The organism is Staphylococcus auricularis, from assembly GCF_051172115.1.
Taxonomy (GTDB): Bacteria; Bacillota; Bacilli; order Staphylococcales; family Staphylococcaceae; genus Staphylococcus; species Staphylococcus auricularis_A.
Genome location: NZ_JBPIZN010000002.1, coordinates 171,618 through 229,288, shown reverse-complemented (window position 1 = coordinate 229,288; position 57,671 = coordinate 171,618). Strand labels below are relative to the sequence as shown.

At 38.8% G+C, this 57,671-nt stretch carries 46 protein-coding genes and 2 pseudogenes (1 of these 48 only partly in view); 20 read left to right on the top strand and 28 right to left on the bottom strand.

The features are described from left to right. Positions 1-251: 251 nt before the first annotated feature. From ACSBRB_RS05275 to ACSBRB_RS05255, 5 genes are all read right to left on the bottom strand, one after another. Positions 252-1,235 (bottom strand): D-cysteine desulfhydrase family protein, encoded by a 984-nt coding sequence (locus ACSBRB_RS05275; protein WP_435031902.1) that lies wholly within the window; start codon positions 1,233-1,235, stop codon positions 252-254. Between the two features lie 108 nt (positions 1,236-1,343). Further along, positions 1,344-1,571, bottom strand: coding sequence for a GNAT family N-acetyltransferase (locus tag ACSBRB_RS05270; RefSeq protein ID WP_435031901.1), 228 nt, complete (start codon positions 1,569-1,571; stop codon positions 1,344-1,346). A 26-nt stretch (positions 1,572-1,597) separates the two neighbouring features. Further along, on the bottom strand, positions 1,598-1,900 hold the full coding sequence (locus ACSBRB_RS05265) for a hypothetical protein (RefSeq protein ID WP_435031900.1): 303 nt from the start codon (positions 1,898-1,900) through the stop codon (positions 1,598-1,600). Positions 1,901-2,033: 133 nt separating this feature from the next. Beyond that, entirely contained in the window at positions 2,034-4,124 is a 2,091-nt protein-coding gene (gene ptsG / locus ACSBRB_RS05260; protein ID WP_435031899.1) for a glucose-specific PTS transporter subunit IIBC, read from the bottom strand. 231 nt (positions 4,125-4,355) lie between these two features. Further along, the gene (locus ACSBRB_RS05255) at positions 4,356-5,747 is read right to left on the bottom strand and encodes a YfcC family protein (protein WP_435031898.1); all 1,392 of its coding nucleotides are present in this window, start codon (positions 5,745-5,747) and stop codon (positions 4,356-4,358) included. A gap of 348 nt (positions 5,748-6,095) precedes the next feature. Here ACSBRB_RS05255 and ACSBRB_RS05250 point away from each other — a divergent pair, with 348 nt between their 5' ends. Further along, entirely contained in the window at positions 6,096-6,251 is a 156-nt protein-coding gene (locus ACSBRB_RS05250; RefSeq protein ID WP_169791264.1) for a hypothetical protein, read from the top strand. Positions 6,252-6,381: 130 nt separating this feature from the next. Here ACSBRB_RS05250 and ACSBRB_RS05245 read toward each other — a convergent pair whose 3' ends face one another. Together ACSBRB_RS05245 and cidR are read right to left on the bottom strand one after the other, a co-directional pair. Next, positions 6,382-8,124, bottom strand: a complete 1,743-nt coding sequence (locus ACSBRB_RS05245) for a pyruvate oxidase (protein WP_059107993.1) — start codon at positions 8,122-8,124, stop codon at positions 6,382-6,384. Between the two features lie 315 nt (positions 8,125-8,439). Further along, positions 8,440-9,315 (bottom strand): cidABC operon transcriptional activator CidR, encoded by an 876-nt coding sequence (gene cidR, locus ACSBRB_RS05240; RefSeq protein WP_059107992.1) that lies wholly within the window; start codon positions 9,313-9,315, stop codon positions 8,440-8,442. A 387-nt stretch (positions 9,316-9,702) separates the two neighbouring features. Between cidR and ACSBRB_RS05235 the strand changes: the two genes are divergently transcribed. Further along, a complete protein-coding gene (locus ACSBRB_RS05235) occupies positions 9,703-9,921 on the top strand; it encodes a YozE family protein (RefSeq protein ID WP_325967183.1) in 219 nt (72 codons plus the stop codon). Between the two features lie 276 nt (positions 9,922-10,197). Here ACSBRB_RS05235 and nhaC read toward each other — a convergent pair whose 3' ends face one another. Then, positions 10,198-11,625, bottom strand: coding sequence for a Na+/H+ antiporter NhaC (gene nhaC, locus ACSBRB_RS05230; protein ID WP_203070629.1), 1,428 nt, complete (start codon positions 11,623-11,625; stop codon positions 10,198-10,200). A gap of 315 nt (positions 11,626-11,940) precedes the next feature. Here nhaC and ACSBRB_RS05225 point away from each other — a divergent pair, with 315 nt between their 5' ends. Further along, positions 11,941-12,366 (top strand): CHAP domain-containing protein, encoded by a 426-nt coding sequence (locus tag ACSBRB_RS05225; protein ID WP_059107990.1) that lies wholly within the window; start codon positions 11,941-11,943, stop codon positions 12,364-12,366. A 191-nt stretch (positions 12,367-12,557) separates the two neighbouring features. Here ACSBRB_RS05225 and ACSBRB_RS05220 read toward each other — a convergent pair whose 3' ends face one another. Both ACSBRB_RS05220 and ACSBRB_RS05215 read right to left on the bottom strand, forming a co-directional pair. Next, the gene (locus ACSBRB_RS05220; protein WP_150888091.1) at positions 12,558-13,832 is read right to left on the bottom strand and encodes a hydroxymethylglutaryl-CoA reductase, degradative; all 1,275 of its coding nucleotides are present in this window, start codon (positions 13,830-13,832) and stop codon (positions 12,558-12,560) included. A 3-nt stretch (positions 13,833-13,835) separates the two neighbouring features. Beyond that, positions 13,836-14,987, bottom strand: coding sequence for a thiolase family protein (locus ACSBRB_RS05215; protein WP_435031897.1), 1,152 nt, complete (start codon positions 14,985-14,987; stop codon positions 13,836-13,838). Between the two features lie 108 nt (positions 14,988-15,095). Between ACSBRB_RS05215 and ACSBRB_RS05210 the strand changes: the two genes are divergently transcribed. Then, complete coding sequence (locus ACSBRB_RS05210; RefSeq protein WP_059107987.1) at positions 15,096-16,265, top strand: hydroxymethylglutaryl-CoA synthase; 1,170 nt, start codon at positions 15,096-15,098, stop codon at positions 16,263-16,265. 219 nt (positions 16,266-16,484) lie between these two features. On the opposite strand, the gene ACSBRB_RS05205 is transcribed toward ACSBRB_RS05210, so the two are convergent. From ACSBRB_RS05205 to pruA, 4 genes are all read right to left on the bottom strand, one after another. Further along, a complete protein-coding gene (locus ACSBRB_RS05205; RefSeq protein ID WP_435031896.1) occupies positions 16,485-18,068 on the bottom strand; it encodes a BCCT family transporter in 1,584 nt (527 codons plus the stop codon). A 90-nt stretch (positions 18,069-18,158) separates the two neighbouring features. After that, positions 18,159-18,677 carry a methylated-DNA--[protein]-cysteine S-methyltransferase gene (locus ACSBRB_RS05200; protein ID WP_059107985.1) on the bottom strand — a complete coding sequence of 173 codons (519 nt, stop codon included), beginning with the start codon at positions 18,675-18,677 and terminating at the stop codon, positions 18,159-18,161. A 45-nt stretch (positions 18,678-18,722) separates the two neighbouring features. Beyond that, entirely contained in the window at positions 18,723-19,190 is a 468-nt protein-coding gene (locus ACSBRB_RS05195; protein ID WP_059107984.1) for a hypothetical protein, read from the bottom strand. 209 nt (positions 19,191-19,399) lie between these two features. Continuing rightward, the gene (gene pruA, locus ACSBRB_RS05190; RefSeq protein WP_435031895.1) at positions 19,400-20,944 is read right to left on the bottom strand and encodes an L-glutamate gamma-semialdehyde dehydrogenase; all 1,545 of its coding nucleotides are present in this window, start codon (positions 20,942-20,944) and stop codon (positions 19,400-19,402) included. A gap of 457 nt (positions 20,945-21,401) precedes the next feature. Between pruA and ACSBRB_RS05185 the strand changes: the two genes are divergently transcribed. The 5 genes from ACSBRB_RS05185 to ACSBRB_RS05165 all read left to right on the top strand — a co-directional run bounded on the left by ACSBRB_RS05185 (position 21,402) and on the right by ACSBRB_RS05165 (position 25,873). Further along, positions 21,402-22,721 carry a putative glycoside hydrolase gene (locus tag ACSBRB_RS05185; protein WP_059107982.1) on the top strand — a complete coding sequence of 440 codons (1,320 nt, stop codon included), beginning with the start codon at positions 21,402-21,404 and terminating at the stop codon, positions 22,719-22,721. 408 nt (positions 22,722-23,129) lie between these two features. Further along, the gene (locus tag ACSBRB_RS05180) at positions 23,130-23,864 is read left to right on the top strand and encodes a trypsin-like serine peptidase (RefSeq protein ID WP_435031894.1); all 735 of its coding nucleotides are present in this window, start codon (positions 23,130-23,132) and stop codon (positions 23,862-23,864) included. 413 nt (positions 23,865-24,277) lie between these two features. After that, a complete protein-coding gene (locus tag ACSBRB_RS05175; protein ID WP_435031893.1) occupies positions 24,278-24,475 on the top strand; it encodes a YSIRK-type signal peptide-containing protein in 198 nt (65 codons plus the stop codon). 64 nt (positions 24,476-24,539) lie between these two features. Beyond that, positions 24,540-24,746, top strand: coding sequence for a hypothetical protein (locus ACSBRB_RS05170; RefSeq protein WP_435031892.1), 207 nt, complete (start codon positions 24,540-24,542; stop codon positions 24,744-24,746). Positions 24,747-25,357: 611 nt separating this feature from the next. After that, the gene (locus ACSBRB_RS05165) at positions 25,358-25,873 is read left to right on the top strand and encodes an LPXTG cell wall anchor domain-containing protein (protein ID WP_435031891.1); all 516 of its coding nucleotides are present in this window, start codon (positions 25,358-25,360) and stop codon (positions 25,871-25,873) included. Between the two features lie 262 nt (positions 25,874-26,135). On the opposite strand, the gene trpB is transcribed toward ACSBRB_RS05165, so the two are convergent. Together trpB and ACSBRB_RS05155 are read right to left on the bottom strand one after the other, a co-directional pair. After that, positions 26,136-27,347, bottom strand: coding sequence for a tryptophan synthase subunit beta (trpB, locus tag ACSBRB_RS05160; RefSeq protein WP_239206993.1), 1,212 nt, complete (start codon positions 27,345-27,347; stop codon positions 26,136-26,138). A gap of 671 nt (positions 27,348-28,018) precedes the next feature. Continuing rightward, positions 28,019-28,588, bottom strand: coding sequence for a sugar O-acetyltransferase (locus ACSBRB_RS05155; RefSeq protein ID WP_059107978.1), 570 nt, complete (start codon positions 28,586-28,588; stop codon positions 28,019-28,021). A 176-nt stretch (positions 28,589-28,764) separates the two neighbouring features. On the opposite strand from ACSBRB_RS05155, the gene ACSBRB_RS05150 reads away from it, so the two are divergent. The 4 genes from ACSBRB_RS05150 (at position 28,765) to copZ (ending at position 32,884) form a co-directional block, all read left to right on the top strand. Continuing rightward, positions 28,765-28,971, top strand: coding sequence for a hypothetical protein (locus ACSBRB_RS05150; protein WP_059107977.1), 207 nt, complete (start codon positions 28,765-28,767; stop codon positions 28,969-28,971). Between the two features lie 268 nt (positions 28,972-29,239). After that, positions 29,240-30,067 carry an alpha/beta fold hydrolase gene (locus ACSBRB_RS05145; RefSeq protein ID WP_435031890.1) on the top strand — a complete coding sequence of 276 codons (828 nt, stop codon included), beginning with the start codon at positions 29,240-29,242 and terminating at the stop codon, positions 30,065-30,067. 191 nt (positions 30,068-30,258) lie between these two features. Continuing rightward, entirely contained in the window at positions 30,259-32,640 is a 2,382-nt protein-coding gene (locus tag ACSBRB_RS05140) for a heavy metal translocating P-type ATPase (protein ID WP_435031889.1), read from the top strand. Between the two features lie 31 nt (positions 32,641-32,671). Continuing rightward, entirely contained in the window at positions 32,672-32,884 is a 213-nt protein-coding gene (gene copZ, locus ACSBRB_RS05135; RefSeq protein WP_059108127.1) for a copper chaperone CopZ, read from the top strand. A gap of 90 nt (positions 32,885-32,974) precedes the next feature. Here the strand turns inward: copZ and ACSBRB_RS05130 are convergent, their stop codons facing one another. From ACSBRB_RS05130 to ACSBRB_RS05110, 5 genes are all read right to left on the bottom strand, one after another. After that, a complete protein-coding gene (locus tag ACSBRB_RS05130) occupies positions 32,975-33,973 on the bottom strand; it encodes a D-lactate dehydrogenase (RefSeq protein ID WP_435031888.1) in 999 nt (332 codons plus the stop codon). Positions 33,974-34,021: 48 nt separating this feature from the next. Next, entirely contained in the window at positions 34,022-35,179 is a 1,158-nt protein-coding gene (locus ACSBRB_RS05125) for an aminotransferase class I/II-fold pyridoxal phosphate-dependent enzyme (protein WP_435031887.1), read from the bottom strand. 260 nt (positions 35,180-35,439) lie between these two features. Then, positions 35,440-36,204 (bottom strand): aggregation-promoting factor C-terminal-like domain-containing protein, encoded by a 765-nt coding sequence (locus ACSBRB_RS05120; protein ID WP_203070606.1) that lies wholly within the window; start codon positions 36,202-36,204, stop codon positions 35,440-35,442. A gap of 504 nt (positions 36,205-36,708) precedes the next feature. Further along, on the bottom strand, positions 36,709-38,142 hold the full coding sequence (locus tag ACSBRB_RS05115) for a phosphate--AMP phosphotransferase (RefSeq protein ID WP_435031886.1): 1,434 nt from the start codon (positions 38,140-38,142) through the stop codon (positions 36,709-36,711). A gap of 233 nt (positions 38,143-38,375) precedes the next feature. Continuing rightward, on the bottom strand, positions 38,376-39,419 hold the full coding sequence (locus tag ACSBRB_RS05110; protein WP_435031885.1) for a PTS sugar transporter subunit IIC: 1,044 nt from the start codon (positions 39,417-39,419) through the stop codon (positions 38,376-38,378). Positions 39,420-39,711: 292 nt separating this feature from the next. Here ACSBRB_RS05110 and ACSBRB_RS05105 point away from each other — a divergent pair, with 292 nt between their 5' ends. Together ACSBRB_RS05105 and ACSBRB_RS05100 are read left to right on the top strand one after the other, a co-directional pair. Beyond that, the gene (locus tag ACSBRB_RS05105) at positions 39,712-41,304 is read left to right on the top strand and encodes a solute:sodium symporter family transporter (protein ID WP_059107970.1); all 1,593 of its coding nucleotides are present in this window, start codon (positions 39,712-39,714) and stop codon (positions 41,302-41,304) included. Between the two features lie 174 nt (positions 41,305-41,478). After that, positions 41,479-41,736 carry a hypothetical protein gene (locus tag ACSBRB_RS05100; protein WP_150888111.1) on the top strand — a complete coding sequence of 86 codons (258 nt, stop codon included), beginning with the start codon at positions 41,479-41,481 and terminating at the stop codon, positions 41,734-41,736. A gap of 46 nt (positions 41,737-41,782) precedes the next feature. Here ACSBRB_RS05100 and ACSBRB_RS05095 read toward each other — a convergent pair whose 3' ends face one another. The 3 genes from ACSBRB_RS05095 to ACSBRB_RS05085 all read right to left on the bottom strand — a co-directional run bounded on the left by ACSBRB_RS05095 (position 41,783) and on the right by ACSBRB_RS05085 (position 44,215). Then, positions 41,783-41,971, bottom strand: a complete 189-nt coding sequence (locus tag ACSBRB_RS05095) for a hypothetical protein (protein ID WP_059107968.1) — start codon at positions 41,969-41,971, stop codon at positions 41,783-41,785. Positions 41,972-42,025: 54 nt separating this feature from the next. After that, on the bottom strand, positions 42,026-42,721 hold the full coding sequence (locus ACSBRB_RS05090; RefSeq protein ID WP_435031884.1) for a hypothetical protein: 696 nt from the start codon (positions 42,719-42,721) through the stop codon (positions 42,026-42,028). Between the two features lie 126 nt (positions 42,722-42,847). Then, positions 42,848-44,215 carry an amino acid permease gene (locus tag ACSBRB_RS05085; protein ID WP_107392957.1) on the bottom strand — a complete coding sequence of 456 codons (1,368 nt, stop codon included), beginning with the start codon at positions 44,213-44,215 and terminating at the stop codon, positions 42,848-42,850. 267 nt (positions 44,216-44,482) lie between these two features. Between ACSBRB_RS05085 and ACSBRB_RS05080 the strand changes: the two are divergent. Then, positions 44,483-45,185, top strand: a pseudogene (locus tag ACSBRB_RS05080) (SDR family NAD(P)-dependent oxidoreductase). Between the two features lie 78 nt (positions 45,186-45,263). Next, positions 45,264-46,112, top strand: coding sequence for an alpha/beta fold hydrolase (locus ACSBRB_RS05075; protein ID WP_150888117.1), 849 nt, complete (start codon positions 45,264-45,266; stop codon positions 46,110-46,112). Positions 46,113-46,231: 119 nt separating this feature from the next. Here the strand turns inward: ACSBRB_RS05075 and ACSBRB_RS05070 are convergent, their stop codons facing one another. Next, positions 46,232-47,107 carry a fructosamine kinase family protein gene (locus tag ACSBRB_RS05070; RefSeq protein WP_435031883.1) on the bottom strand — a complete coding sequence of 292 codons (876 nt, stop codon included), beginning with the start codon at positions 47,105-47,107 and terminating at the stop codon, positions 46,232-46,234. A 369-nt stretch (positions 47,108-47,476) separates the two neighbouring features. Between ACSBRB_RS05070 and ACSBRB_RS05065 the strand changes: the two genes are divergently transcribed. The 3 genes from ACSBRB_RS05065 (at position 47,477) to ACSBRB_RS05055 (ending at position 50,782) form a co-directional block, all read left to right on the top strand. Next, positions 47,477-48,547: a quinone-dependent dihydroorotate dehydrogenase gene (locus ACSBRB_RS05065; protein WP_435031882.1), complete on the top strand. Its 1,071-nt coding sequence runs from the start codon at positions 47,477-47,479 to the stop codon at positions 48,545-48,547. Between the two features lie 66 nt (positions 48,548-48,613). Further along, positions 48,614-49,036, top strand: coding sequence for a universal stress protein (locus ACSBRB_RS05060; RefSeq protein ID WP_059107961.1), 423 nt, complete (start codon positions 48,614-48,616; stop codon positions 49,034-49,036). 318 nt (positions 49,037-49,354) lie between these two features. Then, entirely contained in the window at positions 49,355-50,782 is a 1,428-nt protein-coding gene (locus ACSBRB_RS05055) for an APC family permease (protein WP_150888121.1), read from the top strand. Positions 50,783-51,277: 495 nt separating this feature from the next. Here the strand turns inward: ACSBRB_RS05055 and ACSBRB_RS05050 are convergent, their stop codons facing one another. The 3 genes and pseudogenes from ACSBRB_RS05050 to ACSBRB_RS05040 all read right to left on the bottom strand — a co-directional run. Then, entirely contained in the window at positions 51,278-52,354 is a 1,077-nt protein-coding gene (locus ACSBRB_RS05050) for a YkvI family membrane protein (RefSeq protein ID WP_435031881.1), read from the bottom strand. 263 nt (positions 52,355-52,617) lie between these two features. Beyond that, positions 52,618-54,242, bottom strand: a pseudogene (locus tag ACSBRB_RS05045) (poly(glycerol-phosphate) alpha-glucosyltransferase). A gap of 268 nt (positions 54,243-54,510) precedes the next feature. After that, positions 54,511-57,671, bottom strand: partial view of a YPDG domain-containing protein gene (locus tag ACSBRB_RS05040; RefSeq protein ID WP_435031880.1) — the 3' portion only. The gene runs 1,837 nt beyond the window's last position; 3,161 of the gene's 4,998 nt are visible here — the last part of the coding sequence; its start codon lies off the right edge, out of view — the gene reads right to left on this strand; it ends in the stop codon at positions 54,511-54,513.

The following is a 57,671-nucleotide window of genomic DNA, read 5'->3' as shown; positions in this document are numbered from 1 at the left end:
TAAACTCAGTCATTGCTGAATTGAGCCTCTTTAGTGACACTCTACTACAACAGACCAATTTGGGACACAACGTGAATCGTGATAAGACATAGACGTTAGCCGCTTCTATGGATGTACAATCACACGCCATTTATGGATCGACAGTCGTTTTCGTTGCTATGTTCATTATAATAAATTAAATTGCTTTTTTCATATATTACTGATTCATATCGCTTGATGTTGACGCACCTATTTAGATTAGTGCTATTATTTTATCGGTCATTTTTACGTTGATCTAATAATCCTTCGATTCGATCTCTAATCACTTGTGTATACCCTTGTAGCCCGCCTGTATGCACAAAGAGGATACGATCATGGTGCTCATAATGACCTTTCTTGATTTCATTCACCAATCCGCGGAAAGCTTTTCCGGTATAAGTTGGGTCTAAGACAATGCCTTCGAGTTGTGCGATATCAATATAGAACTGTAATTCTTCATCCGTCGCAATACCATAACCTTCACCGATGTAATCATCCACAATGCGGAGCGTGTCAAAATCCTTTACCGTATTATCCAAATCAAGAATGATATCTTGCACCTTTCTTTCAAATGCTTGCGTACTCTGATCGACAGCATAACCAATGACCTGTGTCGCATGTTGTTCAGTATGCGCACCGTACCATAATCCCGCATAACTTCCACCAGAACCGACTGCGACATGGATAGAGTCGAAGTTGATACCTAATTGTTGTTGCTGTGTGACGATTTCATGATAAGCATCAATATAACCATGTGTACCTATCCAATCCGATGCACCTACTGGAATGAGTAAGGGATTGTGTTGTTGTGCTTTCAAATCTTCTGCTACGGCTTCCATCGCTGACTCTCGTGATTCATCTGGACCAATTAAATGTACTGCTGCACCTAGTATGCGATCTAAAAATAGATTCCCTTCAAATTCATCATACTCACCACGCAATACAAGATGACAAGGTATTTGATATTTCGCACAAACGGCTGCTGTTGCACGTGCGTGATTAGATGTGATGGCACCCGTTGTAATGACACAATTAAAGCCTTGATCGAGTGCATATTGAATCGTATATTCTAATTTACGTATTTTATTACCTGAAACTTCTGTGCCAGTATAATCATCTCGTTTAATATAGATATCTTTACCAAGTTGCTCACTTAAGTTTTCAAGTTTGTGTATAGGTGTTGGTAAATGCGCAATATTTAACTTACGTGATAACATAGCCCCTGCCTCCTTATTCTTAGTGCCATTATAGGCATTTCATTGTGTCCCCACAATCGATATCCCTTTCACTATGACCATTTTACTAAGCTTTATTTGAAAAATATATCACTTTGATGATGCTTGCCATTCTCGCTTTAATAATTCATATCGATGCATATCTCGGAGTTCGCCTCTTAAAATGTGTTCTTCTCTATCCGTATTAATGAATTTAAATCCAGCTTTCATCGCTACTCTATTGCTGCTATAATTATCAACATCACAATAAATCAAGATTTTGTTTAAATCGAGTGACGTGAAACCGAAGTCACATAAACGTTTCACACATTTAGGCACAATGCCTCTCCCCGCGTATGCCTCGTCTATCCAATAGCCAATCTCCCCTTTTTAAATTTAGGATTGATTCCATGAAGATCGATCGTACCGACTAACGTGTCGTCGTAATAAATGATGAATAATCGCCCGGTGCCTTCCACTTGTTGCGTCAACATTTCTTTGATAAATGTCACATCTTCTTCGACGGTCATATCATCATGAATAAAATCAAGATATCGTGCTAAATGTTGTTTGTTCCGTTCTTTAACTTCAAAGAGTTGTTCAGCCATGACATATTCAGGTTGTACCATAGAAATATGTTGATCTACTGAAAGTTGTACAAATGTCATCAAATCACCCGCTCTATTTTTAAATTAAAACAATATTACCACAATTCAATTAATTTACAACATGTATTTATTTTTAAATCCATAAAAATACGCGTCATTATCCGGATGATAACGACACGTATCAACTTAAATTTTATTTGACTGTAACAATCGGTTGCCCTAATTTCACTTGGCCATATTGAATGTCTGCCAATGTACGCTCATTTAAGTTTGTAAACACGAGTGGTGTTACTATACTTGGTGCATGCGCTTTAACATAGTCTAAATCGATTTGCATCAACGGTTGACCTTGCGCTACTGTTTCATTTTCCTCAACTAAGCTATCAAAGCCTTCACCTTGTAATTTCACGGTATCGATTCCGATATGGATTAACATTTCGACACCTGACTCGGATTCAAGACCAATCGCGTGTTTCGTCGGAAATACCGTCTTGACGACACCATCAAACGGTGCAACGATGGTTCCTTTTTCAGGTATGATAGCCACACCATCACCCATCATCTTCTGCGCAAACACTTGATCTGGCACTTCACTAATCGGTACGAGTTCACCTGTCGCAGGTGCGTGAATGATATCATCTGTCACTGATGCAACTTTATCCGCTTCTGCTTTGTCGACTTCAACGCTTGTATCTTCATCTTCTTCTACAATCGTTGTTTCACTCGGCTTGGTGATTTCACCACTCATGATTTTAGCCATATCGTGTTTAATTTGATCTGATTTAGGACCGAAAATAGCTTGCATGTTATTGCCGACTTCGAGCACACCTGAAGCACCGAGCTCTTTCAATCCAGACACATCAACTTTTGCTTTATCAACGACCTCTACACGTAAACGTGTGATACAAGCATCTAAATGTTTAATGTTTTCCTTACCACCCATCGCATCAAGCACATCAAATGGTAATTTCGCGACAGATGTATCGCGCACTGCCGCTTCTTTATCTTCACGACCAGGCGTTTTCAAGTTAAACTTCTTAATTGCAAAACTAAACAAGAAGTAATAAACAACTGCATAAACTAAACCAACTGGAATAACGAGTAAGGCATGTGTACGATCCCAGTTTAATAGACCATATAAAATATAATCGATAAATCCACCAGAGAATGTTATACCAATTTTCACATCAAGCAAGTGCATGACAAGGAATGATGTTCCTGCTAATAACACGTGGATGACGTAAAGAACTGGAGCGACAAATAAGAATGAGAACTCTAAAGGTTCTGTAATCCCCGTTAAGAATGATGTCAGACCTGCCGATAACATCAACCCACCAACAACTTTCTTACGCTCTGGACGAGCATAACGATAAATTGCGAAAGCGGCAGCTGGTAAACCAAACATTATAAATGGATATTTACCTGTTGTGAATGAACCTGCAGTAAATGGTACACCGTCTTTCATTTGCGCCATCCAAATACGTTGGTCTCCACGAACGATTTCTCCTGCTTGATTCACATATTGACCAAATTCAAACCAGAACGGTGCATAGAAAATGTGGTGAAGCCCAAATGGAATCAATGAACGCTCAATAATCCCAAAGATAAATGTCGTCAGTGCTAAGTTTTTATCTAATAAGAAGTTTGAAAGGCTATTTAACCCCTCTTGAATTGGCGGCCATACGAAACTTAAAACTACCCCAGCAAGAATTGCGACTGCAGACGTTACGATAGGTACAAATCGTTTTCCTGCAAAGAATCCTAAAAATGCGGGTAACGTAATATTAAAGAATTTATTGTAACACCATGCAGCTAAAGCACCCATAATGATACCGCCAAACACACCGGTTTGAAGTGTCGGTATACCAAGGATTAAGGCATGTGCAGGTGCTCTATCCGCTTGTGATAACTCTTTAGCCCCTTGTGCATAGCTATAAATGTCATCAATCGTAATATTCATCACTTTACCCATCGTGGCATTCATGATTAAATATCCGACTAATGCGGCAAGTGCGGCTACCCCGTCACCACCTGCAAGACCGAGTGCAGTACCTACTGCAAAAAGTAACGGTAGATTATCAAAAATGATTTGACCTGAGGACTCCATAATACCTGAGATCATCACAAAAATTTGATGGTTTAACCATGGCGCAAGCTCGACGAGTTGGTCGTTGTGCATCGCATTCCCCAAGGCAAGTAGTATCCCTGCAGCTGGTAAAATGGCTACAGGTAACATCAACGCTTTCCCAATACGTTGCAACTGCCCAAAAGCTTTCTTGAACATAAAACAAAATCTTCCCTTCCTACAACTTGAAAGCATAAAAAAAGGCATGAGCAAACAAAACTACTTTTTACATAGCTTTTATGATTTGCTCATGCCTGCATAACCAGTAACACGCTTCAAGTATGGATTTTTTCTTAGTATACACTGAACCCAACTCAAGCACAATAGGAGATTGCGATGCATGTATGTTTTTTCATACACTTCAGACTTTGTCTATATTGTGCTCCCATTTTAAATGACAAGACGTGCAATGTTCATGGCTATGGCACAAATGATGCCCCATAGGAGAATGATTTTCCAAGCGAATTTAATCCACTGAATGTAACTAATTTTCGCAACAGCAAGTGCCCCCATTAACACGGCTGAAGTCGGGAATAGCACATTACTGATAGAGTCACCGTATTGGAATGCGAGCACGGTGATTTGACGATTGATATCTAGCAAATCAGAAATAGGAACCATGAGTGGCATCGTCGTCAACGCTTGTCCTGATCCAGACGGGATGAAGAAATTAAGCATGAATTGCAAGATAAACATGAGGACGATCACGATGTAAGAAGGCACATCTGTGAGTAAGGTCGTCATCCCATGGACAAGGGTATCGATAATTTTCCCGTTTTCTAAAATGACGATAATCCCTTTCGCAAAGCCGACGATCATCGCACCAAAAAGGATCTCTTTCATCCCATTAATCATCGCATCGAATGTACCGTTAAAACCAAGACCTCCGATAAAGCCTGATAGCAGACCGGCGAGGATGAAGTTCGCACTCATCTGATTAAAGCTCCAACCATATGAAAAGATTCCATACACATTGAGTAAAATCGCTGCGATAATGAAGAGGAGACTGATCATTTGTCTTTTCGTAAAACGTTCTTGTTTCACCTCTTGTTGATGGTGTGCATCTTCTTTTTCTAAGTTTAGAACGACACTTCGCTCAGGATGGCGTTTAATTTTAGCAGCATACCACATTACTGAACTGATTGCCGCAATAAGGAGGAATATGTAGATCACAGATCTCAGTTCCCAACCTGAGAACATCGGTATTTCGGCGACCTTTTGTGCGACACCGACTGTGAACGGATTAAGCATCCCACCGATAAAACCACTCGCAGCACCTAAGATAACCAACGCCGCACCTGTCATCGCATCATAGCCTAATGTACGTGCGATAAGAATGCCAATGGGTACAAATATGATGGTTTCTTCGGCGAGTCCTATCGAGAAACCCAAGATAGAGAAAACGAGCATCGTTAACGGAATCATCAATATTTTCATATTGCCCAATGCACGCATTGCTTTGTGGACGCCATTTTCAAAAGCTCCGGTTTGATGCACAATACCGAACGCGCCACCGACTAAGAAAATATAGAATACAATTTCTCCACCGCTTAACAAGCCTTCAGGTATTGCTCTGAAGATGTCTAAAAATGAGGCACCCTGTTGTGCCACCTCATGATAAGAACCATCCACGACGACAGTTTGCCCATCTCGTTGTTCTCGATCATATTCCCCAGCAGGTATGATGTATGTCAAAATCGCAGATACTGCAATAATACACATCAATAACGCATAGGTGTGTGGTGTTTTAAACTTAAATTTAGCTTTGTTCTTTGTTGACATGAATATCCCCTCTTTTATGTATGGTTAGGTTTGATTCAAACAAACGACGTTGTTCACCTTAACACGTGGATACGTGAAATGACGAATCTTTCCCATGATATGTTGAAAACATCCTAACCGTTATCTTAGGTATATAGCCTATTTTTCAAATCTTTATACATATTTTTCTGTAAAATTGGATAATTGCGACATTTGTGCGACTATTATTTTAATTTATTTTCGTAATGCAATATTTATTCTATTTATAATTTATATTTTTTTGATATTATAATGCTGTCACAATATCTTTACTTTGTCCCCAGTTATTGTTATCTTTAAATTGATTTTATCGTGTTCGGAGGTGTTATCATGAAGTTTATTTCATTTTCTGCGGCTACATCTCGTGGCTTAGACAAAAAGGTGAATCGTTTTTTAGAAGATAATCCGTACATCACTATTATAGAAACGAAGTTTTCAGCTGCATACGGCGGTGTTTATGTTGGGATTTTCTATAAAGAGAAATAACATCCCACACTTCAGCTTTAAATCAGCTTGCTACCTCGCCAATTCAATATCACCGTTTCACATACAAAAAGAGCTATGAAGTCATCTTCAAATGATGACCTCATAGCTCTTATTTTTGGCTTCAACTGAATTAGAAGAAGCGTTTTGCTGCTGTAGTTAATGGTGGGATTTCGTTGTAGTCTAATTTTTTATCTTCTGTAATTGAACGATATGCCCATTTACCATAACCATAAGCTTCGTCTTTAACGATTTTACCTGGTAGTGGTGCAGCAGTTGAATCGACGTAAACATTCACGATAGTTGGTTTGTTTTCAGCTAATGCATCTTCAACCACATCGTCGATTTTGCTTGAATCTGTAAGGTTGTAACCTACACCACCACAGCTTTCAGCAAATTGAGCTAGGTCAATATCTGTAAAGTCGATGGCGTATTCTAATTCACCTGCTGATTGTTGTTCGTATTTAATGAATGATAATTGTTCATTGTTTAATACGAAGATGACCATTGGTAAGTCATATTGGATTGCAGTTGCGAAGTCTTGCATTACCATTTGGAATGCACCGTCACCTGCGATACCGATAACTTGGCGGTTAGGGTAAGCACGTTTTGCTGCAAGTGCACCTGGTAACGCACAACCCATTGTTCCTAACCAACTAGAAACGATGAATTTGTTACTTGTTGTTAGGTTTAAGTAACGTGTACTCCAAACTGTAGAAGTACCTACGTCTACAGAGAAAATTGCGTCATCTGTAGAAGCTTTATTAATCGCATCCATTAAGCGTTCTGGACGGATTGGGTTACTGTTATTTGATTTATCTTTTCTCATCCAAGCATCCCAAGTCGCTTTACGTTCTAGTGATTTATTTAAGAATTCACGTTCAGTTACGTAGTTAATTGAATCTGTAAGTAATTGAAGTGCGAGTTTGCTGTCGCCTACAATACCTACGTTGACGTCAAAGCGATGACCGATGACTTCTGGATTTGTATCGATTTGGATGGCTTTGATATTTTTCTTAGGTAGGTAGTCTACATATGGGTAGTTTGTACCAAGCAAGATGAGTAAGTCAGCTTCTTGCATTGTTTGGTAAGACGGTTTAGTACCAATTTTACCTAAGTTACCTAAGTTGTATGGATGTGAATCTGGTAAGATCCCTTTCGCTGGTAAAGTGAAGATCGCTGGAATTTTAGCTGCTTCAATAAATTCACGAACTTCATCTTTAGCGTGTTGTGTACCTTTACCGATTAACACAACGGGACGTTTACTTTTATTAATGAGTTTTGTTGCTTTTTTAATATCACGTGGTTTTGGAGTGACACGTGCTGGTGGTGCTGTGTCAACTTTAGTGTTTGTTGTGTCTTTCACTTTGCGTGTTAATAAGTTGTTCGGCAAGATTAAGACAGAAACACCTTTTTTCTCATAAGCAGTGCGGATGGCTTCATTGACAATACCGAAAATATCTTTGTCATCTTCACTCACTTGGTGACTGTATACTGCAACACCGTCGACCATTTTTTTAATATCTGTTTCTTGGAATGCTTTTGTACCTAATGCTGTACTGTTAGATTGACCTGCTAAAATCAATTGAGGTACACCATCTAATTGTGCATCGTACATTCCGTTAAGTAAATGGATCACACCAGGGCCACCGATACTCAAAGCGACACCGATTTTACCTGTTAATTTTGTATAACTTGCTGCAGTTAAACTTGCAACTTCTTCATGACGCACATGGACGAAGTCGATACTTTCTCTTTCAGTACGTAAATTATCGACTACAGCATCGATAGAATCACCAGGGATGCCATAGATATGATCGATATCCCATACTTTTAAAGCTTTAACGAGAGCTTCATTTGCTTTAATTTTTGCCATGTTCAGAAAAACCCCTTTCATTAATTTAACCATGATATGATTACTTAACGTGAAACGCCCTTCACTTTGAACTAGTAGTCATTGTATTGTGTAGCCACAGCCGTAGACTTGCATATTGGTATTGATATGAAACGTTCCTCAATTGCTGTCGACCTACACTTTAAGCCCTATATCATTTTTAAATCCGTATAGATTTACTACAATACTTCAGTCTAAGCTACACTCACTTATAATAAAAATATTCATTTTTAATAGCACCTATTACTTTTTTCTATGGATAAGTGCTTTTTTATATACTTTGCCCTTTTTCTCGTTTTACAAACGTACTTTCATGAAATCGATCCACTTTCTCGTCGCATGACTTAAGTATTTATCCTTGCGCCAAATGACACCGAGCTCCCAACGCATCGCTGGATCATCAATATAGACGTTCGCAAAGTTATGATCTAAAATCTTAATAATATTCTCTGGTAAAATGCTGACACCAAGATGAGCATTTAATAAGTTTTCGATAAAGTTCCATTGTGAAATCTTAGAAATGGTTTTAGGCACAAAGCCTGCATTTTTAGCCGCTTCAATAATTTTGTCATTTAAGTAAAAGTTCTCATTGAATAAAATGAAGTCCTCATCTTCTAAATCTGCCATTTTAACAACATCTTTTTGTGCCAAGGGATGTTCTTGATGCAAGATCAATCTTAAATCTTCTTGATAAAGCGGCATCGAATGAAACATCGTTTTGTCTACGGGTAAGGTGGTGATTCCGATGTCGATTTCATCATTCGCGAGTTGCGCTTCGATCGTCTTACCCCCATTTTCGATAAAATTAAATGTGACCTTTGGATATTGTTGATGGAATTCACCTAAGATTTGGATGAATTTATTCATATTCATGACCGCAGATAATCCTATACTGATATGCCCTGTTTCTAAATCGAGAATGTGATTCATTTCAGTCGGCAGATTATGATAAAGTGCTAAGATTTCTTTACTTTTTTGGTAAAATATTTGTCCTGCATCTGTTAGGGAGAGTTGTCGTTTACTGCGATCAAACAGCGGCATCCCGAGCTCTTCTTCGAGATCCTTAATCGCTTTACTAATGGTAGGTTGGGCAATATAGAGGTGTTTTGATGCATTGGTCATACCGCCTTGATCTACCACTTCCACAAAATAATTCATATGTTTAATATCCACGTCACTTGCCTCCAACTTCATTCTATAACCTATCTCTCATTTATATGATAAAACGAATCATGACCCATGTCACCCTCCGATGTTAAATGAGTGCTCTTGGAGGTCACCTAACCATCTCAATTTCACCTTAATATTAAATTAATATCATAGGGGTATATAAGGGGTAATTCCACCTCTATATATTTAAAATAAATGAATACTCATTCATATATCTACGAGTATTATGACCTGATTTGTCGGGAATTGAGACAATTTCGTGATAGAAGATAGCGCTCCCATCACTTATATCAATAGGTTTCAGTGTATTTATAACACGCGAATTCAGCTGTTTTATGATATAATACAAGTGGCTCGAAATAGAGGCGATATAGTGACTTTTTTGAATTTATGCAAGATTTTGTTGGTGATGATACACCTTTAGGTGAATTGGCTCAATACATTAACAATGATGTCAACTTCCCTAAATCTGTCTCAGACACTCGACTCATTTTGCTATATTTTCACGATATTTCAATCGAAAAAAATATAGCTGTTAGTACAGTTAAACGAGCCATAGACTTATTTAGTCAATTCACTACATATAACCAATCAGCGGTAAAAGCGTAGGTTATCATCACTTCTAAATTCAAAGGGAAACGTCTCTTGTCCTTGGGCGAGTGGCTGTTTCTCTTTTGATTTTTTGTGTTCTATCATGTATCGAAGGGGTGCGTATATGCCCCTGTTTCACCCTTTGGATAGATCATAGAACGACAAAAGGAGTAGCACAGTATAGATATCGCTGTGCTACTCCTTTGATTATTAAGCCTTGTGATATGAGAGGCTAGATAGATTCATTTATTTTTTCACATTATTACAAATATTCATACTATTATCATGTGCTTTTTAAGACAATGTTGTATTTGGGCCTGTCGGTGTTTGATCCAATTTAATAATTTTAAAGCCAATAAAGCCATAGATAATGGAAATAATTGGAACTACATAGTTAAGTATCGCAAATGGTGCATACTCTGCAACGGATACCCCTAGTGTCGATGCGATAAAGACCCCGCATGTATTCCAAGGTACAAACACACTCGTTAGTGTCCCACCATCTTCTAAAGCACGTGACAGATTTTTAGGATGGAGCGCCTTTTCTTTAAAAGCTGAAGCATACATACGTGAAGGAACAATAACTGAGATATATTGTTCAGAACATGTCACATTCGTACCGAAACATGAAACAATGACAGAGGCGATTAATGTACCAGTACTTTTCGCAAACTTCAATATGACGTTAATCAATGCAGCAAGCATACCTGAATATTCGAGCACACCGCCAAAGGTCATGGCTACAAGTGTCAGTGATATCGTGTAAAACATCGATTCTAAACCACCACGATTAAATAACTCATTTACGAGTTCATTGTCCGTTTCAATCTTGTACCCTGTTTGCAGCGCTGTCATCGATTCAATGAGCGTACCCCCCTGTACAAAGATCTGAGCGAAGAAACCGAGGATGATACCGACTGTGATGGCAGGTACAGCAGGTACTTTCATCATAACTAGGGCGATGACAATCACCGGAACGATGAGGAGCCACGGAGTGATGACAAAGTTGTCCTGTATCGCAGTTAATATGCTGTCTATCTTTCCTGTATCGACATGGTTTTTACCATAACTCTGACCGATAAAGAAGAATGAAACTAAAGCAATCACTAACCCTGGTATCGTCGTATACAGCATGTGCTGAATATGTTCGAACAACGGTACGTCTGTCAGACCGGATGCGAGGTTGGTCGTATCAGATAATGGGCTCATTTTATCCCCGAAATACGCACCACAGATGACTGCTCCTGCAACCATGCCTGGTGACATCCCCATGCTGATCCCTATCCCCATCGAGGCAACACCGACTGTAGCCATCGTCGACCAACTACTTCCAATCGCTAACGATACTATGCCACAGAGGATGATGACGACCACTAGAAAGTAACGTGGGTCGATGAGTTGAAGTCCATAATAAATCATCGTTGCTACGATACCGCTACCAATCCACGAGCCGATGATGAGTCCGACTAACATAATGATGACGACAGCGGGTAAGGCATGCCGAATCCCCTTGTACATCATTTTTTCGACTTCCTCAAAGCGATACCCATGATACATCGTTACGATGATTGCTGTTGCTGTCCCAATCATAAGTGGTATATGTGGTTCTTTTTCAAGGACGGCGACGGTATAAAGCATCGCTCCAATCATAATGGCCAACGTGAATAATACGGATTTCAGTCCAAGTGGCCGTTTTGGTTTTCTCTTTTGCGCTTCTTTCATGAAAACACCCCTTTTTCTTTTATATTAATCAATTGTGTAACCGCTTTCAATAATTTGTATACATATTTATTAAACTTTATTTAAAATTATTTTCATTTACAATTTTAGTTATCTTTGAATTTATGATATTAAAATTGGACGTTTTTGCAACAATTTTAACGCCCAAATAAAAATAGGACGACATTTGCATGCTAATGTTTCAGATGGGTTACATTTCGTTGTATTAATGATGACGAATATTGTTATCTGCACCTTTTCCCTGTATGATGCTATTGATCAAATGAATCCATCGATTTAACAGAGGAGCTTTATTTCATGAAGTCATTTTTATGTCGTGTCGTCTTAGCTACCACAGTCTTATTATCTGGTACATTTACATATGAAACACTACAACAAACGCAAGTTTCCCATGCAGCTGTGAATTACTATTCGAAAAATAGTTGTGCGTGGTATGTATTTAATCGAAGAGCGCAATTAGGTAAACCTGTCTCTAATCAATGGGGCAATGCGAAACACTGGACTGCCAATGCAAAGCGTGCAGGTTATCGCGTAGGAAGAAAGCCAGCTCGTCATGCAGTGATGCAGTCACCTAAAGGGCGCTATGGCCATGTCGCTGTCGTCGAACACGTTTATAGAAACGGAAGTATCAAAGTCTCAGAATATAATTATAATCGACCATATGGTTATGGTACGCGTATTCTCAATCGTGCTATCGCAAGACAACATCACTTTATTTATTAAAGCAACTTAACTTAACCCATTTCACATAAATAAAACCACCTTAACGGGAGTGCATAGAGACGCCCATACTAACTTACATGTATATGGTGTTACCCTTCCCCCATTAAGGTGGTTCTTTCATATTGGTTTTATAATGAAATGTGTACCGGTCTGTCTTTTACAACTCACAGACACCATCTTATATAAAGTAGTTAGTTACGTAACCCTTCTAGAATACGCTTAGCTGCGGCTGTATTAGCACGTGGTTCTTGTTTCAACGCATTCGCTACTTGTGCAATTTCATCACCTTGCGCACCCACAACAATGGCAAGGGATTTATATTGTAAACTCATATGGCCTTGTTGAATACCTTCAGACACAAGCGCACGACATGCAGCGAAGTTTTGTGCTAAGCCGACTGCAGCGACCACTTCACCTAGCTCTTTCGCTGTTTCTACATGCATGAGTTCTAACGCTGCTTTAGCCATCGGTAATACTTTCGTACCTCCGCCTACTGTAGCTAACGTCATCGGCACTTCAATCGTACCAATAAGTCTTTGACGTTCACTATCATAATGCCATGTGGCTAACCCTTTATAATGACCATCTTTACTAGCATAAGCATGAGCACTCGCTTCGGTACCTCTCGTATCATTACCTGTAGCGAGTACCACTGCATGAATCCCATTCATTACACCTTTATTATGTGTAGCAGCTCGGTGGATATCGACTTGAGCAAGGTCTGAAGCACGGGCCATACGCGCAGCGACTGCTTCACCGTCTTTATCCCCTTTTGTTAGATCGGCCACATCAATTTCACCGGTTACGCTCACTACAGAGGCAGTCGCATGATTAGATAGAATACTCATCAGGATCTCTCTATCTGGCAACTCTTGGCTTAAAAATGCGGCAATGCCTTCTAATATCGTATTCAACATGTTCGCACCCATGGCATCCTGTGTATCTACGTACACTTTTAAAGAAACAAACTGTGCAGATTCAAATGTATCCACATCCATTTTACGGTAGCCGCCACCGCGTTCGATGATTGATGGATAAGCTTCATCCGCAATTTGTTTAATTTGGGGAGCTAAGTCTATGAGTTGTTGTTTTAACGCAGCTGTATCCGCAACATGGTCAAACACAACTTGACCGATCATCAATCGTTCACTAGAAACGACGTGGAAGCCGCCTGTTTTACCAACTAATTTTGCCCCGTAACTGGCAGCTGCTACAACAGAAGGTTCTTCAACCATCATCGGTACGACATAGTCTTTACCTTCAACCGTAATTTGAGGTAGTAACCCAACCGGCAAAGCACCTTGCGTGATGACATTTTCAATCAGACTATTTGCGACATCCTCATCGATTATTGCATTGTTTTCCAAAATGGCTTTGGTCTCTTCAGATAACCAGCCATGTGAGACCAGTTGCTCCAGTTTCTCTCGTCGTGGAAGATGTCGAAATGATTTATCTAATGATTGCATGGATTATTCCCCTTTCTTAACGTGTAATGCGAGACCTAAACCACCGCCGATACAACAAGTCGCAATACCAGACTGTTGTTGCTCTTGGTTCAAGATGTTAACCAATGTGGTAACAAGACGTGCACCACTTGCGCCGATAGGGTGACCGAGTGCAATCGCGCCACCATATAGATTTAATTTATCATCTGGAATACTCAAATTATTTTTCACTGCTAAACTTTGAGCTGCAAATGCTTCAGTTATTTCGATAACATCTATATCTGATAACTGTTGATTGGTTTTATCCAATAGTTGGCTTACAGCGTAATATGGCGCATAACCCATATAATCAGGTTCACAGCCCACTTCTGCGTATTCACCAAGCACACCTAAGATGTCATAACCTTGGGCTTTCGCATAATCTAATTCCATTAAAATCACTGCTGAAGCGCCGTCGTTGATACCTGACGCGTTACCGCCTGTCACGGTACCATTTTCTTTGAAGATGGTTTTTAATGTGCCTAATTTTTCAACATTACTATTAGCACGTATCCCTTCATCCGTATTCATTAATTCTCCATTCACATCTTCTAATGGCACAATTTCATTGGTGAATTTGCCTGCTTCTGTTGCTTCATGCGCTTTGTGTTGAGAGGCGTTCGCAAATTCATCTTGTGCTTCACGTGTAATGCTGTATTTTTCAGCGACCATTTCCGCTGTCACACCCATGGGTTCTTGTCTAAAGGCGTCCATTAAACCATCATGCATATGACTATCCACGGGTGTTTCTTTATCATCAAGCAATAATTGAGGCGCATTCGTCATACTTTCTGTGCCTCCGACTGCAACGACTTTCGCTTGGCCGAGTTGGATGAGTTGTTGACCTAAAATAACTGCTTTCAACCCAGAGCCACAAACTTCGTTCACCGTCATGGCTGGTGTAGTGTAAGGTAATCCTGCTGCGACACCAATTTGACGCGCTGTATTTTGTCCATTTCCTGCTTGTAAAACATTACCGAAAATGACGTTTTCAATGTCTTCTGGTTTGAGGTTGATTGCTTCCATAGCAGCAGATAAAGCATGTGTACCGAGTTCAACTGCTGAATAATTGCTCAATCTACCTTTATATCTTCCAATCGGTGTACGTTTTGCGCTAACAATTGCTATTTTATTCATATTAAAAAGTAAACTCCTTTATTGTAATTTGTAAAATTATTGTAAACATTCGTTGTATTTTGGTATGATACAGGTGCTATTCTAATAAAAAGAAAGGTAAGATACATCATGTCAATTGGTATTGATAAACTCAATTTTTACGTTCCACAGTTCTATGTAGACATGGCTAAATTAGCCAAAGCAAGAGATGTTGACCCAAATAAATTCTTAATTGGCATCGGCCAAACTGAAATGGCTGTCAGCCCAGTTAACCAAGATATTGTAGCGATGGGCGCTAATGCTGCCAAAGATATTTTAACTGAGGAAGAAAAAGAACAAATCACGATGGTGATTGTAGCCACTGAATCTGCTATCGATTCTGCAAAAGCTGCAGCCGTTCAAATCCACAACTTGCTCGGTATTCAACCGTTCGCACGTTGCTTCGAAATGAAAGAAGCTTGCTATGCAGCGACACCTGCTATTCACCTTGCTAAAGATTATCTTCAATCAAGACCGAAAGAAAAAGTGCTCGTTATCTCTAGTGATACTGCACGCTATGGAATTCAATCAGGTGGTGAACCGACTCAAGGCGCAGGAGCGATCGCGATGTTGATCTCTCATGAACCACGTATCCTTGAATTAGCAGATGACTCTGTCGCATTTACTGAAGATGTTTACGATTTCTGGAGACCAACTGGCCATAAATATCCACTCGTGGCTGGTGCGCTTTCTAAAGATGCCTACATCCACTCATTCCAAGAAAGTTGGAACGAATACGCGAAACGTTATGACCGCTCACTCAGTGACTTTGCGAGTCTATGTTTCCATGTACCTTTCACTAAAATGGGTAGAAAAGCCTTAAACTCAATTTTAACAGATGAAATTGATGATGAAACAAAAGAACGTCTTACAGAAGGTTACGATAACGCAACTTACTATAACCGTTATGTAGGGAATGTCTATACTGGATCTCTATATCTCAGCTTAATTTCACTCCTTGAAAACCATCACTTACAAGGTGGAGACACATTAGGCCTCTTCAGCTATGGCTCTGGTTCTGTGGGTGAATTCTTCAGCGCTAAAGTCGTTGAGGGCTTTGAAGAAATGCTAGATACTGAAGCACATCAAACAATGTTAAATCAACGCCGTGAAGTTTCTGTTGAAGAATATGAAACATTCTTCAAACGTTTTGACAACCTTGAACTCGATCATGACACTGATTTAGCTGGTGCGCAAAAAGGCATTTTCTACCTCGATAAAATCGAAGACGACATTCGTTATTATTCTACCTTAAATTAAGTGTTAAATCACTTGAAAATAATGTACAATTGACCACTTTTTCAGCGGGTCACATCATCCCTTTTTCAACATGCGTAAACGAATCGATGAAGTTTCTTTATGCGTTTGACATGCTTGGGACGCACATATTTTCATATCTATAAAGTACACCCCTTATCAAAATCATGATAAGGGGTGATTTTTACTGCGATCAAAGTATTGACCGCTTCAATTATTGAGTTATTTATTTTCATGTTGCTGAGGTTGTTCATCATAAGCGTGATCTACGTATTCCTGATAGCGCTTAGGATCTGGTTTAATCGTTAATCCTAAATCTTTACGCTCTCGGTTCGCATCTTTGTAAAATGCGATCATCATCAGAGCGACAACAAAGCTAAAGGGTAAGGCTGAAACCAATGCTGCAGATTGCAGTGCATTGAGTCCTGTATCGCCGCCAGCCAATAAGAGCACGTATGCAATCGCTGAAAATGCAACGCCCCATACAACTTTAACGATACCTGAAGGATTTAATGTGCCGAATGACGTTTGCATACCTAATACATACGCTGCTGAGTCACCTGATGTGACGAAGAAGCTGACGATAAGCGCAAGTGCGATAATAGATAATAAGAACCCAAATGGTAGATGATCAAATACACCAAACAATTGGGTTTCTGGCGGTAATTTAAAGATAGATTCGTGTGCTTGTCCTGTTTTAATACCTGTCGCACCAAATGTACTAAACCAGATAATACTGAAGACAACTGGTACACCTAAAACGCCGATAATAAATTCTCTGATACTGCGTCCTTTAGAAATACGTGCAATGAAGATACCGACGAACGGACTCCAGCTCATCCACCAGCCCCATGAATAGATCGTCCATTGTTGTAACCAATCCGATTTTTGCTCATTTAACGGTGCCACGTCTAAACTTTCAAATAAGAAGGTATTGAGATAAATACCTGTGCCCGTACTCATCATGTTTAGAATTAATAACGTCGGTCCAACAATAAAGATGACGAGCAGTATGATAATCGCAAGTACCATATTGAGGTTACTGAGGTATTGAATCCCTTTACTCAAACCGCTCCATGCACTGTATAAGAAGAGGATGGTAATTAAAGCAATAATAATTCCTTGAACGAGTGCATTGTTCGGAATGCCAAATAAGTAATTGAGGCCTCCGTTGATTTGGATTGCGCCGACACCCAGCGTAACCGCGACACCAATAACTGTCGCAAACACTGATAATGTATCGACAATGTCACCCCAAAAGCCATCGACACGATCACCTAAAATCGGTCTCAATGTTTTAGAAATTAAACCATTTTCTCCTCTACGGAACTGAGAATAAGCGATGATTAATGCCACAATCCCGTAGACGGCCCATGTGTGGAAACCAAAGTCCATAAAGGCTGAACGAAAGGCTTGTCCCATGGCCTCTTTCGTTTGTGGATCTGCAGTCGGTGGTGCGAGATAATGTGAAATCGGCTCTGCAGTACCGTAGAATACAAGCCCGATTCCCATTCCTGCACTGAATAACATCGCGAGCCATGAGAGTGTATTAAACTCTGGTTGATCTGTCGGTTTACCTAATTTCAACTTACCGATTGGACTCAATAGTAAAAAGACACAGAAAGCTAAAATAACGGTAAATAGTAAAATATAGTACCAACCAAATGTATCATTAATCCATGTTGAAATAATGCCTGCTACTTTGCCAAATTGTTGTGGAAATACTGCCCCTAAAATCACGAGTACAACCACGATAGAGATGGCATATATAAATACATTAGAAAATTGACGTTGATGTTTCGCCAATTGAAACGCCCCCTCAAAAAATTCAATAAGACGTTAAGTAGCATATCACACTCGTCAAATAATTCAATGTTACAAAAATAACGTGGACCATTAGTGCGGTTGATGTAAACCGCGCATGTCCACGTGTTCATAGGTTAATAATTTAATTTTATTGTCTATCCCGCCACCATAACCAGTTAGATTCCCATTGGCCCCGACCACACGATGACACGGGATGACGATGGATATAGGATTACGACCGACTGCACCACCTACTGCTTGAGCTGACATCCGGTCCTTCCCTGTTTCTTTAGCAATGCGTTTTGCAATTTCACCATAGGTCCATAATGTGCCGTATGGAATTTCCTGTAAGATACGCCATACCCGTTCTTGAAACGGGGTGCCAGAGGGTTTAACTGGTAAGTGTGTTTCAGGTTCTTGACCTGCAAAATAACGGTCTAACCAGCGGCGTGACTGTTGAAATATGGGAAGTGACGCTTGGTTTACGAATGCATCAGCTTCAGTATCTTCGTTGGTTTGATTCGGCAAGTAAAGCCCCGTTAACGCTTCACCGTCTGAAGTCAGCGTCAATCTCCCGATAGGTGCGTCATAATACGTTTGATAAAGCATTAGATCATCTCATTTTATTTTCATTACATACGCGTAAGTTGTGTCTTATTTAAAATTATAAAGGTCAATGTCTTTAGATTTCGCATATTCTAGCGCTAATAATTCAAGAATATTAATAAATGTTGGATTGCCTTTTACTTTTATAAATTGTACATTGAGCTCATAGTCAATTGCACGAATTTCTTTCGCTTCTTCAGGATCTAACCCTTTATCTTCTGCAAATGCTCTTTTAAATTTGTTCGTACTTGCATCAGATTTTAAATTGAATTGACCTAATTTTTCATATAAATCTTTTTGCGTTGGTCGGTGTCCAGTGCTATAACCCCCTGCTTGGCCAACATAGACCGGTTCATCTTCTTCATCAAAGATAACAAACACACCGTTTTTACCTAATACTTTTTCTCTGTCTTCTTTTTCGAATGATATAGCATCTTTTTCATTGTATTTAAATACCTTTTTTAAAGGCTTTTTGTAGTCTTCTAAAAGTTCTTCTATTTTCTTATCTGCTTTCACAACGATCTTCCTCTCAATATTATAGAATCAATACCCTTTACCCTGTTACGATACGTTCCAATCACTCAGTGATGAACTCTTCTATATAAAATATGTAAATAGTGATGCAGCAAGACGTTTGAGCTTTGATACACCACTGTTAATCATCTCTATAGGGCCTGCATATAGCCTTATGATACCCCTTTTCAAAAAGTATGCTTTTATCGCTATTAAAATTGTTCAGAAGTCACTTTTTGATGTAAGAAGTTTAATAAATAATCTGGGCTACCTGTTTTTTGATCGGTACCTGACATTTTAAAGCCACCGAATGGATGATAACCGACCACTGCTGCTGTACAGCCTCTATTTAAATAGAGATTACCTACATCGAACGCTGCTTCTGCTCGGCGCCAATGACCACGGTTATTCGTAATGACTGCTCCCGTTAAACCGTAATCCGTATCATTCGCAATTCGTAACATTTCATCAAAGTCTTTTGCGCGTATAAATCCTACCACAGGACCGAAAATTTCTTCTTGCATCAACTGGTCTTTGGATTGTAGTTCTGAAAAGATCGTAGGTTCAACAAAATAACCGGTTGAGTCATCGGTACCTCCACCATAAACCAGTTGCCCTTCTTCCTTACCAATCTCGATATAGCGTTTAATTTTATCAAATTGTTTTTGATTAATCACAGGGCCCATGTCTGTATTGTTCACTGTATTACCGAGTGTTAAATTTTCAGTGAGTGAGACCACTTTATCTAGCACTTCATCATGCAGAGATTCATGGACAATAGCGCGAGAACATGCTGAACATTTTTGACCAGAAAAGCCAAATGCTGATGTGACAATCGCTTCAGCAGCTAGGTCCGTATCAGCACTTTCATCCACGATAATCGCATCTTTACCACCCATTTCTGCGATGACGCGTTTCAAGAATGCTTGTCCTTCTTGAACTACGGCTGCGCGTTCCACGATGCGTGTACCGGTTGCACGAGAACCTGTGAAAGTAATAAAGCGCGTATGCTTACTATCAACGAGCGCATCTCCAATCTCTTTAGGATCCCCAGGAACAAAGTTAATCACCCCTTGAGGGAGACCTGCTTCCTCTAAGATTTCGATTAATTTAAATGCGGTAAGCGGCGTATCTTCGGCTGGTTTTAGTAACACTGTATTCCCTACAATAACGGGTGCCACAGTGGTGCCAGTCATAATTGCAAATGGAAAGTTCCACGGCGGGATTGTTACCCCAGGGCCGATGGGTTGATAGAAATATTTATTATGTTCGCCGTTTCTATCTAATACCTCTTTGCCATTCGCTAATGCCATCATTGAACGCGCATAATATTCGATAAAATCGATGCCTTCTGCGACATCACCGACTGCTTCGTCCCACGGTTTTCCTGCTTCATAAACCATGATAGCTGCAATCTCACTTTTACGACGTCTAATCAGTGCAGCTACCCGAATGAAGAGTTGTGCACGGTCTTCATGCGACCATGTTTTCCATATTTGAAAGGCTTCCGTTGCGGCTGAAAATGCTTTTTCGATATGTGTCAAATTTGCTTTAGAGACATGTGCAACAGTCTGTGATGTATCTGCTGGGTTAAGTGATTGAAACGTCTCATCAGTATAAATGTGTTCGCCTTGAATGACTAAAGGGACGCGTGTACCAAGTTGCTGTGCCACGTTTTCAAGTTCAGTTTGAAACAATTCGTTTTGCTTAGCGTCAGTAAAATCAATGCCTGGTTCATGAGTGTAGTGAACGACCATGGTATAACCCCCTATGTTTTAATTAGTGAAAATAAGAAGTTTGAACAAAACGGTTAACAGTGTCTCACATCGACGGCTAAGCGAAATCATGTGATACATTTCGTCGAAGTCATTCGATGTCAGTCGATAATCGTAGTTCAAACTTCGGTATGAATTTCCCACCCCTTTTCATTTTTCATTTTAAAGATAAAAACACTTAATTGCAAACGCTTTCCTTTACCTTGTTAAATTATTTAAATAGTAACTATATTTAATAGTTATTTACTGTTTTGTTGTATAAATAAGCGGTGTGATTTTTATTATAAATATAGCTAATTAACGTGATAAGCTTTTGTGAACTTTCGTTGACTATAGGTAGTATCTTCTATAAACTGTAAATAGTACATATTTTACAGTATTTTCTATATTTTTCAGCATTTTTCAACGCAATATCACGTTATATTTTGGAGGCATATATATGAAGTTCAAACCACTCTTATCTACCTTACTTATCGGTTCGCTCGTCCTTGCTGGTTGCGGCAATCAATCTGACGATGCCTCAGATAAGGATGAAGATAGTAAAAATTCAACATCTCAACAATCAGATAAACAAGACCAAGAAAAAGATAAAGACAAACAGTATAGTAATATTTCTTACCCTAAAGATGGCGTTAAAGGGATTTACGTTGCGCCTGGTAATGTGACTGGCGACAATTTCGATGAACTCATAGATTTTATTAACGACACAGAACTTAACGCAATGGTCATCGACGTTAAAGATGACGAAGGGAACATCACGATTGATTTCCACACAGATGACAAACTCATTCAGAAAAATACGGTAGAAACCATCGATGCGAAAAAACTCATTAAAGAAATGGAAAAAAATGACATCTACCCTATTGCTCGTGTCGTAACATTCAAAGACAGTAAATTATCTGAAGAAAAACCAGAATGGTCATTTAAAGATCAAAACGGCGAAGTTTGGCAAAGTGATGGCGGGGACAGCTTCTTAAACCCATTTGAAGAAAAAGTATGGGACTATGATATGAATGTGGCAGAAGCAGCCGCAAAAGCCGGATTTAAAGATATTCAATTCGACTATGTGCGTTTCCCTGAAGGTTTTGAAAATCAAGACTCAGAATTACAATATTCTAAAGGAAAATACGAAAATAGTGATATGAGTAGTACGGATCAACGTGTGGACACTATTACTAAATTCTTAGAACAAGCTAATAAAAAATTAGATAAATACAATGTCCAAACATCGGCTGACGTCTTCGGTTATGCAGCTACAGTTGAAGAAACACCAGGTATTGGTCAAAGCTTCAACAAAATTGCTAAAAACGTAGATGCGATTTCATCTATGATTTATCCATCACACTGGAGCCCAGGTGACTTTGGTCTTGATGCACCAGACTTAGAACCATACAAAACAGTCGACAACTATTTAGATAAAGAAACAGACCTATTAGATGATTTAGGTAAAAACAAACCGAAATCACGTCCTTGGTTACAAGACTTCACAGCTTCTTACTTAGGCGAAGGTCAATACAAAGAATACAACGCACAAGAAGTTCAAGATCAAATCCAAGCACTGAAAAATCATGGTATCGATGAATTCCTACTTTGGGATGCATCAAACGAATACTCTGAAGGTGTCGATTACACACCAGAAAAACAAACCAAAGATAAAGACAGCGACAACGATAGTGAAAGCGACTCAGACAGTGATGACAACAGCAGCGATGATAGTAACAACGATGGTGGTAACGAACAAGCCGAAAATGAACAATAATGAGACAATAATGGAGACAGCATTGCACACGCAGTGCTGTCTTTTTTTATGCATATATTAGTGAACCTTTAAAACTTTCCTTTATATATAAAAGAAAAAATTATCTGTGCGCTCATTTTTATAAATGAAACGTGTCGAACTAAATTATAAGACATATATTATTAAGATAACCTAATTTTGTTATTTCTTTTATTTATATTAAAATACATTGATACTACATACTCAATTTTAAAAGACTTTTTAATATATATTGGTATAGGGGACACGGAAATAGGTATACGAAATAAGAAAGGATGTTGAAAACATTAAAAAGGATGACATGTGTTACTTTATCTGCAGGTATCCTTGCTACAGGATTAGCAGTACCACAATGAAGCACAAGCAGTCGGTAGCCACTATTACAATGGTATGCACGAACCGAGCCAAAGCACAGGTTATGAAAAAGCGCGTAAAATAAGTAATAATAACATCTCAATGGAACGCTTTAAATATAATAAAAAGACAAACTATTGCGCAGTGGGTCGTGTAAGCAATCGCGGCGGTTGGAAAGGTAAAGGTAAAGACAGTATGGGTACTGGCTTTATGATAGATGATCACACCTTCCTAACCAACAGTCATGTTGTAGAAGATAGTAGTGAGAAGAAAACCAAACCCAAACACGTCAAACTCCAATTGAAACGTGACGGTAAAAAAATCCCATATGAATTTCAAGCCACTAAAATTACTAAAGTCCCTTCTTATGACATCGCAGTGGTAAATACAAAAGAAAACATGCGTAAAAAAGCAAACGCCAAACCACTTAAATTAGCAAGTGATAAAAAAATCAAAAACTTAAAATATAGAAACAAACTTTATTCTGTGGGTTATCCAAAACTCAGTGGAGATAATACAAAACCTTATAAATATCATCTGTGCTATTTACAACATTCCAGTAACCAATCAGAATTGATGACCAAAGATTTCTTCCGTTCAGGAAATTCAGGTTCACCCATAATCAATAACGGCGGCGAAGTCTTTGCCCTTCGTACATACGGTTACAACCTTGACGGTAATGTTACCGATAAATATGGCAAAGCAGAACTTGCGGGCGGAGAATCTATCCAAGGTAAACTTAAGAAAACCATCCGCAATCACATGGAATAAGGTGAAAACAGTCCCATTAAAAAAGGGGGCTGTTTTTTATTACTGGTCACAAAATTTTATTTTCATATGCATTTAAATTTTAAATTTTATATAGCTCAATTTTTATTCACAATCAATTTTGGTTATTAATCTCCCCCAAATATGCCCTTAAAATATCACTTTTTATTTATATTGGTAAAGCATATAAATTATAGTCATTAGGCGTATTACAACATTATTTTTTACAACTATCAAGAAACACATTTAAAATTGTTATTTACTTTTAAAAATAGCAAAAGACCTATTTCTATTTTGTAAATACAAAGTATGAATTTTGTAAAATTTATTAATTATTGTTGCAAAAAGATTACTAAAGCGTTTTAATAATAGGTGGACGATGTTTTTAATTTTAAAAAAAAGAGGGGTTTTAATTTATGGATAAGAATTTTAAACGTAACTACGGAATTAGAAAACTTAGCGTTGGCGTTGCCTCTGTTTCATTAGGTGTATTAGTTGCTTTAGGTGTTAACAACGATGCACAAGCTGCTGAAGAAAACTTAGACAGTCAAGCTCAAAACGTTCAAAATCAAGCTGAAGCCGTTCAAGGCCAAGCTCAAGATGTTCAAGTTTAAGCTGATCAACTTCCTAACTTAGACGAAGTTGCTGGTCAAACTAGCGAAGTTCAAGATCAATTCGATGAAGTTGCTGCTCAAACTTCTGCTGTACAAGATCAACTTGAAGAAGTTCAAGGCCAAGCTGAAGCTGTCCAAGGTCAAGCTCAAGATGTTCAAGGCCAAGCTGAAGCTACTCAACAACAAGCTGAAGCTACTCAAGGTCAAGCTCAAGACGTTCAAGGCCAAGCTGAAGCTGTTCAAGAACAAATTAATCAACTTCCTGACTTAGAAGCATTTGGTGGTCAATTAGAACAAGTTCAAGGCGAAGCTCAAAATGTTCAAGGACAAATTAGCCAACTTCCTGATTTAAATGCGCTCACAGGACAAATCCAAGATGTTCAAGCTCAAATTGCTCAACTTCCTGACTTAGAAGCACTTGCTGGTCAATTACAACAAGTTCAAGGTCAAATCGAACAACTTCCTGACTTAAACGCACTTGGCGGTGATGCTCAAGACGTTCAAAATTCAATTAATCAATTACCTGATTTAGAGGCACTTGCTGCTGACTTACAAGCAGTTGAAGGTGAAATCAACAGCCTTCCAGATTTAAACGAACTTGGTGAACAAATTAAAGCAGTTGAAGAACTAATTCACCAACTTGAAAGTGGAGGTTATTATGATCCTTCTATTGAAGGTCCAACTGTAGGTGAAGGTTCAAGTTGGAATCAAGATTTATATGATGATGGTCAAGATGTAGCTATAGGTTCAGAATTCGATCCAAATCTCATTGATGGTGTAATCGCTAAAGATTTAACTCCTAAAGAAAATGAACCTGATCCTGTTCCAGAACCACCTGCTCCTGGTAATCCTATTGATGGTCCACATCTTCCTGGTGACGGTATGGGTGTAGGCACAGCACCAGTAGATGATCAACCACCTTATCCTCAAGATCCAGATGATCCTAACAAACCTGGTCAAGATCCAGATGATCCAAACAAACCTGGCCAAGATCCAGATGATCCTAACAAACCTGGTCAAAACAATCCTGGTGATAACGAACAAGGCGGTAACGACCAACAAGGCGGTAACGGCCAACAAGGTGGTAACGGCGTAGTTGCAGGCAATAACGAAAACGATGGCAACAATGGTAACAATGGTCAAGCTCCTACCAACAGCGGAAATGTAGAAGGTGCTAATAACGGTGAAAATGGTGTTGCAGTAAGCGAAAATGGTCAAAACACTAATGGCGAAGCAACATCAAATGCACAAGATTCTGCCAAAGCTGACAACGAAGCCAAAGAATTACCTGAAACTGGTCAAGAAGGATCAGTTATCGGTACTACAGTATTCGGTACTTTAGCATTAGGACTTGGCGCTTTACTTCTTGGTACTCGTCGTAAACAAGAAAACAAATAATCTCTTATAAAGTCTTAACAAGATCGGTTAGTCAAACAAATTATAAAACATACACTCACCCTTTAAACTAACTGCTCAAATGCATATCATATTAAACATGTGATAGACGCCCTTCAAAGGTTTTCACTGACCTTTGAGGGGCGTATTTTTTATACTACAACTCATTTTTCTCCCTCAACATATAAAAAAGAGATTCACATGTCTAACTCAACGGTTAGTCATATCAATCTCTTCTTATTATATTGATTATTTCAATCGACTTTCATTTACCTTTTTTATTCTTTTCATAGTTTCTCAACGTTTCCATATCTTTATCACCTCGGCCTGATACAGTTGCGACAATGATTTGGTCTTTGTCCATCTTAGGTGCTAATTCTAGTACGTAACTGATCGCATGTGCACTTTCTAATGCTGGGATAATCCCTTCTAACTTACTCAATGTAATCAATGCTTCTAACGCTTGTTCGTCTGTCGCTGAAGGATATTCTGCTCTACCTATATCATCATAGTAACAGTGTTCTGGCCCTGCCCCTGGATAATCTAATCCTGCAGAAATTGAATATGGTAATAATACTTCGCCTGCTTCATCTTTAATGAGTTTCATTTTCGTGCCGTGAAGAATACCTGTCTCACCTTTATTAATCGCAAGAGAGTGGCGATCTGTCTCATAACCTTCTCCAGCTGCTTCTACCCCGTACAATTTAACGTCTTCATCTTCGACAAATGGATAGAATGTACCGATTGCGTTAGAACCTCCACCGATACATGCGACAACTGCATCTGGTAAACGTCCTTCTTGTTCTTGAATTTGTGTCTTGATTTCTTTACCAATCACACTTTGGAAATCTCTCACCATTTGTGGGAATGGATGCGGTCCTAATGCTGAGCCTAGTAAATAATGTGTATCTTCTGTATGTTCCGCATAATATTTGAGTGCTTCATCCACTGCATCTGTTAATGTCGCTTGCCCTTCTTCTACTGCAACGACTTTCGCCCCTAGTAATTCCATTCTATACACGTTAAGCGCTTGTCTCTTCATGTCTTCTGCACCCATGAAGACCGTCATTTCCATATCGAAGAGTGCTGCTACAGTTGCACATGCAACCCCGTGTTGACCTGCCCCTGTTTCAGCTACCATTTTCTTCTTACCCATCCGTTTTGCAATGAGCGCTTGGCCTAACGTGTTATTAATTTTATGGGCACCCGTATGATTTAAGTCCTCTCTTTTAAGGTAAATTTTTGCGCCACCCAGTTTTTCAGTTAAACGTGCAGCATACGTTAATGGCGATTCTCTACCCACATAATTTTTTAAATAATAATTTAATTCGTCATGAAAATCTGGATCGTTTTTAAATTTTTGATACGCCTCATTAAGTTCGGTAATCGCTGGTTTCAATACATCAGGTATAAATTGACCCCCGTATTCTCCATAAAACCCGTCTTCAGTTGGTTCCAAAATAATATCTTTAACCATGTCAATCATCCTTTCAATTTAAATTATTTGAATTTTTAGATATTTTTTACAAAAATATCTCTTTCTCATCTGATGTCTCACTGCGTATGTATAGATCACTCTAAGTTGTCGATACTCAAGATGTGGTATGCTCTTTAATCTGAATACATTTCATAACTTTACTCAAAATTCTCGTCGTTCACATTTTAACCACCTCCACTACTGTCAAAATTAATTCCTTTATACAAAGAAACCACGCGAAAACGCTCTGCAAACACAGGACGCTTCCGCGCGGTACCACCTTGACTTAGTTAAAAACTCACTCTTATTATTCAATTGTCTCCGAGATATCCCAATTCATCCATACCTTGTATCAGTTCACATCAACCACTGACTTTCTGCTTGCTACAAACGGTATACACTACTTTAATATCAAGCACTAAAAAACACCACAATTACGCGCTGCAATAAGGACGCGTTACCGTGGTGCCACCTTAGTTAACAAATCTTGTTCACTTTTGTATATTCAACTCGCCTTAAAAGCCCAATTCACACATAATCATGTGCTAATTTGCATCACCCATTAGCTTTCTGAAACTACATCAATCATGTGCTACTACTATCTTCTAAGATTTATAGTTGTTAGTATATAAAGAATTATCCTAATTGTCAAACTCTTTTTTGAGAATTTTCTAATCCTCATCTTCTTCGAGTGATTGAACGACTTGTGCGGGTACGCCGACTGCTAACGAAAAGTCTGGAACATCTTTCGTGACCACACTCCCAGCACCTATAACCGCACCTTTTCCAATCGTCACGCCTGGTACGACTACAACATTCGCACCTAACCACACATCATCGTGAATGGTGATAGCTCTCGCTTGTTCAATCCCTGCCCGACGTTTCGATGGATTGAGTGGATGATGTGCAGTATAAAGCCCACATCTCGGCCCAATCAATACGTGGTTTCCAATCGTAATCGGTGCACAATCCATGAAATAACAATCATGATTGATAAACACACCCTCCCCAATTGAGATATTACTACCATAGTCTACTTGAAACGGTGCCAATAGCTCTAAATCTTTGGGTTCATCTCCGAACAAACGTGCCAGGATCTCATTCCGTTTTGAAGTATGACTCGGCTTGGTTTGATTGTATTCGAAGCAAAGATCTTTTGCTTTATGTCTAGCCTGTTGTAATGCAGGATCTCCAGCTGCTTGGTACCATTCGCCATGAATCATCTTTTGCCATTCTGTCATAGCTTTTCCCTCCTCATCGCACTGTTTACTTTTATTTTAAACTATTTCGGCACAAAATGAATTTAAGTCGATTACAACTAAAGTACGAGAGGAGATTTCTCCCTAGGCCTCATGCAATCTAACTTCATTCAATATACGATAGAAATATCAACAAGATCACGAAAGGAGCTTCTTATATGAAAGGCATTCTTAAAGGTATTTTCGTGGTGTTAATCGTCTTAGGTATTGTCAAAACGTTTGAAGACCATGATTTAACCCAACATTTCAGTCAAATGTATGATGAGTTTACGCAACGTCATGATGTTGCAGAGGTGAAAGATCTCAATCCAAACCTCTCCAAGATTAAAGATACAGATGAACTGTTACCAGCTGATTTCTTCTAATCGCTCAAATACAGTTTATCGTAATGAGAACTAATAAAGACATTTTTCATTTAAAGGTGAGCCCTTTGTCAAAGATGATTCGAACTGAACCGCAATGTCAAAACCGATTTTCAGTTCAATCATCTCAACACTTTTTACACTCAACTTACCCATTTTAATATGTCTCGTTATATTTAATCCTAAAATAACGTGTAATTCACCTACATTCGGGAATAATATAATAGTAATTGTTGAAAAATATTTAAGATTAAATAAATGAGGTGAGTTTATGATAGTGAATTTAGAAGGTCTAGATATCAATGTCGAAGTAAGCGGTGAAGACAATGAAGAAAGTGTGCTACTGATTCACGGATTCCCGGATTCTACAAAACTTTGGCGTGAAGTCGCACCTAAACTTGTAAGTGAAGGTTATCAAGTCATTGCGTTTGATTTACCTGGCTTTGGTGAAAGTGCCATTCCAAATGACGTCAAAGCATCTCGTCTCGATAACATTTCAAATATCATCGTCGGTTTATTAAAACATCTAGAAGTTGAAGAAACACATGTCATCGGCCATGATTGGGGTTCAGTCGTAAGTTGGTACTTTACATATAACCATCCAGAATATGTAAAATCATTTACAGCTTTAAGTGTCGGCCATCCAAAAGCTTTCTTAAATAGTGGTTTCAGTCAACTACTCAGTTCTTGGTACGTGATTTTAATTCTTAATGAAGAACTCGCTGAAAACCTATTCACAGCCGATGGTTGGTCATTATTCAGAAATTTCTTCGTTGCAGATGAATGTGAAACAAACTGGATCCCTGATTTAAGTAGAGATGGCAGACTCACTGCTGGTTTTAACATTTACAGAGCGAACTTAAACCCAGATTACAATGACGACATCATGAAATCTGTAGACGAAATCACTCGTCCAGTACTTGCCATTGCAGGTGACAGTGACCCATCTCTCACAACTGAACAAGTGGATACGTCTAAAGAATATGTAAAAAATGATTTTGATGACATTACAATTGAAGATGCTGAACACTGGTTACCACTTTATCAAGTGGATGAAATCGTCCCACCTATCCTCGATTTTTTAAAAAAACATAGCTAAAGATCTAGAATACCACTACGCGATAACGACATTTATTTTCCTATCAATAGAGGCTGGAACATGCAAGTTCCAGTCTTTTTTTATGCGAAAAATGCTGAGTTCAATGATTGACTTTTATACCCTTAGGGGGTACATTGAATGTAAAGTTAACCTATAAAAATAATCTAACCTGTATTAAAGGAGGTGATGACATGTCAGAACAACAAACGACGTTAGGGATTACAGGGATGACTTGTGCGGCATGTTCTACACGTATTGAAAAGCGTTTAAATAAAATGCCTACCGTAAAAGCCCAAGTCAATCTAGCAACAGAAAAAGCGACCGTTCACTATGATAAAAGTGAAACCGACCTTACAAACGTCACAGAAACGATTCAAAAGCTTGGTTACGACGTACTCACTGAAACACTCGAACTGAATGTATTTGGGATGACTTGTGCGGCATGTTCTGGACGCATCGAAAAGGTGTTAAACCGTATGCCAAGTATTAAAGAAGCGACAGTTAATCTAGCTACAGAACAAGCCACTGTCACTTATTATAGTTATGCCGTTGATGAAGCACAGATTATCGACCGTATTCGTCAACTCGGCTATGATGCGGAGCCTAAAACTGACACTCAAGATAAAACGTCACATAAAGCACAAGAACTCAAGCACAAACGTACCAAACTCATCATCTCTGCAGTGCTCACCTTGCCTTTGTTACTGACAATGGTCGTTCATCTGTTTGGCATGCATCTACCTGACTTACTCAAGAATCGATTGTTCCAATTCGTCTTAGCGTCCATCGTCCAATTTGGTATTGGGGGACAATTTTATGTCGGCGCGTATAAAAGTCTTCGTAGTGGCGCTGCAAATATGGATGTATTGGTCGCATTGGGTACAACTGCTGCTTATCTTTATAGCGTGTATGAAACAGTACGATGGCTCACTGGCATTGAAGCTTCGCCTAACCTTTATTACGAAACAAGTGCAGTATTAATTACCCTCATTTTATTTGGAAAATATTTAGAAGCTAAAGCGAAATCTAATACCACACAAGCACTTGGTTCATTACTCAATTTACAAGCAAAAGAAGCACGTGTAATACGTAACGACGCTACTGAAATGGTGCCAGTTTCACAAGTTAAGGTAGGCGACCACATATTAATCAAACCAGGTGAAAAAATTCCTGTTGATGGAAAGATTGTTGAGGGACAAACGACGATAGATGAATCGATGTTAACGGGTGAGTCATTACCCGTTGGAAAAGAAAAATCTGATCAAGTCATAGGCGCAACGATCAATCAACACGGTTCCATCACAATACAAGCTACTCAAGTCGGAAAAGATACTACTCTAGCCGGTATTGTCAAAGTCGTTGAAGCTGCGCAAGGGTCTAAGGCTCCCATACAACGTATAGCCGATCATATTTCGAACTATTTCGTTCCTATCGTTGTAGGCTTAGCGTTGTTAACCTTCCTGATCTGGTTGTTACTCGTCGATCCTGGCGCTTTTGAACCCGCACTGGATGCAGGTATTTCTGTTCTTGTCATCGCTTGCCCGTGTGCACTCGGTTTAGCGACACCCACATCAATTATGGTAGGAACGGGTCAAGCAGCAGAACATGGCATCCTGTTCAAAGGCGGCGAGTTCATTGAAACGGCAGGTAAGGTCGATACGGTCGTCTTAGATAAAACAGGGACACTCACCCATGGTAAACCTGAAGTCACTGATTATGATGGCTCTCATGAGCTACTACAACTTATCGCAAGTGTTGAATATTATTCTGAACATCCGCTTGCGAACGCCATAGTGAACTATGCTGAAGCTCAAAATATGTCACGTACAAAAGTAGACGATTTCAACGTGTTGCCTGGACTTGGTATCCAAGCAGCTGTAGAAGGTCATGAAGTATTAATCGGAAATCGCCAATTACTCACACAATATGGTGTGAGCTTCAGCCATGCTGAGTCCCATCTACAACAATTAGAAGCTGAGGGTAAAACTGCGATGTTGATTGCTATCGATCATCAGTATCAAGCTACACTCGCTGTCGCAGATACGATTAAATCATCTGCTAAAGCAACGATTGAGACATTGCATCAACAACATCTGAATGTCATCATGTTAACCGGAGATAACGCACGTACAGGTGAAGCGATTGCGCAACAATTAGGCATCGACCGTGTCATTGCGCACGTTTTACCTGATCAAAAAGCCGCAGAAATCCAACAGTTACAACAACAAGGTCATCGTGTAGCGATGATTGGAGATGGGATCAACGATGCACCAGCACTCGTTCAAGCAGACATTGGTATTGCAATCGGTACTGGCGCAGATATCGCTATCGAAGCAGCCGACATCACCATTTCAGGTAACGATTTAACACTACTTACTAAGGCGCTTACCGCAAGTAAGAAAACGATTCGCAATATCCATCAAAATTTAGGCTGGGCACTCGGATATAACGTGGCTGGCATTCCGATCGCCGCATTCGGCTTACTCGCACCTTGGGTAGCCGGAGCTGCAATGGCATTTAGTTCAGTCAGTGTCGTCGCAAATGCGTTGCGCTTAAAACGCATGAAGTTATAATTAAATTAAATACTCAGGAGGAGGAATTATGATGACAAATCAAGTGATACAAGTAGACGGGATGAGTTGTGAACATTGTAAAAGTGCTGTAGAAAACGCATTAACCGCTTTATCAGGAGTGGATCAAGCAGAAGTCAATCTCGAAGCAGGCAATGTGACTGTAGACTATGATTCTGAAAAAGTAACCACTAATGACATGAAAGATGCGATTGAGGATCAAGGATACGACGTGCCTCAACTTTAAGACTTTAAGTCTCTTATTTATTTCAATTTCATAAATCGCATAAAAGTGCCGGAGCATGATTAAACGCTCCGGCATTTTTTATTGATTGTCTCAGTTTACACGTAATTCTGTATCTCCAGTCTGAATGACATCTAATGTTGCGTCTAACGCATAGACGATGAGATTTTCAACGGCTGCATCTGTATAGAATGCAATATGAGGTGAGACAATCACATCTTCACGATCAATCAATTGTTGTAATAAATCATCTTGAAAATCTGTATTGCGTTGATCACTTGGATAGAGACCTTTTTCACCCTCATATGTGTCTAACGCTGCACCTAAAAGACGACCATTATCCAAATATTTAAGTAATGCTTTCGTATCTGTGACAGATCCACGTGCACAGTTTACAAACACCGCATCTTGTTTAAAGTGAGAGAATACATTTTCATCGAATAAATAATTTGTCTCAGCACCACCAGGCACATGAACGGTCACAATATCTGCTTCTTCCACCGCTTCAATCAACGTATCTTTGTACGTCACTACCCCATCTAAACGTTCATTTTCAACAACATCATAAGCCACGACTTTAGAACCAAAGCCTTTCGCGAAAATGTCAGCTACGATAGAACCAATGCGCCCAGTGCCCACGACTGCGACTGTTAGATCTTTGATTGAACGTGACAAGATAGACGGTTCCCATCTAAAATCATGTTCTGCCGTTTTACGTTGCACTGCATTAAAATGACGCACAACGTTAATCGCTTGGCCTACTGTATATTCAGCAATGGAATTAGGTGAATAAGAAGGTACATTGGAAATAATCACATCATATTTTGATGCTAAATCTAAATCATACATATCAAATCCGGCACTACGCTGCGCAATTTGTTTAATGCCGTATTGATTTAATTTTTTAAAGACGATTTCATCTAATGGCAATTGTTGAGAAACAGAAACCCCATCAAACCCTTCCACTTGATCAACTGTATGATTTGTCAGTAACGCATTGGTTAACGAAACTTCGACATCATGCGTCTCTGCCCACTGTTTAATAAACGGTTTATCCTCTTCTCGAACGCCAAATAATTTTATTGATACCATGATATCAACCCCTTGATTGAATTTAACTCAATAATTGTTTCTTACCACTTAGTGATAGAGCGAGGAGAGTGATTGAAAACGTTTAGCAGCTGTTTCAAGCGCTTCATCATCTAAGGCTAAAGAGATACGCACATAATTCCGCCCATTCTCACCAAACGGCAGACCTGGCGCGACCAATATCGATTGTTCTCGTAATAGATAGTCGACGAAGGTTTCACCATCCATAGACGGCGGCGTAGGAACCCATAAAAAGATACCACCCGTCATCGGTTCATAAGGAATATCAGCCTCGTCTAACAACGATGTGAAACGATCTCGACGGCGTTTAAATGTACGACCTTGCTCATCTAAAAAGTCATCATAGTGATTGAGTGCATACGTTGCTGCATCCTGTAATGCACCAAACATGCCGGCATGTGTATGAGAATGGTATTTCTTCATCGCTGCGATGATCTCTTTATTACCAACTGCAAACCCTACTCTAAATCCAGACATATTATATCCTTTAGAGAGAGAGAATATCTCGATTGCAACATCCTTTGCTCCAGACGATTGTAAAATGCTCGGATTCTTCGCATCTAATCCAAATGCACTATATGCAAAATCATGTACAATCTTCGTCTGTGTACCTTTAAAACGTTCAATGGCTTCGTCAAACGTCTCTTGTGTTGCGACTGAACCTGTCGGGTTATTCGGATAAGTAAGGTATACGAGTTTGGTATCGTTTAATACGTTTTGATCTACGCGACCCCAATCAGGAAGGTAATGTGGTGGCTTTAACTCAAGAGGTACAGGTTTTGCATCCGCTAACATTACACCTGCTAAATAATCTGTATAACCTGGGTCAGGTAATAACACGGTTTCCCCTGGATTTACGATACATGAAGGCAACGCGACGAGTCCATTTTTCGTCCCATATAGAATGCAGACTTCTTCATCCTTATCGAGCGTGACATGATACTGGCGTTGATAAAAGTCTACAATGGCTTGTTTAAAGCTATCTTTGCCATGGAATGCACCATATTTTTGGTTTTCTGGCTCTCGTATTACATCAGCCATGGTTTCTACAATGCCGCTCGGTGTTTCTCCGTCTGGAATACCCACTGCCATATTGATGAGCGGTAACGGACCATGTTCCACCTTTCTCCCCATCGTCTTCCCAAAATAACTCTCCGGAATTGCTGCAAGTCTATCTGAAATAACCAACTCAAATCACACCCCTAAACACATTTATCCAGATTTACATATCCTCTCTATTGGCTACGGTCTCTATTTAACTCTATCTCCATGTTAAATGATGCTAACCATCTAGTTGTGTCTTCCTCTAACATATAATTGAATTATATTTATCTTATCAGAAAATTCCAACATGTCAAAATATCATTTCATTTAAATAAAAAGAGGTTAAAACCTATCAAAGGCTTTGACCTCTCAAAAACAATATAATTCGCGTTATGGTTACCGGCTTACCACCAACCGTGGTTAGCGCGGAAAGCAATTGCTGCATCAACTGAACCATAACGTTGTTGTGCATAGTTTAGCATACCTTTAGTTTGATTTGCTACTGAACCAGTTCCCCAAGATTCCATTGTTTGACCTAAACCTCTGTAACCAGCAGGGTTAACTGCATTTGGATTACCACCTGATTCAGGTAAAACGATTGCGTTCCACATTGCTTCGTTACCACCAGCAGCTAAGAATTGAGATTTAACAGAACCGCCAGTTGAAGCTGGTGCTGAAGTTTGTGCTACTGAGTAACTTCTTGTTGCTGGAGCAGCAGTTTGTGTTGTTGAGTAATTTCTAGATGAAGTATATGAAGATGTAGATTCAGATTGTGTTGGAGCTGATACTGCTTCTACATTGTAATTGCTAGATTGTTGTTGTCCTTGAACATCAGCTGCAGTGTTTTCATAAGAAACAGTTGAAGCAGCTGTGCTTACATCTGCAACATCATTTGATGCAGAACCTACATAGTACCATTGCCATTCCCAGCTGTGGCCATCAGAAGTAAAGTTATAAGCGTTACCATTGTATACAAAGTGGATATCATAAGCGCCTTCTTGAATTGGTGCTGCATTTAATTCTGAAGGGTGGTTTTGAGCTAAGTCAGCTAAATGTGCATAGTCCACATTTTGTTCAGAAGCTTGTGCTTCGTTGCCGTCAGTTGCTAATGAGTATCCTGTTACGCCTAATGCTACTGCTAATGATGAAGCTAAGATTGATTTTTTCATAATAAAAATTCCTCCATTAAGTTCAGTGATCATATTTATACGTTACTTTATATTCAAATTTGCAAACTACAAAAAACTTTTATATTGACTGATCTATGTTGTTGATCGTGTTCTCTTTTTTCGACAAACATAATATAGCACATTTTTTGTACAGTAATATTACGCTTCCTTTACAATTCTTTACAGTTAAAATTCTATTTTGTAATAAAGATATCGTTTTGTTTCATTCTGTAACATGTTATTCATAGCGCTTTATCACAATAAAATCGAATTTTATAAGATATAACACTGATTTGTCAGTTCTTAAAATGGATTATTTTATACTTTGAAATATTACATGCCATTTTTCTGTAATCGTTTTGTAATAATTGAATTCGTACAAAAAGATTATTCAATAGAGGTTCATTTGACAATGATCATAGTTATTTTACATAAAAAAGGTGAAATAACTACTAACCGTATAGGTAAATCGTTATTTCACTCATTGTTTGGACTGTTATTTAATTAAGATTGCTGTGTCACACCCCATAATGCCGCTTCACATTGTTTAATAATATGTTGTAGGGCCATGATGCGGGCTGTCTTTTTATGGTCAGCAGGAATGACGAGCCATGGCGCATTTTCGGTATGTGTTTTTTCAATCATGTCTTCACTTGCTTCTAGGTAAAGCGACCATTTTTCTCGATTACGCCAATCTTCATCTGTAATCTTCCATTGTTTATCTTTATTTTGTTCTTTGTCTTCAAAACGTTTCAGTTGTTCATCTTTATCGAGTGTAAGGAAGAATTTCAAGATGATGGCACCTTCTTCAGTCCACATTTTTTCGAACTGATTGATTTCATCGTAAGCGCGTTGCCACTCTTGTTGGGTAGCAAATCCTTCCACACGTTCCACTAAGACGCGACCGTACCAACTGCGGTCAAAGATTGCGATATGTCCGCTCTTCGGCATGTCATGGGCAAAACGCCATAAGTAATGATGATTTAACTCAACATCGGTCGGTGCACTCACCGCGTGAACTTCATAACCCGTCGGATCTAACTTTTCCCTCACGCGCTTAATGTTACCTCCCTTACCTGCTGCATCCATACCTTCATAGACGAGCACTAACGGAATCTTTCTTTCATATAGCGCAAACTGGATTTCCAACATACGTTGTTGTAATTGTGCGAGTGTCGTTTTGTAGTCCGATTTTTTAACTTTCGTCACTTCTCGGTTAAAATAATCCGTTTCAAAGTCAGATGTGAACTGTCCATCTCTTTGATCCTTACGTGCTTCATGGCGTTGAATTGCGCGTTCTAAACGGTCGATGAGATGTTCATACATTTGTTTCATGGCATCTTCACGTTGTGTATAATCAATCGTTTGCCATTCACCTTTTTGAGCGTGCTTCAATATGTCTTTCATTTCTGCTGAGTATACTTCAGGTGGAATCAACGCTTCATATTCTTGTGCCTTCCACCTCGTAAGTGGATTATCTTTCGTCTGACGAATATGAGCTTGTCGTTTTTCTTCACTAATTTCAATGTAGAATTTAATGATTTCGTAACCATCTTTATCCAACATATGTTCAAAATTATTAATCTGTTGTTTCAGCGTGTCATAACTATTTAACTGTTCACGCTTTAATTCATGTGCTTTGTAATCAATATACTGTGCATACCAACTTCTAAAGTATACATTGATTGCACCTTTCGCTGGGATGGTTGACCAATAGTGCTGTAAAAATGTGTAACGTAAATCCGCTTCAGATGACGGTTTTGTAGCGATAAATGATGTGTATTTCGCGTCTAATGTCAATAATAACTCATTAGCCAGACGCGTTTTCCCTGAAGCAGGGACGCCTTCAAATACGACCATGATTGGGATGTGAAGCTGATGTGTTTTCCGTGTGAGCGCTGCTACCTTTAATGCAAGTTGTTCTAGTTCTTTAGCCATTACAATCACCTCTGTTACGCTTATTATAGCAAGAAACCGGCCTAACACAATCTCATTTGCATCTTTTTTATAAAATTTATATTCCATACAACTCAACTTTATAATTATACATTTCTGTATGTTATAAACGATAGCTTATTTTCTTCATATATGACATCACTTTTTGATGAAATAAATAAACATACCCGTACACCATCGTGTTGATGTGCGGGTATGTGAGTTTAGCCCATATCTTATGCTAAAAACTTAAAGATTTTATTATCGTATATTTTCAAGACGCGCATTAATAATGTATTCACGAGATAGCCTGTGATAAATGGTACGACAAAGAACGCGACGAAAATCAATAACAATGACATCCAGAATGAGGTATCCATAAAGCGAAACGCATTGATCGGTCCGACGAGCCCTATGATTCCAAATCCTGCAGATTCTTTCGTACCGATAATCCCTATCAAACTACCGAAAAAGCCAGTGACCGCTGCTGTGATCACTATCGGTAACAAAATAATCGGATAGCGTAACATGTTCGGCATCATCATTTTTACGCCACCTAAGAAGATGGTAATCGGTACGCCGATACGATTCACTGTCACAGTACCTGCAACGAGTACCGCTTCACAGGCCACAATCCCAAGTGACGCGGAACCTGCAGCGAGGCCCGCAATACCAATGGCGAGTGAAATCGCTACGGTTGATAACGGAGAAATAATAATCATGCTATAAACCATCGCTATAAGGATAGACATGAGGACCGGTTGTAATTCTGTAAACGAGTTGATCATATTGCCAATGCCAGTTGTAATTAGGCGCACGTAAGGTAATGTAAATACACCAATCAACCCTGAAACACCACCGATAATCGTTGGTAATACAATAATACTCATACTACCAAAACGATCTCCAGCTAATAAAATTAGCGCTACTGCAATACAGGCAGTCAACACAGTATTGATGATATCGCCGATACCTACAAGTTGCCAGGCGCCATCTTTAAATTGGGCTGCCCCACTCCCAACAAAGGCTGCACTGGTCACGACTGCCACTGCGAGTGGTGCTAAATTAAACTTATACGCGATCAATGCGCCGATCAATAGTGGCACAGTAAATTGAATCCCTTGTGTGACATATAACAAGGTCTGAAAAATTGAAAAGTGTGGGACTAATGCTTTAAATAATTCCCCTAATATCGCATTCGGTATCAAGCCTGCTACAATGGCAATAGCGATTCCCGATAGTACGTTGTTGATAAATTCTCTTGGACTGACTCTCTCCATAATTATTCCTCCTAAAAAAGTACAAAAGATAGTTATTAATATAGAACAAATTCGCAATTTTCTGAATATTTAAAGTTATATTTTTATGTTTTATTTTATACTTATTGAGGAAAGAATAAATATGTAATATAGCGTATTTCAATCAAAGCTTATTAAAATATAAAGAACTGATACTATCAATTTACACCGTAACTAAATGATACGGGGTTAGGAATGTGGACACATATCATCCTGACCTCCTTTTTTAGTCATTTGACGAGTCGTATTTTTAGTTAAAGGAGCGCGAAATACATTGATTTGGTTATCAATTTTTCTATTTTTATTTGTCGTCATAGGTGTATCCGTATATGCCTATATCCGTGCAAAACGTGTAAATACAGATAGTGCAAGTGGGTTCTTCATGGGAGGAAGGTCCCTCACAGGTTTCACCATAGCTTCAACAATCATCATGACAAACTTATCTACGGAACAAATCGTAGGACAAAACGGACAAAGTTATGTTGTTGGTATGGAAGTCATGGCGTGGGAAGTCACTGCAGCCATTGCAGTTGTCCTTCTCGCTTGGGTATTCTTACCTAAATATTTACGTTATGGTGTATCAACTGTATCAGAATTTCTAGAAATACGTTATGATACGTTTACTCAACGTATGATATCAATACTATTCATAGTAACTTATGTGATTTCATTCTTACCTGTTGTACTTTACTCAGGTTCACTCGTTTTTAATAAAATGTTCCACATAGGTGAATATTTAAATGTCAGTGACAAAACAGCTGTCATCATCATCGCTGGTGTCATTGGTATCTTTGGTATTATTTACTTGTACATAGGCGGATTATCATTAAGTGCCTACAGTGATACGTTATATGGTATCGCGTTAATTGTGGGAGGACTTGCGATCACCTTACTCGGACTTGGTCATCTCGGTGATGGTCACGTTTTACAAGGGATTGACCACGTCGTCCAAAATACACCTGAGAAGTTAAATGCATTCGGTAAAATAGATTCTGATGTTGTACCATGGCCAACACTATTTTTCGGTATGCTATTCAATAACTTATTCTTCTGGTGTGCGAACCAAATGATTGTGCAAAAAGCACTCGCTGCTAAAAACTTAAAAGAATCACAAAAAGGTGCCATTTATCTAAGTTTATTCAAAGTCTTTGGCCCAATTTTCACAGTTATCCCTGGTATCATCGCATTCAATATGTTTGGTGGCAACCTCAGCAACTCTGATAATGCTTTCCCAACCCTATTGAACGAAGTATTACCTGGATGGGCTTACGGCTTATTTGGCGCAGTCATCTTTGGTGCGATCTTAAGTTCATTTGTAGGTTCATTAAACAGTACAACAACACTCTTTACGATGGACTTATACAAACCATTATTTGCGAAAAATAGAAGTGATAAACACATCGCAATTGTAGGGCATATTGCTACTGTAGTAATTGGTGTGATTGTTGTTTGTCTTGCACCTGTCATTTCACTTTTCCCAAGTGGTCTTTACGCAGTCGTACAAGAATTTAATGGCTTGTACAGTATTCCACTCATCGTATTGATACTTGTTGGTTTCTTTGCAAAACGCACATCAAGTTTAGGTGCAAAAGTAACGTTAGTCGCACATATCGTGCTATACATCTTACTTAACATCTTCTTACCAGATGTTCATTACCTATACTTCTTCAGTGTGTTATTCTTTGTCGACTTAGCGATCATCTTACTTTTCAACCATTTCAAACCTTCCAATACGTTCGATATCCACTCCAACTACGCTAAAGTGGATATGACACCTTGGAAATATCGCTATGTCACAGGTATTATTGTGTTAATCTTAGTCGTTATTTGCTATATCATCTTCTCACCGATCGGTATCGCAAAATAACAATATATATGCACGCTTGTTCAGTGACCTCGGGGGTTATTGAGCAGGCGTGCTTTTTATATGGAATCAATTATTAAATATAAATTTTTTGTTAATTTTAATAGGAATTACATATTTATAAATCATTTAATGTTAAGCTATAGTTAAACAATCAAATTCAAAATGGAGGCGCTTATGAATTTTTTAGTTACGCAGACAACATTTTCTTTTTCCACGATGATTGTCACCGTGCTGAATATATTATTGTTCGTTCTCGCAATCTATCTCATTTATCGTGCCATTAAACACTTTAATACAGTCGAACGTATCGATAAACATCTAGCTCAACTCATTAAAATACAGCAACGTGAAAACAACGAGCACCAGGGACAAGAAAGGATGCAACAAGAGACAAGTACAACGAAGACCAATCGGCGCAAAAATGAATCGTAATATGCATGGCTATCATAGCTTCATTTTCAGCATAAAAAGAGAGACCTTATTTCAGGTCTCCCTTTTTATTTGATTGATTATCTTTTAAAACAAACATGTTGAGAAATAATAACAGCAGCGGTGGAAAGATAAAAAATAATGAAAATAACCCAATCACAAACGGTAATGTGAGACAAGCTAACACGATACCAAATGTAGATAGTAAAATGTAGTTATTATTTTTTGAGCGAATCAACCACAATGCCTCCTCTTTCTATAGCGGATACAACGTTTTAGTCACGTTGCATTGTTACTGTTCATTGTCTCCTTGTTGTTTAGAAAAGAATTCATCGATTTTATTTTTAATTTCGCCGAGTTTGCTATTCACATCTTCTAAGATTTGGTCCATCTTAGAATCATCATTATTTTCTTTAGCTTCATCGGCTTGATTGAGCTTATTCACTGCATCTTGATATTCTTCAGCAATATTTTGTGCATAATCAGAGTTAACTTGGTTTTTCAAATGATCGACTTCGCCTTGTACTTGACTGATCAGTTGTTCACTATTGTCCTGATTATCTTTGATACTCGCTTTAGCTTCATCAATTTTCTCTTGAATTACGCCTTCTTTTTCTTTAATCAAATCATCTGACATCGCTTGTTGCTGATTATTTTGTTGTTGCGTATCATTTTTCTGTTGTTGATTTGCCGCTTCATTCGTATTTGAAGGCTCATCGTTCATACACGACTTCAGCCCAAAAATCAGTGCGATAACAAATAATATTAAAGCTAAAATGCCAAGGAAGTTTTTCCAATTTCTATTTCTTCTATTCTCCTCTTCTAACATGCGCATGTGTTCTCTTTCATGTGCACGTATTTCATCGTATCTCATGTAGTCATTGTCATGTCGATACGCTTCATCATATTCATATGCATCGTCACGATGTCGTTCACTTCTACGTAAAGGCGGACGATGCGGTCGTGACCTTTTATCATGTTCTGTCATTTCATCTCTCCTCTTTCTCAGTGACATTTTTCTAGATCATACCATTTTATTAACATTCGCCATAGCACCACTGCGTATTTAGAATACATTTTCCAAAGCACTCAGTAATAAGAACTATCTTAGCCGTTAAGACTGCGCTTCTTTTTGTAAATGTTTGTTATATGAACGATACATGAGTAATAAGATAACTAACCATACAGGTGCGAAAATGACGCCGATACGTGTTGAAGGACTATATAACAACACGAGGAAAATAAAGACAAAGAACGCAATGATCGCAACTGAGACCGCACGGCCACCTGGTAGTTTAAATTGACTTTGTTCGTGTAAATCTTTGTGATGTTTTGTATAACGATAGTACGCGATAACTATGAGTGTCCATAAGCAAATGTTTAATACCGTAGAAACGGTTGAAATATAGACGAATACACGTGTCGCATCCGGAATAATGTAATTTAATAATACCGCAAATAATAATAGTCCAGAAGACGCGAGTAATGCGTTAAGTGGCACACCACGGCGGTTCGTTAATTTGAATAATGGTGGCGCTTGTTGACGGTCTGCAAGCCCATATAGCGTACGACTATTTGAGAAGATACCACTATTACAAGCTGATGCTGCCGCTGTTAAGACAACAAAGTTGATAATGCCCGCAGCAAACGGGATACCTACTAATGCAAATAATCTTACGAACGGACTTTCATCTGGATCTAATTGATGCCAAGGAATTATTGAAATCATCACCGCAATGGCACCTACATAAAACACAAGAATTCTAAATGGTAAATTGTTGATCGCTTGTGGAATCGTTTTTCTTGGATTTTTTGTTTCCCCAGCGGTAATCCCTATCAGTTCAATCCCTATGAATGAGAAGATCGCCATTTGGAATGACATCAAGAATCCTGAAATACCATTTGGGAATAAACCACCGTGACTATAAATATGTTTGACAGAGGCTGTACCATACGGTGTTTTAAACGCCATCGCAATAAGCACAATACCGACAACGATAAGTGCAACAATTGTCGCGATTTTGATGATTGCAAACCAGAATTCTAACTCACCAAATATTTTCGTACTCAATAAATTAAGTGACATGAGCAATAACACACAGGCAAGTGAAGACAGCCAGTTTGGTATATTCGGGAACCAGAATGACACGTACTTCGCTACCGCTGTGACTTCCGCCATCCCTGAGATAATCCATGTGAGCCAGTATGTCCAACCTGTGAAGAATCCAGCAAATGGTCCCACATATTCATTAGTAATATCGGCAAAGGAGTTAAACTTTAAATTTGATAGCAACATTTCTCCCATTGCACGCATAAATAAAAACATGACTAAACCGACAATAATATATGTAAGTAATATAGACGGACCAGCAAGATGAATGGTTTGTCCAGCACCTAAAAAGAGTCCAGTCCCGATTGCACCACCGAGGGCAATCAATTGGACATGTCTATTACTTAACTCACGTTTTAAATCATTAGCCATAAAACGTCCCCCTTAAATCTAACTTCTTTAACTTATTATTAAGTATACCCATTCCTTCATATATGTAATAATATACTATTATCCTACTAAATATTCTATATTTTTCGAAAAATAATTGTGAAAATTTTGATATTAATACAGGGTTATCCAATATCTTATATATGTGCTATCAATATGGTACGCATCTCCTTAAGCATATTCATCGATAAAACGGGTAAATATAATCAAATCTTTAGTTTGAGTTTTACATTTTAAGGAGGAAGACAAATGAGAGTCGCACTCATCACTGGGGGCAACAAAGGATTAGGTTATGAAACCGCTCGCCAGCTCAAAGAACAAGGATATAAAGTTTATATCGGTTCACGAGATACAGCACGTGGGGCACAGGCTGCTGAAGCGCTTGATGTCACTTCTATTCAACTCGACGTCACCGATGAAGACTCCATTAAACAAGCAGCAGAGGCCATACAGGCAGAAGAAGGTCGTTTAGATATTTTAATTAATAATGCAGGAATTTCTGGAAGTATGAAACCACCTGAAGCGATTACTGCTGAGGTTATGCAGCAAGTGTATGACACGAATGTATTCGGTATCGTGAGAATGATGCATCATTTTTGTCCCATTATTAGAACAATCCTCACAACCTGTTGTCGTGAACGTCAGTAGCGGACTTGGCTCATTTGGCATGGTAACAAACCCTGATACGGAAGAATATCAAGTTAATTCACTCGCCTACTGTTCTTCTAAATCAGCTGTGACAATGTTGACCGTTCAATACGCGAAACGTTTAACACACATGCAAATCAATGCGGCTGATCCAGGTTCAACTAATACAGATTTAGTAGGTGATTTCAGCAACCAAGCTAAACCAGCAACTGAAGGCGTGGTGCCGATTGTTAAGCTTGCCACTATTGATAAAGAAGGGCCAACTGGTACATTTATCAACGCTGATGGTCCAATGCCTTGGTAATAATAATAACGCAGTTTAGAGACAGTTTTGGTGCATACATTGATATGTATAAACAAGAACATAAGGAGGTCCTTGTGAATGGAAAGTATTGAATTACAAGGTGCTAATGTCAAATATCATAAAATAGGTGAAGGTCCGATTTTAATCTGCATTCCTGGCGCGAATGGTACGGGCGATATTTTCATGCCACTCGCTCAACAACTTGCTGATCAGTTTACTATCATAGCAGTAGATCGTCGTGGCTATGGCGAAAGTGAATTAACTACGCCGTTACCTGATTCTGTATCCGACCCACATGATGCTTACCGAGTTAAACGTGATGCAAAAGATATCGCTGAAATTGCACAAGCTGAAAGTGATCAACCGGTTTACGTTTTAGGTTCTAGTTCTGGTGCTATCGTTGCGATGCATGTACTTAAAGACTATCCAGAAGTGGTTAAACGCATTGTCTTTCACGAACCGCCTATCAATACATTTTTACCTGATCAAGCTTACTGGGCTGATAAAAATAATGAAATCGTTGATATTGCACTCAATGACAGCATGCCAGCAGCAATGGAAGTCTTCGGTAAGACCTTAAATATTGCTGAAATTGATAAAGAAGCCATGTCCAATCCATCAAATATGGGCGAAGGTGTCGAAGCTGAAAAACGTTTAAATGAAATGCTCAATTGGTTTAAATACGAAATCAGACAATATACAACGTCTGATATTACAATTGATGACTTCAATCCTTATTTAGAGCGTATCACTTTACTCAACGGTACGGATTCACGTGGTTCATTCCCACAAAGTGTAAATGCGTATATTTCAGACCAAACAGGGTTAACAATTACTGACATTCCAGGCGGTCATTTAGGTTACGTTCAAAAACCTGAAGGCTTCGCACATGTATTAGCAGATGTACTGAATAAGGCTGACAATTAATTTCTTCACTATATGAATATAAAAAAAGTGGGATGACGAAATCAATGTGAATGATTTGATTTCGCTCCCACTTTTTTTGTCTAAAATGTAGTTTTTGAGTGACAATGTCCACGAAAACATCACAATGATGATTCATTCGCTTGTGTTAAAATGCGGTCCATCGCACGATCGACTTGACGTGCATAGATACTACCAAATTTTAATAAATGGAACATAAGTAAGTATAATCGATAGAATTCTAATCTTAATGAAGCTCCATTAGCTAATGGATATTGGCGGTCATATTCATCATAAAAGTCTTGGTTGAACGCGCCAAATCCAAGGGTGACACCTATATCAAATTCACGATCACCATAAAATGGCGCTGGATCAAACAATGCAGGACTCCCATCAGTTAAGAACATATGATTGCCGCCCCACATATCTCCATGGACTAATGATGGTTTACTTTCATGTTCAGCTAAAGCTTTTACCATGACTTCACGTACCGCATCGTATTGTCGTGCGTCTTCAGTTGTCCATAATCCCTGCTCAACAATCCCATCACGTAAGACATCCATGCGTTGATTAATAAAGAGTTGTGACCAGGAGTCAGTCCAATCATTATCAAAGTTTATATCTTTCCCACTATGTGGATAGTCAAAACCGAACTGTCCATCAGGTTGTTTCATTTGATGTAAACGTGCCATTAATTTAGCTAAATCACGTTGGTCTCCGCGTCCACCTTCTTCAAGATAAGTGATTAATAAGTACGCATCGCCATCAATCTGACCATTAGCAATGACTCGTGGCGCCAGAATATCTGCTTCTTCAAATGCGTTTAATCCTGCTTGTTCTGCTGCATAAAAATCTGCCTCTTGATTGCGTTGTACAAGTAGAAAATATGGCTCATCATCGGTGATCACTTTGAACGCTTCATTGACATCGCCCCCACTGGCCGGGCGAATGTCTTTGATGTGATCGACCGGGAGTTCTTCTTTCCATTGATCTTTCATTCTTATCACTCCTATGAACGATGTTGCTTATATTATTGCCGATTTCGCTCACCCTTAATCAATATATTTCCAAGGAAATTTGTGTCACTTATTTAAATTTGCAGGGATACATCTATGAAAGTATTTCTGAAAATGATAATCTATTAGTGATAATATGAAATAAATAATGAATCATACGAGATTCAATATGCATAAGCAATTGCTATCAAACTCACGTGATTTCTCACGTTTCATTTTCCTAAAATGAACAAGAAGTCCCGTGCAAAAGGACGATGTAGATCAGTGATATACCGCTTCATTGTCGTAGCTTCATACTGCTACACCGTCTACGTTAACCTAATAAACTATTTATAAATGGAGCGACAAACTATGTATAAATTAATTAAACCTTTGTTATTTCAAATGGATGCAGAAGAAGCACACGGTAAAACCATCGATGCTTTGAAAATCTGCCAAAAATATCCTTTATCACTCTCTATGGTGTGCCGGATATTCACTTATGAAAACCCTGTGTTGAGTCAACGTATCCACGGCATCACGTTTAACAATCCAGTGGGCCTTGCTGCTGGATTCGACAAATCATGTGAAGTACCTAAAGCGCTTGAAATGGCTGGCTTTGGTTCACTTGAATTAGGAGGCATCACACCGCTACCACAACCTGGGAACGTTAAACCGCGTATGTATCGACTACCAGAAGATGATGCGATTATTAACCGCATGGGCTTTAACAATATCGGTATGAATAAAGCACTCAGCAATTTACGCAAATTTAGCTATAATTTACCCGTCGGCATTAATGTCGGTGTGAACAAAATCACTTCCTATGACGAACGCTACACAGACTATATTAAAGTCATCGATACATTTAAACACGATGCAGCATTCTTTACCATTAACATCAGTTCACCGAATACCGCTAATTTGCAGAACTTCCACAATAAAGATGAATTTGCGTCATTAAGCCAAGCGATTGAAGACTACAAATCACAACACAACTTGAATACACCTATTTTCATAAAATTAACGTCTGATATTGAGCTTGAAGACTTTAAACAAATTTTAGAGCCGATTACACAGACGTTTGACGGCCTTATTTTAGCGAACACAACGCAAAAACGTGAAAATTTAAATTCTCCAAATCGCGAACAAAGTGGCGGCTTAAGTGGTCGCCCGTTATTCGAACGTAATCTAGAACTTGTGAAATGGGCTTACCAACAAACAAAAGGCAAAATGTTAATCATAGCCACTGGTGGTATCTTCACGACAGACGATGTCATCGCAATGATGCGTAACGGTGCCTCACTCGTGCAAATTTATAGTGCGTTGATTTATCAAGGCCCTGGTTTAACAAAATCACTTAATAAAGGGTTAGCTCAATACCTAAAAGAAAATGGCTACGAACATATCTCTGACATCATCGGCTTAGACGCGATTCAATAATTAATAAGTTAAATTATCATTACTCGCAATATTTTAGGATATAATAAGAGTGAAGAGGTGATTAATATGTATAATAATATTTTACTTGCATATGATTTTGATAATTCATTTCATAACGTGCCAAAAGAACTTGCCAATTTAACTGCGAATAACACGCAAGCGACTGTCACAATACTCAATGTCATTCCTGAAATCGATTTACAAAAATCTGTGCGTTATGATAACAAACACTACGAAGAACTCGTTGAAGAAAAAGCTGACCAACTTCGCCCCTTTGTTAAAGAGCTTGAAGATATTGGTTTAGAAGTGAACATCCGCTTCACTGCTGGTTCTATCAAGCAAGGTATCTTAAAAGAAATTGAAGATAATGGTTATGATATTATCGTCATGAGTAATAAACGTCCTAAACCAGGATTGAAAGATGTGTTAGGCAATGTCACACATAAAATCGCAAACGCCGCACCAATCCCAGTATTGATCATCAAATAACGCAGCTTTACATGAAATTTATAGAAAGTGACGTCTGCACAAAATAACGAAAAAATGAAGGCTTTTGTCCCTCGAAAAATGAAAAATAAGAAGCGAGATTGACATGATATCCTACGTCGATCTCGCTTTTTTGTATGCGTGCTTTTTCTTTAATTCAATTCTAGCACGCTTTGTACACATTATATTCAAAAAGTTACAAAATTTTATATTAATTTTTAGAATTATCTAACTATTACACCTCGTTATGTGGTATGATAATTTTTATCTAATGATACAACATATTATAAAAGTTGTATCCAAAATTTGGAGTGATGATTAATGAGTAACTTTTTCCAAAAGATCTTACGAAGGGAAGATCCCCGTGTTTATCAAGATAAAGATTCACATTTAATGCGTACATTGCGCGTACGTGATGTGATGGCACTCGGTATAGGGACAATTGTTTCAACATCTATCTTTACATTACCTGGTATCGTTGCCGCGACACATACAGGGCCTGCCGTCGCACTGTCGTTCTTATTCGCTGCGATCGTCGCAGGGCTCGTGTCATTTGCCTATGCTGAAATGGCGTCTGCTATGCCATTTGCGGGTTCAGCTTATTCCTGGATCAACGTTGTCTTCGGTGAGCTTTTCGGGTGGGTAGCCGGTTGGGCTCTCCTCGCTGAATACTTTATCGCAACCGCCTTTGTAGCGTCAGGATTCTCTGCTAACCTACGTGGGTTAATTTCACCTTTAGGCATCAAACTGCCGGACGCATTATCCAATACATTCGGCAATCAAGGTGGCATCATCGATATCGTTGCTGCTATCGTTATCTTACTTACAGCTCTATTATTATCCTTTGGCTTATCAGAAGCAGCACGTATTGAAAATATCTTAGTTGTCTTGAAAGTGTTAGCAATCGGTTTATTTATTGTCGTAGGGCTTACAGTGATTAAACTCGACAACTACGTTCCATTTATTCCTGAATATAAAATGACAGACGCAGGTGCATTTGGTGGTTGGCAAGGTATTTATGCTGGGGTCTCTATGATTTTCTTGGCTTATATCGGTTTTGACTCTATTGCAGCGAATTCAGCAGAAGCAATTAATCCTCAACGCACGATGCCACGTGGTATCCTCGGTTCACTGCTCGTAGCGGTCGTATTATTCGTAGCGGTCGCCCTTGTACTCGTTGGTATGTTCCACTACTCTGAATATGCGAATAACGCAGAGCCAGTAGGATGGGCTTTACGTGAAAGCGGATTTGGTGTCGTAGCAGTGATTGTACAAGCCATTTCAGTGATCGGTATGTTTACAGCGTTAATCGGTATGATGCTCGCAGGTTCACGTTTACTTTATTCATTCGGCCGTGATGGTTTGTTACCTTCTTGGTTAGGAAAATTAAACGACAAACACTTACCAAACCGTGCATTAGTGACGATTACAACAATCGCAGTGATTATTGGGTCAATGTTCCCATTTGAATTCTTAGCACAATTAATTTCAGCAGGTACGTTAATCGCCTTTATGTTCGTATCGATTGGTGTGTTAGCATTACGTCGTCGTGAAGGTAAAGACATTCCAGTACCAGCATTTAAAATGCCACTCTTCCCAGTGTTACCAATCCTTGGATTTATCAGTGTAATCTTTGTATTCTGGGGATTAAGTACAGAAGCTAAAATCTATACTGCTTTTTGGTTCTTATTCGGTTTAATCATTTACTTTGTATATGGATTACACCATTCTAAGAAACATTTGCGATAATGAATAAAAAGAGACCAAACATGAGTTGTTTTAACTCGCGTTTGGTCTCTTTAATATGTCTTTATTGTTTAGTGACTGAACGAGTGAGGTATCTCTTTAATGATTTCTGTTGTTCTTGGCATTTTCCTTTAAAAAATTTGCTACTAGGAGCGCTGCAATAATTATTAAAATGATACTAATCAACGCGATGATATAGCCATTTGGACTGGCAGAACTTATGTAAAGTATTAAGCCAATCAATAGTAAAACAAGCATCGTAGTCAATGTAATTGAAACATTCGACTTCATTAAATCCTCCCCTTTTTTAAAACAACTTAACCTTAAATAATTTTAATTTTTAAGTTTAGCATTTTATTCTTACACTTATATGTATATCACAGATTGTTAAATTATAAAAATATCTTATAAAATGCTATATTTTTAAATTTCTGTATCACACAAATAAAAAGCATGCTAAGCGATTATTTTCACTTAACATGCTTTTATAAATTTTTCTTAGGCGCGGGTACTTTTACTTAATTTCAGCTTAATCGGTGCATACACAAGTAAGATCATGAGGAGTAAGCCCATGTATCCAATAATTGGATACAGCGTAGACATTAAGTCTGTAAATCCAACAAAACTGATGATAAAGCCTACAAAGATAACCGCTGCATAAACGAGTTTGAATGAAGTTGTTCCGGCTGTCGTAAATCGTGTCGCAAACGCGTAAAACATACCCAAACATGTATTGAAGATCATGAGATAAACAACGATTGCCATGATGAAACCGAGAATCGGAGACAATTCATTGACAATACCTAACATAGGTAGTGGTAAATCGCCGACAACTGAAATTTTAGAAAATATAGCTAAATGGCTGAGCATAATCATTAAACCTAACACAAAGCCACCCACTAATCCGCCGATTGCTGCGACTTTGCCATCTTTTTCATTACCGCCCATCACAAAGGTCATTGATGCACCGAGGCCTACATTAAGAGAAACATAGTTCACGCTTGCTAAGAACCAGTTAGACAATGCAGATTGATGTCCACGTGCGATGTGGTCCATATCAGAAAATGAACCTTTCATCGTAAAGACACAATATACGGCCACTAGAAGGATGAAGATGATAAGTAACGGCGTAATATTACCGATGACTTTAACCACACCATCAATTTTCAACATTCCCGCTAGCAACACGAGCACTGCCATTAACAATGTACCGACAAATGGTGGAATCCCAAATTGTTGTTCTAAACTTGAGCCACCGCCAGCTAACATTACGACACCAAATCCAAAGACTGTGATGATGAGAATCACGTCCACAATCCAAGCGATTCCTTTACCGAAAGGATTGTCTCCCGTAATTTGATGGATGACGTCATTATGCCCCGTCGCTTTAAATTGATAACCTAACCACATCATCATCATACCGACATACGCGAATAATACTGTGGCTACAAATGCTGCAATAATACCTAATATGCCAAAACTCGTAAAATACTGTAAAATTTCTTGTCCAGACGCGAAACCTGCCCCGACAATGAGCCCGATAAACGCACTCGCAATTAATAAAATTCGTTTCATGAAATTGCCAATCCTTTCATCTCTTATGACTAAAATGCCCATATAAAAATTTATTCGATCCGCAACTAAAACATTTAGCAATAATCAAATACTTGCACTTAATTTATACTAAAAGTATTCTGTAACTCAATAGGAAATTGTACATTTTAAGTGCATTTTATTAAAGTAAGCCTTACAAAAAGTATTATACGATATTTTTTAATTATAAGAAAGCAAGGGAGCAAAATTTTATTATTTGTTCCCTTGCACAATTGGTTTTTATTTTATTTTGATTCGCCTTTAAATGCGTTTTGATATTGTACATAACCTGAAAGATAGTGTTCAATATCATCGATACGTACACGATAACCATGGTGTTTAATAAAGAACGCACCTAAGATACGTTGCGGATTTTTGAAGTACATCGCAATTTCCGGATAGAAATAACCCGTACGTTGATAGTCCGCACGTAAATGCAATGTTTCCATGAAATAGTCTTCATTTATGAGAGATTCCACTAAGTCTTCGTGTCCCATTTCTTTTGCTTTTTGAATTAATTTGTATGTCGCCATTAACATTTCTAAGAATGTTGGGAATGTGGTTTCACGGTTATGAATATAATCTAAGTATCCTGAAACATTTTGAATACCAAATTTGAAATAACGTTCATCATCTTCATATTTTACTAATTCATTTGTACAATAACCGAGCCAGTGGTCGTGATATTTCCAATAATCTTCAGCAATGAATTTTTCGAATAATTGTTTAACTGTTTTTAGCCATAATGGATCTTTATCTACTTGGTATAAACGGAGTAATGCGAGCGCAGCTTCCCCATCATAATAGACAATTCTAAATGTTTCTTTCACAGATAAATCAGGATAATTTAAAACGTGTGTGGTTTTACCTGATTCTGCATCAATCATGTTTAAAATTCCTTTTGCCACATGTTGTGCAGCTTTTAGATATTTCGATTCATCAGGATGATGTTTTAAATATTCCACGACCGCAAAAATAAATGATGCGTTTTGTCCAAGTTTTATTTCATTCACGTCATTTGTGTCATCAAAGACATAACCTGCACCATCTTTTTCATAAATATGTTGATCAATCACATAATCAATTGCTGGCGCTACTGCAGAAGTATCCTCTCCTAAGTACGCTAAGCCTTCTATTAACGCATAAGCAGATGAGCTATGTCTCAACATATTATAGTTACTAATTTTTTATCAAAATGTGGGAAATAGCCGTAGATAAATCGTCCATTTTCTTGAATTTCATTTTTTAAATGATGCACACTTGTCGTAATGAGTTTATCAATTTCGCTATGTAAATCCTCAACTTTACGCAGTGCTTTTCTATAACCACGTTCGCCTAACGTATGCACACCCTCTTCATCGCTAATATAGGACTGAGTGTAAAATTTGGTAACGTTTTTGCCTTCATAAGTGTCATGTTTATACGCTACTTTATGAGACGTATATTTTCTTAGATAATTATTAATATTAGCTTCAGAGAGCATCATTCCGCCATTTTGCTTATCTGGTCGAACAAAAGCATTCGCATTAATTTCTTCAGGTAAAAAAGTTAAATTCCAATTATCATCAAATGCAAGACCAAAATCGATATAATTGCGTCTTGTTTCTATCAATTGGCGTTTTATATCGTGAAATGGCACAGAATCAGTTTCAGTCACAATGTCCAGTTTTATCCATTTAGGATAGGACCCCGTTTTCTTTCTAAAATTTTGACATTGTTTAATCACATTTCTTTCTAAGTTACGTGAAGTTTTCAATAACTTCACAGTCGCTTTGATATTTTCCTTACCTAAACTTAGAAAAACGTAAGTCGCATCCTCTAATTCTGTCGCTGTTTCTATTAATTGCTTGATATTCGATTCTATAGTCATTGTTTACCTCCAAAATTTGAAAAAGCTTAAATATCAATATTCTCATTGTGTTTACTAACTATTATATCAAACATTTATACAAATTGTATTTTACACTGTTAATTTTGTGAATATCATTTTTAAAAGAAGCTTGAACATCAACTTTATCGTTAAAAATATTTAATTGTAAATGAAGAAAATAAGAGTTGTACTACGTTTACTGAGGAGGATAATTTTTATTATAAAAAACTAGACAGCAGAAAAATCTGCTGCCTAGAAATTAAATGTATTATGATTCATCCTCTTTTTTACGTTTGTATGCTAGGAGAAGTGCACCTAAACCTGCAAGTAAGCCACCGTATAAAGCGCCATTGTGTGATTGACTCTCACCTGTTTCTGGTAACTGTGTCATTGTTTGCATTGATGAATGACTGTGTGCTTTTGATTTCATTTGTTTAGAATCATTTGAAATCATCTCTGGCTCCATTGCAGTAGTTGTATGACGATCCATGTTTGAATGCATTGTATGATCACCATCTGTAGCTTTAACTGGTTGTTGGTTACCCGTCATGCCACCATCTTTATCGTGATTTGTATTCATATTTGGCGAGTTCACCTTATTCATATTTCCATCATTACCAGATGTCATATTTTCTTTAGGCATATCTTTCATGTCTTTAGGTTCTTCTGGATTAGGTTTATGCTCAGAACCTGATGAATCACCTTTATTTGGTTCGTTATCTGGGACTGGCGTCATGCCATTATCTGGTGTTTCACCTTTATCTGTCTCTTTGCCTGGGTCTGGAGTCATACCATTATCAGGAGTCTCACCTTTATCTGGCTCTTTGCCTGGATCTGGGGTCATGCCATTATCCGGTGTTTCACCTTTGTCTGGTTCGCTACCTGGATCTGGGGTCATGCCGTTAACTGGTGTTTCACCTTTGTCTGGTTCGCTACCTGGATCTGGTGTCTCTCCATTGTTCGGTGTCTCGCCTTTGTCAGGCTCATTGTCTGGATCTGTATTCGTGCCATTGTCTGGCGTTTCACCTTTGTCTGGTTCTTTGCCTGGATTAGGTGTCATTCCATTATCAGGCGTTTCACCTTTATCCGGATCTTTGTTTGGATCTGGTGTCTCTCCATTGTTCGGTGTTTCACCTTTGTCTGGTTCGCTACCCGGATTTGGCGTCATACCACTATCTGGTGTTTCACCTTTATCCGGATCTTTGCCTGGGCCTGGCGTCATATCATTATCAGGAGTCTCACCTTTATCTGGCTCTTTGCCTGGGTCTGGCGTCATACCATTATCCGATGTTTCACCTTTGTCCGGATCTTTGCCTGGACCTGGTGTCATGCCGTTATCTGGTGTTTCACCTTTGTCTGGTTCTTTGCGTGGGTCTGGAGTAGTGCCATTATCTGGTGTTTCGCCTTTGTCTGGTCCTTTACCTGGGTCTGGCGTCATGCCATCATCTAGTGTTCCACCTTTGTCCGGTTCGTTGCCTGGATCTGGCGTCATGCCATCATCTGGTGTTCCACCTTTGTCCGGTTCGTTGCCTGGATCTGGTGTCATGCCGTTATCTGGTGTTTCATCTTTATCTGGCTCTTTGCCTGGGTCTGGCGTCATGCCATTGTCTGGTGTCTCACCTTTATCCGGTTCCTTGCCTGGGGCTGGTGTTATTCCATTATCCGGTGTTTCACCTTTATCCGGAACTTTGTTTGGATCTGGCGTCATACCATTATCTGGTGTTTCACCTTTGTCTGGTTCGTTGCCTGGATCTGGCGTCATTCCGTTATCCGGTGTTTCACCTTTATCTGGTGCGTTGCCTGGATCTGGCGTCATTCCGTTATCCGGTGTTTCACCTTTATCTGGTGCGTTGCCTGGGTCTGGAGTATCTATCGTTACTTTAACTGGCACTTCCTCTGTAGATCCATCTGGATACGTTACCTTAACTGGTATATCTACTGATGTTCCTGGTGGCGCATCTACTGGTGGCGTCACCGTCACATTACCATTCGGCTCTACCATTACTGTATAGCCTGGTGGAATATTACCTTCTGGCACTTCGAATGTTGTACCTGGTGGTAAGTCAGTATCTCCAACTTGGGGCACTGTAACTGGTTGGCCTGGTTTCGTTGAAACATCTCCGTAACCCGGATCATTGCTTTGCGCGTCATTCGGGATTACCGTCACTTTGACTTTCGTATTATCTACTGAGCCATCCGGATATGTTACCTTAACTGGAATGTCCACAGATGTACCAGGCGTCGCATCCACTGGTGGCGTCACCGTCACATTGCCATTTGGGTCTACCGTTACTGTATATCCAGTTGGTACGCTTCCATTCGGTACTTCAAATGTTGTTCCAGGCGGTAATGTTTCGTCTCCAGTTTGTGGTACCGTTACTGGTTGGCCTGGTTTCGTCGAAACGTCTCCGTAACCCGGATCGTTACTTTGGGCATCGTTCGGAGTGATTGTCACTTTCACTTTTGTATCGTCTACCGAACCATCTGGAAATGTCACTTTCACTGGTATAACGGCTGTAGTACCTGGGATTGCATCTGCTGGCGGAATAACTTGTAATGTCCCGTTCGGTTTAACAGAGGCATTCCAACCTGGTGGTACTTTATCTCGTACAATCTCGAAAACCGTACCTTCAGGCGGGGTAGCAGCACGAGATGCTCTTTCCTCTTCAACGAATACAACTGGTAAATCAACAGGCTGTCCAGGTTTTGTTGCTGCTTCGTTATATGTCGGATTGTACTCATCATGAATTTCAACAAAATGTTCTGTGTTGTCTGGATTAACCGCTTCTGGATGTTCAGACTGATTACTGATTAATACAAGTCGTTGGGCATAGTTTAAGTTCAGTTGAGATAATGCTTTACCTTGGTTACTTAAGTTTGTAGATTGTTCTCGGTTGTATGTTGGTATACCTGTATTAAAGCCTTCTTGTTCTGCTCTTAAATCTACGACATTCCCCCACACATTATCAGAGTCAGCATGTTGATCTGGATCACTCAGATGCGTTGGGTTCCACATTTTCACAATGTATGAACCGTTCCATTGGAAATGTCCTGGTGATTTCGGCGACATGAAAATTAAGTTTGGTTTTTTACCTACTGGTTTAACACTTTCACCGCTTACGACGATGTTCATTTTCTGTAGGTTCACGTAATACGCATGGTCAAAGATAAATTTACGATCTGGATGATTACCAGACAACGGAATAGAAATGACTTCAGCATAATAGTTTCTATTATCCGTGCGTAAATCGAGTGTAGCGTTATCTTTTACATGTAATAACGCTGTTTCTTGACCTTTCGCATTAATATTCACTAAATCATTATAATACCCATATTGCGATTTTGTTTTCGTGTTCCACTGGTGGTTTTTGGCATCCAATACAAGTTTCGCGGATTCTTCGATGATGATTTCAGAATTGCCATCTAAAC

What these genes read in the sequence shown, in the direction of transcription:
- ACSBRB_RS05275 (WP_435031902.1), bottom strand. Translation starts at nt 1,235, where the DNA reads ATGTTATCACGTAAGTTAAATATTGCGCATTTACCAACACCTATACAC.
- ACSBRB_RS05265 (WP_435031900.1), bottom strand. Translation starts at nt 1,900, where the DNA reads ATGACATTTGTACAACTTTCAGTAGATCAACATATTTCTATGGTACAA.
- ptsG (WP_435031899.1), bottom strand. Translation starts at nt 4,124, where the DNA reads ATGTTCAAGAAAGCTTTTGGGCAGTTGCAACGTATTGGGAAAGCGTTG.
- ACSBRB_RS05255 (WP_435031898.1), bottom strand. Translation starts at nt 5,747, where the DNA reads ATGTCAACAAAGAACAAAGCTAAATTTAAGTTTAAAACACCACACACC.
- ACSBRB_RS05250 (WP_169791264.1), top strand. Translation starts at nt 6,096, where the DNA reads ATGAAGTTTATTTCATTTTCTGCGGCTACATCTCGTGGCTTAGACAAA.
- ACSBRB_RS05245 (WP_059107993.1), bottom strand. Translation starts at nt 8,124, where the DNA reads ATGGCAAAAATTAAAGCAAATGAAGCTCTCGTTAAAGCTTTAAAAGTA.
- ACSBRB_RS05235 (WP_325967183.1), top strand. Translation starts at nt 9,703, where the DNA reads ATGCAAGATTTTGTTGGTGATGATACACCTTTAGGTGAATTGGCTCAA.
- nhaC (WP_203070629.1), bottom strand. Translation starts at nt 11,625, where the DNA reads ATGAAAGAAGCGCAAAAGAGAAAACCAAAACGGCCACTTGGACTGAAA.
- ACSBRB_RS05225 (WP_059107990.1), top strand. Translation starts at nt 11,941, where the DNA reads ATGAAGTCATTTTTATGTCGTGTCGTCTTAGCTACCACAGTCTTATTA.
- ACSBRB_RS05220 (WP_150888091.1), bottom strand. Translation starts at nt 13,832, where the DNA reads ATGCAATCATTAGATAAATCATTTCGACATCTTCCACGACGAGAGAAA.
- ACSBRB_RS05215 (WP_435031897.1), bottom strand. Translation starts at nt 14,987, where the DNA reads ATGAATAAAATAGCAATTGTTAGCGCAAAACGTACACCGATTGGAAGA.
- ACSBRB_RS05210 (WP_059107987.1), top strand. Translation starts at nt 15,096, where the DNA reads ATGTCAATTGGTATTGATAAACTCAATTTTTACGTTCCACAGTTCTAT.
- ACSBRB_RS05200 (WP_059107985.1), bottom strand. Translation starts at nt 18,677, where the DNA reads ATGCTTTATCAAACGTATTATGACGCACCTATCGGGAGATTGACGCTG.
- pruA (WP_435031895.1), bottom strand. Translation starts at nt 20,944, where the DNA reads ATGGTCGTTCACTACACTCATGAACCAGGCATTGATTTTACTGACGCT.
- ACSBRB_RS05185 (WP_059107982.1), top strand. Translation starts at nt 21,402, where the DNA reads ATGAAGTTCAAACCACTCTTATCTACCTTACTTATCGGTTCGCTCGTC.
- ACSBRB_RS05180 (WP_435031894.1), top strand. Translation starts at nt 23,130, where the DNA reads ATGCACGAACCGAGCCAAAGCACAGGTTATGAAAAAGCGCGTAAAATA.
- ACSBRB_RS05175 (WP_435031893.1), top strand. Translation starts at nt 24,278, where the DNA reads ATGGATAAGAATTTTAAACGTAACTACGGAATTAGAAAACTTAGCGTT.
- ACSBRB_RS05170 (WP_435031892.1), top strand. Translation starts at nt 24,540, where the DNA reads ATGAAGTTGCTGCTCAAACTTCTGCTGTACAAGATCAACTTGAAGAAG.
- ACSBRB_RS05165 (WP_435031891.1), top strand. Translation starts at nt 25,358, where the DNA reads ATGGGTGTAGGCACAGCACCAGTAGATGATCAACCACCTTATCCTCAA.
- trpB (WP_239206993.1), bottom strand. Translation starts at nt 27,347, where the DNA reads ATGGTTAAAGATATTATTTTGGAACCAACTGAAGACGGGTTTTATGGA.
- ACSBRB_RS05155 (WP_059107978.1), bottom strand. Translation starts at nt 28,588, where the DNA reads ATGACAGAATGGCAAAAGATGATTCATGGCGAATGGTACCAAGCAGCT.
- ACSBRB_RS05150 (WP_059107977.1), top strand. Translation starts at nt 28,765, where the DNA reads ATGAAAGGCATTCTTAAAGGTATTTTCGTGGTGTTAATCGTCTTAGGT.
- ACSBRB_RS05145 (WP_435031890.1), top strand. Translation starts at nt 29,240, where the DNA reads ATGATAGTGAATTTAGAAGGTCTAGATATCAATGTCGAAGTAAGCGGT.
- ACSBRB_RS05140 (WP_435031889.1), top strand. Translation starts at nt 30,259, where the DNA reads ATGTCAGAACAACAAACGACGTTAGGGATTACAGGGATGACTTGTGCG.
- copZ (WP_059108127.1), top strand. Translation starts at nt 32,672, where the DNA reads ATGACAAATCAAGTGATACAAGTAGACGGGATGAGTTGTGAACATTGT.
- ACSBRB_RS05130 (WP_435031888.1), bottom strand. Translation starts at nt 33,973, where the DNA reads ATGGTATCAATAAAATTATTTGGCGTTCGAGAAGAGGATAAACCGTTT.
- ACSBRB_RS05120 (WP_203070606.1), bottom strand. Translation starts at nt 36,204, where the DNA reads ATGAAAAAATCAATCTTAGCTTCATCATTAGCAGTAGCATTAGGCGTA.
- ACSBRB_RS05115 (WP_435031886.1), bottom strand. Translation starts at nt 38,142, where the DNA reads ATGGCTAAAGAACTAGAACAACTTGCATTAAAGGTAGCAGCGCTCACA.
- ACSBRB_RS05110 (WP_435031885.1), bottom strand. Translation starts at nt 39,419, where the DNA reads ATGGAGAGAGTCAGTCCAAGAGAATTTATCAACAACGTACTATCGGGA.
- ACSBRB_RS05100 (WP_150888111.1), top strand. Translation starts at nt 41,479, where the DNA reads ATGAATTTTTTAGTTACGCAGACAACATTTTCTTTTTCCACGATGATT.
- ACSBRB_RS05090 (WP_435031884.1), bottom strand. Translation starts at nt 42,721, where the DNA reads ATGACAGAACATGATAAAAGGTCACGACCGCATCGTCCGCCTTTACGT.
- ACSBRB_RS05085 (WP_107392957.1), bottom strand. Translation starts at nt 44,215, where the DNA reads ATGGCTAATGATTTAAAACGTGAGTTAAGTAATAGACATGTCCAATTG.
- ACSBRB_RS05075 (WP_150888117.1), top strand. Translation starts at nt 45,264, where the DNA reads ATGGAAAGTATTGAATTACAAGGTGCTAATGTCAAATATCATAAAATA.
- ACSBRB_RS05070 (WP_435031883.1), bottom strand. Translation starts at nt 47,107, where the DNA reads ATGAAAGATCAATGGAAAGAAGAACTCCCGGTCGATCACATCAAAGAC.
- ACSBRB_RS05065 (WP_435031882.1), top strand. Translation starts at nt 47,477, where the DNA reads ATGTATAAATTAATTAAACCTTTGTTATTTCAAATGGATGCAGAAGAA.
- ACSBRB_RS05060 (WP_059107961.1), top strand. Translation starts at nt 48,614, where the DNA reads ATGTATAATAATATTTTACTTGCATATGATTTTGATAATTCATTTCAT.
- ACSBRB_RS05055 (WP_150888121.1), top strand. Translation starts at nt 49,355, where the DNA reads ATGAGTAACTTTTTCCAAAAGATCTTACGAAGGGAAGATCCCCGTGTT.
- ACSBRB_RS05050 (WP_435031881.1), bottom strand. Translation starts at nt 52,354, where the DNA reads ATGAAACGAATTTTATTAATTGCGAGTGCGTTTATCGGGCTCATTGTC.